42 protein-coding genes and 1 riboswitch are annotated in these 41,106 nt (G+C 72.9%); of the genes, 17 read left to right on the top strand and 25 right to left on the bottom strand.

Annotated features, from left to right (window positions below):
- Window positions 1-1,197 (top strand): S1C family serine protease (locus DY240_RS03325; RefSeq protein WP_199700739.1); only part of this gene is annotated, 1,197 nt, incomplete at its 5' end.
- A gap of 109 nt (window positions 1,198-1,306) precedes the next feature.
- Window positions 1,307-2,857 carry an ATP-dependent DNA ligase gene (locus tag DY240_RS03330; RefSeq protein ID WP_119658546.1) on the top strand — a complete coding sequence of 517 codons (1,551 nt, stop codon included), beginning with the start codon at window positions 1,307-1,309 and terminating at the stop codon, window positions 2,855-2,857.
- Window positions 2,858-3,554: 697 nt separating this feature from the next.
- Here the strand turns inward: DY240_RS03330 and DY240_RS03335 are convergent.
- Window positions 3,555-4,316, bottom strand: coding sequence for a hypothetical protein (locus DY240_RS03335; RefSeq protein ID WP_119658547.1), 762 nt, complete (start codon window positions 4,314-4,316; stop codon window positions 3,555-3,557).
- A 188-nt stretch (window positions 4,317-4,504) separates the two neighbouring features.
- Between DY240_RS03335 and DY240_RS03340 the strand changes: the two genes are divergently transcribed.
- On the top strand, window positions 4,505-5,314 hold the full coding sequence (locus DY240_RS03340) for an SURF1 family protein (protein ID WP_158602718.1): 810 nt from the start codon (window positions 4,505-4,507) through the stop codon (window positions 5,312-5,314).
- Here DY240_RS03340 and DY240_RS03345 read toward each other — a convergent pair.
- From DY240_RS03345 to DY240_RS03355, 3 genes are read right to left on the bottom strand one after another with little or no spacing between them, the layout of a single operon-like run.
- Complete coding sequence (locus DY240_RS03345; protein WP_199700740.1) at window positions 5,280-5,591, bottom strand: DUF3817 domain-containing protein; 312 nt, start codon at window positions 5,589-5,591, stop codon at window positions 5,280-5,282. The genes DY240_RS03340 and DY240_RS03345 overlap by 35 nt on opposite strands.
- Window positions 5,592-5,615: 24 nt before the next feature.
- Window positions 5,616-7,001 carry an adenylate/guanylate cyclase domain-containing protein gene (locus DY240_RS03350; protein ID WP_119658550.1) on the bottom strand — a complete coding sequence of 462 codons (1,386 nt, stop codon included), beginning with the start codon at window positions 6,999-7,001 and terminating at the stop codon, window positions 5,616-5,618.
- Window positions 6,998-8,728, bottom strand: coding sequence for an FAD-dependent oxidoreductase (locus DY240_RS03355; RefSeq protein ID WP_233552590.1), 1,731 nt, complete (start codon window positions 8,726-8,728; stop codon window positions 6,998-7,000). The genes DY240_RS03350 and DY240_RS03355 overlap by 4 nt, the downstream gene beginning before the upstream one ends.
- 150 nt (window positions 8,729-8,878) lie before the next feature.
- On the opposite strand from DY240_RS03355, the gene arfB reads away from it, so the two are divergent.
- On the top strand, window positions 8,879-9,307 hold the full coding sequence (gene arfB / locus DY240_RS03360) for an alternative ribosome rescue aminoacyl-tRNA hydrolase ArfB (RefSeq protein ID WP_119658552.1): 429 nt from the start codon (window positions 8,879-8,881) through the stop codon (window positions 9,305-9,307).
- A gap of 111 nt (window positions 9,308-9,418) precedes the next feature.
- Here arfB and nusB read toward each other — a convergent pair whose 3' ends face one another.
- Genes nusB through DY240_RS03375 form a run of 3 tightly spaced genes read right to left on the bottom strand, consistent with a single transcriptional unit; the run spans window position 9,419 to window position 11,558 of the window.
- Complete coding sequence (gene nusB / locus DY240_RS03365) at window positions 9,419-9,829, bottom strand: transcription antitermination factor NusB (protein WP_119658553.1); 411 nt, start codon at window positions 9,827-9,829, stop codon at window positions 9,419-9,421.
- Window positions 9,830-9,842: 13 nt separating this feature from the next.
- On the bottom strand, window positions 9,843-10,403 hold the full coding sequence (gene efp, locus DY240_RS03370) for an elongation factor P (protein ID WP_119658554.1): 561 nt from the start codon (window positions 10,401-10,403) through the stop codon (window positions 9,843-9,845).
- A gap of 45 nt (window positions 10,404-10,448) precedes the next feature.
- A complete protein-coding gene (locus tag DY240_RS03375; RefSeq protein WP_119658555.1) occupies window positions 10,449-11,558 on the bottom strand; it encodes a M24 family metallopeptidase in 1,110 nt (369 codons plus the stop codon).
- Between the two features lie 99 nt (window positions 11,559-11,657).
- On the opposite strand from DY240_RS03375, the gene DY240_RS31300 reads away from it, so the two are divergent.
- The 4 genes from DY240_RS31300 to DY240_RS03395 all read left to right on the top strand — a co-directional run bounded on the left by DY240_RS31300 (window position 11,658) and on the right by DY240_RS03395 (window position 13,596).
- Entirely contained in the window at window positions 11,658-12,137 is a 480-nt protein-coding gene (locus DY240_RS31300; RefSeq protein ID WP_147375183.1) for a hypothetical protein, read from the top strand.
- 64 nt (window positions 12,138-12,201) lie between these two features.
- On the top strand, window positions 12,202-12,507 hold the full coding sequence (locus tag DY240_RS32705) for a toxin-antitoxin system HicB family antitoxin (protein WP_199700741.1): 306 nt from the start codon (window positions 12,202-12,204) through the stop codon (window positions 12,505-12,507).
- Window positions 12,504-12,950 carry a type II toxin-antitoxin system VapC family toxin gene (locus tag DY240_RS03390; protein ID WP_119658557.1) on the top strand — a complete coding sequence of 149 codons (447 nt, stop codon included), beginning with the start codon at window positions 12,504-12,506 and terminating at the stop codon, window positions 12,948-12,950. Before DY240_RS32705 ends, DY240_RS03390 begins: the two co-directional genes overlap by 4 nt.
- A 16-nt stretch (window positions 12,951-12,966) precedes the next feature.
- Complete coding sequence (locus DY240_RS03395) at window positions 12,967-13,596, top strand: hypothetical protein (RefSeq protein ID WP_119658558.1); 630 nt, start codon at window positions 12,967-12,969, stop codon at window positions 13,594-13,596.
- A 12-nt stretch (window positions 13,597-13,608) separates the two neighbouring features.
- On the opposite strand, the gene aroQ is transcribed toward DY240_RS03395, so the two are convergent.
- Window positions 13,609-14,043 carry a type II 3-dehydroquinate dehydratase gene (aroQ, locus tag DY240_RS03400; RefSeq protein ID WP_119658578.1) on the bottom strand — a complete coding sequence of 145 codons (435 nt, stop codon included), beginning with the start codon at window positions 14,041-14,043 and terminating at the stop codon, window positions 13,609-13,611.
- A 16-nt stretch (window positions 14,044-14,059) separates the two neighbouring features.
- Window positions 14,060-14,977: an aldo/keto reductase gene (locus DY240_RS03405; RefSeq protein ID WP_119658559.1), complete on the bottom strand. Its 918-nt coding sequence runs from the start codon at window positions 14,975-14,977 to the stop codon at window positions 14,060-14,062.
- A gap of 206 nt (window positions 14,978-15,183) precedes the next feature.
- Between DY240_RS03405 and DY240_RS03410 the strand changes: the two genes are divergently transcribed.
- Together DY240_RS03410 and DY240_RS03415 are read left to right on the top strand one after the other, a co-directional pair.
- The gene (locus DY240_RS03410) at window positions 15,184-16,149 is read left to right on the top strand and encodes a type IV toxin-antitoxin system AbiEi family antitoxin domain-containing protein (protein ID WP_119658560.1); all 966 of its coding nucleotides are present in this window, start codon (window positions 15,184-15,186) and stop codon (window positions 16,147-16,149) included.
- On the top strand, window positions 16,139-16,642 hold the full coding sequence (locus DY240_RS03415; RefSeq protein WP_199700742.1) for a pyridoxamine 5'-phosphate oxidase family protein: 504 nt from the start codon (window positions 16,139-16,141) through the stop codon (window positions 16,640-16,642). The genes DY240_RS03410 and DY240_RS03415 overlap by 11 nt, the downstream gene beginning before the upstream one ends.
- Here the strand turns inward: DY240_RS03415 and aroB are convergent.
- The 3 genes from aroB to aroC are packed head-to-tail and all read right to left on the bottom strand — an operon-like array spanning window position 16,639 to window position 19,416.
- Window positions 16,639-17,730: a 3-dehydroquinate synthase gene (gene aroB / locus DY240_RS03420; protein ID WP_119658561.1), complete on the bottom strand. Its 1,092-nt coding sequence runs from the start codon at window positions 17,728-17,730 to the stop codon at window positions 16,639-16,641. The genes DY240_RS03415 and aroB overlap by 4 nt on opposite strands.
- The gene (locus DY240_RS03425; protein WP_119658562.1) at window positions 17,720-18,220 is read right to left on the bottom strand and encodes a shikimate kinase; all 501 of its coding nucleotides are present in this window, start codon (window positions 18,218-18,220) and stop codon (window positions 17,720-17,722) included. The genes aroB and DY240_RS03425 overlap by 11 nt, the downstream gene beginning before the upstream one ends.
- Window positions 18,220-19,416 (bottom strand): chorismate synthase, encoded by a 1,197-nt coding sequence (gene aroC, locus DY240_RS03430; RefSeq protein WP_119658563.1) that lies wholly within the window; start codon window positions 19,414-19,416, stop codon window positions 18,220-18,222. The genes DY240_RS03425 and aroC overlap by 1 nt, the downstream gene beginning before the upstream one ends.
- A gap of 146 nt (window positions 19,417-19,562) precedes the next feature.
- On the opposite strand from aroC, the gene DY240_RS31600 reads away from it, so the two are divergent.
- From DY240_RS31600 to DY240_RS33160, 4 genes are all read left to right on the top strand, one after another.
- Entirely contained in the window at window positions 19,563-19,703 is a 141-nt protein-coding gene (locus tag DY240_RS31600; protein ID WP_158602719.1) for a hypothetical protein, read from the top strand.
- Window positions 19,704-19,806: 103 nt separating this feature from the next.
- On the top strand, window positions 19,807-21,333 hold the full coding sequence (locus tag DY240_RS03435) for a TldD/PmbA family protein (protein WP_233552586.1): 1,527 nt from the start codon (window positions 19,807-19,809) through the stop codon (window positions 21,331-21,333).
- Between the two features lie 8 nt (window positions 21,334-21,341).
- Window positions 21,342-22,721, top strand: coding sequence for a TldD/PmbA family protein (locus tag DY240_RS03440; protein ID WP_119658564.1), 1,380 nt, complete (start codon window positions 21,342-21,344; stop codon window positions 22,719-22,721).
- 51 nt (window positions 22,722-22,772) lie between these two features.
- Window positions 22,773-23,978, top strand: a complete 1,206-nt coding sequence (locus DY240_RS33160) for a Fic family protein (RefSeq protein ID WP_119658565.1) — start codon at window positions 22,773-22,775, stop codon at window positions 23,976-23,978.
- A gap of 54 nt (window positions 23,979-24,032) precedes the next feature.
- Here the strand turns inward: DY240_RS33160 and DY240_RS03450 are convergent, their stop codons facing one another.
- From DY240_RS03450 to DY240_RS03465, 4 genes are all read right to left on the bottom strand, one after another.
- Window positions 24,033-25,733: a calcineurin-like phosphoesterase C-terminal domain-containing protein gene (locus tag DY240_RS03450; protein WP_119658566.1), complete on the bottom strand. Its 1,701-nt coding sequence runs from the start codon at window positions 25,731-25,733 to the stop codon at window positions 24,033-24,035.
- A 97-nt stretch (window positions 25,734-25,830) separates the two neighbouring features.
- The gene (locus DY240_RS03455; protein WP_119658567.1) at window positions 25,831-26,457 is read right to left on the bottom strand and encodes a hypothetical protein; all 627 of its coding nucleotides are present in this window, start codon (window positions 26,455-26,457) and stop codon (window positions 25,831-25,833) included.
- A complete protein-coding gene (locus DY240_RS03460; RefSeq protein WP_147375184.1) occupies window positions 26,454-27,182 on the bottom strand; it encodes a hypothetical protein in 729 nt (242 codons plus the stop codon). Before DY240_RS03460 ends, DY240_RS03455 begins: the two co-directional genes overlap by 4 nt.
- 23 nt (window positions 27,183-27,205) lie before the next feature.
- Window positions 27,206-28,003: a polysaccharide deacetylase family protein gene (locus DY240_RS03465; protein WP_158602720.1), complete on the bottom strand. Its 798-nt coding sequence runs from the start codon at window positions 28,001-28,003 to the stop codon at window positions 27,206-27,208.
- 261 nt (window positions 28,004-28,264) lie between these two features.
- Between DY240_RS03465 and DY240_RS03470 the strand changes: the two genes are divergently transcribed.
- Complete coding sequence (locus DY240_RS03470; protein WP_119658581.1) at window positions 28,265-28,882, top strand: DedA family protein; 618 nt, start codon at window positions 28,265-28,267, stop codon at window positions 28,880-28,882.
- On the opposite strand, the gene DY240_RS03475 is transcribed toward DY240_RS03470, so the two are convergent.
- The 5 genes from DY240_RS03475 to DY240_RS03495 all read right to left on the bottom strand — a co-directional run bounded on the left by DY240_RS03475 (window position 28,867) and on the right by DY240_RS03495 (window position 35,246).
- Entirely contained in the window at window positions 28,867-29,511 is a 645-nt protein-coding gene (locus DY240_RS03475) for a response regulator transcription factor (RefSeq protein WP_199700743.1), read from the bottom strand. The two genes, DY240_RS03470 and DY240_RS03475, sit on opposite strands and share 16 nt — an antisense overlap.
- Window positions 29,502-30,698, bottom strand: coding sequence for a sensor histidine kinase (locus DY240_RS03480; RefSeq protein ID WP_199700744.1), 1,197 nt, complete (start codon window positions 30,696-30,698; stop codon window positions 29,502-29,504). Before DY240_RS03480 ends, DY240_RS03475 begins: the two co-directional genes overlap by 10 nt.
- Before the next feature lie 86 nt (window positions 30,699-30,784).
- Window positions 30,785-31,471 carry a DedA family protein gene (locus tag DY240_RS03485; protein WP_119658570.1) on the bottom strand — a complete coding sequence of 229 codons (687 nt, stop codon included), beginning with the start codon at window positions 31,469-31,471 and terminating at the stop codon, window positions 30,785-30,787.
- Window positions 31,472-31,593: 122 nt separating this feature from the next.
- Window positions 31,594-34,467, bottom strand: a complete 2,874-nt coding sequence (gcvP, locus tag DY240_RS03490; protein WP_119658571.1) for an aminomethyl-transferring glycine dehydrogenase — start codon at window positions 34,465-34,467, stop codon at window positions 31,594-31,596.
- A gap of 79 nt (window positions 34,468-34,546) precedes the next feature.
- Window positions 34,547-34,646: riboswitch (glycine riboswitch) on the bottom strand.
- 81 nt (window positions 34,647-34,727) lie between these two features.
- Window positions 34,728-35,246: a helix-turn-helix domain-containing protein gene (locus DY240_RS03495; protein WP_199700746.1), complete on the bottom strand. Its 519-nt coding sequence runs from the start codon at window positions 35,244-35,246 to the stop codon at window positions 34,728-34,730.
- 721 nt (window positions 35,247-35,967) lie between these two features.
- On the opposite strand from DY240_RS03495, the gene DY240_RS03500 reads away from it, so the two are divergent.
- Both DY240_RS03500 and DY240_RS03505 read left to right on the top strand, forming a co-directional pair.
- Window positions 35,968-37,344 carry a TrkH family potassium uptake protein gene (locus DY240_RS03500; protein WP_199700748.1) on the top strand — a complete coding sequence of 459 codons (1,377 nt, stop codon included), beginning with the start codon at window positions 35,968-35,970 and terminating at the stop codon, window positions 37,342-37,344.
- Complete coding sequence (locus DY240_RS03505; RefSeq protein WP_233552589.1) at window positions 37,337-38,023, top strand: potassium channel family protein; 687 nt, start codon at window positions 37,337-37,339, stop codon at window positions 38,021-38,023. The genes DY240_RS03500 and DY240_RS03505 overlap by 8 nt, the downstream gene beginning before the upstream one ends.
- 4 nt (window positions 38,024-38,027) lie before the next feature.
- On the opposite strand, the gene DY240_RS03510 is transcribed toward DY240_RS03505, so the two are convergent.
- The 4 genes from DY240_RS03510 to ftsR form a co-directional block, all read right to left on the bottom strand.
- Window positions 38,028-39,020: a glutathione S-transferase family protein gene (locus DY240_RS03510; RefSeq protein ID WP_119658573.1), complete on the bottom strand. Its 993-nt coding sequence runs from the start codon at window positions 39,018-39,020 to the stop codon at window positions 38,028-38,030.
- 43 nt (window positions 39,021-39,063) lie between these two features.
- Window positions 39,064-39,675: a MerR family transcriptional regulator gene (locus tag DY240_RS03515; protein ID WP_407659268.1), complete on the bottom strand. Its 612-nt coding sequence runs from the start codon at window positions 39,673-39,675 to the stop codon at window positions 39,064-39,066.
- Between the two features lie 155 nt (window positions 39,676-39,830).
- Window positions 39,831-40,307 carry a bifunctional nuclease family protein gene (locus DY240_RS03520; RefSeq protein WP_119658575.1) on the bottom strand — a complete coding sequence of 159 codons (477 nt, stop codon included), beginning with the start codon at window positions 40,305-40,307 and terminating at the stop codon, window positions 39,831-39,833.
- A gap of 98 nt (window positions 40,308-40,405) precedes the next feature.
- A partial coding sequence (gene ftsR, locus DY240_RS03525) for a transcriptional regulator FtsR (RefSeq protein ID WP_199700750.1) occupies window positions 40,406-41,106 on the bottom strand: 701 nt, incomplete at its 5' end.

The following is a 41,106-nucleotide window of genomic DNA, read 5'->3' on the forward strand; positions in this document are numbered from 1 at the left end:
CCGGCGGGTGCGACCGGAACCGCCGAGGCCGGCGCGGCCGGCTCCCCGCCGCCGCACGAGCCGCCCACCGAGCACGACCGCAAGCCCGAGCCCAAGCGCCGTCGCGCCCCACTCGTGCTGGCCGGCGTCGCGCTCGGCGCGATCATCGGCGGCGCGGCCGGCGCGGGGGTCGTGGCGGTCGTCGACGACGACGGCGACGGCGACAGCGCCACCCCGGTGACCCGCAGCGACCTGAGCAACTCCAGCAACGACGGCGGCCAGCAGGCGTCCGACCTGACGGGCGTGTCGGCGGTCGCCGCCGACGTCCTGCCCAGCGTCGTGTCGATCACCGCGCAGAGCCAGTTCGGCCAGGCCGGCGGCACCGGCGTCATCATCTCCTCCGACGGCGAGATCGTCACGAACAACCACGTGGTCGAGAGCGTCGGTCAGGGCGGCACGGTGCAGGTGACGTTCTCCGACGGCACCACCGCCGACGCCGAGGTCATCGGCACCGACCCGCTCACCGACCTCGCCGTCATCAAGGCGCAGGACGTGTCCGGCCTGCAGCCGGCCGAGCTGGGCAACTCCGGCGACCTCGCCGTCGGCCAGCAGGTCGTCGCGATCGGTTCACCTCTGGGCCTCGACGGCACCGTCACCAGCGGCATCGTGTCGGCCCTGAACCGGCCGATGGCCGCGAGCAGCGACGGTCAGCCGCAGGCCGGCGTCAACTCCGTCATCGACGCCATCCAGACCGACGCGCCCATCAACCCCGGCAACTCCGGCGGGCCGCTGGTGAACATGGACGGCCAAGTGGTCGGCATCAACAGCGCGATCCTCACCACCGGCAGCGGCAACGGCTCGATCGGGCTGGGCTTCTCCATCCCGATCGACCAGGCCAAGCCGATCATCGAGGAGCTGCGCCAGGGCCAGGAGGCCACCCACGCCCAGATCGGCGTCGGCGTCAACGACGCGCAGCAGGGCGACGTCCGCGGCGCCCTGATCGCCCAGGTCAACCCGGGCAGCCCCGGCGAGGAGGCCGGTCTGCAGGAGGGCGACGTCGTGACCCACGTCGGCGACCGCGTCGTCAGCGACGCGACCTCCCTGATCGCGGCCGTCCGGTCGCACCGTCCCGGTGACGAGATCGAGCTGACCTACGTGCGCGACGGCCAGGAGCAGACCACCACGGTGACCCTGGGCAGCGACGCGCAGACCAGCTGAGCCGACGCCGTCGTCCGGGCCGAACGCCCCTCCAGAACCTGGTGCGTGTTCTGGAGGGGCGTTCTCGTGTGTGGGTGAGGTTGTCGGTGGGGGCGGGCAGACTGGGAGCGTGCTGCTGAAGGACGTCGCCGACACCTCCGCCGCCGTCGCCGGGGTCTCCGGGCGGCTGGCGAAGATCGACCTGCTCGCCGGGTGCCTGCGCCGGGCCGCGCCCGACGAGGCGCCGGTCGTCGCCAGCTATCTGGCCGGCGAGCTGCGGCAGCGCCGCACCGGGCTCGGCTACGCGTCCCTGCGCGACCTGCCGCCGCCGGCCGAGTCCGCGTCGCTGGACGTGCTGGAGGTCGACGCCGCGTTCGGCACGATCGCCGAGCTGTCCGGCAAGGGCTCCACGGCGGCGCGGCGCGAGCGGTTCCGCGAGATCCTGGCCCGCGCCACGCCGTCCGAGCAGCGGCTGCTGGCCGGACTGGTCTCCGGCGAGCTGCGGCAGGGCGCACTCGACGGCGTGCTCACCGAGGCCGTGGCGCGCGCCGCCGAGGTCCCGGCCGCCGACGTGCGCCGCGCGGTCACCGTCGCGGGTGCTCTGGTGCCGGTCGCGGCCGCGGTGCTGGCCGCGGGCCCGGAGGGTCTGGCGCGGTTCCGGCTGACGGTCGGGTCGCCGCTGCGGCCCATGCTGGCCTCCCCCGCGCCCGACATCGCCGAGGCGCTGCAGCGCACCGGCGAGGCCGCCGTCGAGTGGAAGGTCGACGGCGTCCGGGTCCAGATCCACCGCGACGGCAACGACGTCGCCGTGTTCACCCGCACGCTCGACGACATCACCGGCAACGTGCCCGAGCTCGCCGAGGCCGCGCTGGCGCTGCCCGTCCGCTCCGTCGTACTCGACGGCGAGACCATCGCGCTCGATCCGTCCGGCCGTCCGCTGCCGTTCCAGCGCACCGGTTCGCGGGTCAGCAGCCGGGTCGACGTCGCGACGGCGCGGGCCAAGGTGCCGCTGTCCCTCTTCGTCTTCGACGCCCTGCACGTCGACGGTGCCGACCTCATCGGCTCCCCCGGCACCGACCGCTGGGCCGCGCTGTCCGCCGTCGTCCCGGAGTCAGCCCGGGTCCCGCGCCTGGTGACGGCGTCGGCCGACGAGGCCCAGGCCTTCTTCGACGACGCCATCGCCCACGGCCACGAGGGCGTCATCGTCAAGGACCTCGACGTCCCCTACGAGGCCGGCCGCCGCGGCGCCGGCTGGCTGAAGGTCAAGCCGCGGCACACCCTCGACCTCGCCATCCTCGCCGCCGAGTGGGGTCACGGCCGGCGGCAGGGCTGGCTGTCCAACCTGCATCTGGGCGCCCGCGACCCGTCCGGCGCCTACGGTCCCGCCGGCGGCTGGGTGATGCTCGGCAAGACGTTCAAGGGCCTGACCGACCAGATGCTCACCTGGCAGACCGCCGAGCTGCTGTCCCTGGCCGACGGGCCGACGGACGGCTGGGTGGTCCGGGTGCGGCCGGAGCTGCTGGTCGAGATCGCCTTCGACGGCGTCCAGACATCGCCGCGCTACCCGGCCGGGGTGGCGCTGAGGTTCGCCCGCGTGTTGCGTCACCGTCCCGACAAGCCCGCCGCTGAGGCCGACACCATCGAGTCGGTGCTGGCCATACGTGGGCCCGTGCACGCGTAGCGTTGGCCGGCCCCGGCCCCAAGGCCCGCTGGTGTCCGGCTCCGCTGCCGGCTCACCGGCCGTAGGTGGTATCCGGCGACCGACTCCGCTGTCGTGACGGGCTCGCTGGCCTCCTCCGGCCCCGAGATGATCACGTTCACGACGAAAACCCGTGTCGTACTACGCCTGCAATCGTGTCGACGGTCGAGAGAACCTCATGACGGCCCACCCCACCCGGAGGAAAGCGCTCACCACCACCCGCGCTCCATGATCATCGGCGATCGCTGGCGTTATGGCACCAGTGATTGCCGATGATCATGGGGAAGGCGAGTTCCGGCGCCGCGGCAGAGCCGGAGGACTCCTCTGCCAGCACACCCGCCAGCGGCCAGCGGACAGCAACGCATAGCGGAGTCGGTCGCCGATCCACGAGCGGCCAGACGGCGGGCAGCGGACCCGCCACCAACAGCGGAGTCGGTCGCCCCAGGGTGCCCACCGCAAGAGGCCAGCGAACAGCGACCAGCCCGCGGACCTGAACGCCCGGGCCACTTCTTCCTCGGCCGCCTGATGCTGTTCCCCGAGGGCGCGGCGGCGCGGGTCAAGCGGTCTCGCCGGCGCGAAGCGCCCACCAGTCCGCTCGAGGCGCGCCGCCGCGCCCTCGACACTCGAACAGCAGGAGGCCGAGGACCCACCGACGCTCAAGAAGCCAACCGGGCGAACCTCAGCGCCCGCCGCTGATGCCCCGGTGGGCCTGCGCCAGCCGTTCCATCCCGTCCGCGAGCACCTCGACGCCGGTGTGGTCGGACGAGCGCAGCAGCAGCCCCGCCGCCTCCCACAGCGCCGTCTGGACGGCGTTGGCCGTCTGGTCGTCGGCGGCGGCCGTCGCCGCGGTCTCGAGGCCGGTGGTGGCGTCGACGAGGCGCGACCAGGAGGTGGGGGCGTAGCGGCCGGTGACGACGCGGACGCGGTCGCCCTCCTTGAGGACGGCGTCGCGGTCGCGGTCGAACAGGTACTGGCCGAGCGCGGCCCCGCCCACGCCGCCGCCGACGAGACCGATCAGCCCGCCCAGCACCGCACCGAGAACGCCGAGGCCGATCACCAGCGCCAGCACCACCAGCAGCACCGCGCCGACGACCGCGCCCGCGATGGCCGGGACGAGCTGATGGCGGCGCAGCCCGACGCCGAGCACCTGGAACATCGGACCGGGCTGGGCGAGCGCCTCGGCGACGCGGTCGCGCAGCGGCTGGTCGTTCAGTCCGGGCCGCAGCACGGCGAACGTCTCAGGGACCGCTTGACCGGACGTGGCCGCATGCGCGGGGCGGCCCGACGTCCACCGGACGGCACCCCACGGGCGCTTCTCGACGACGTTGGGCAGCCACGAGCCGCGCTTGGCGTTCAGCCGATCGACGATCTCCTGCTGCTGCTCCCAGGCCTGCGACCACTCCCACTCCTTCATCGCGCTCAGCGGGTGCGGTCGGCTCATCTCGATCTTCTCTCCATCGTGATCGTTCACCAGGGTGGATGTTGCGCCCGTCCCCCGAACGAGACTGTTCGAAGCCTACCCAACCGGCAACCAAGATCATGGGGCCATCCGGACATAAATGTCTGATACTGCCCGCTGCGGCTCACCCGCACGCACCGGGCCGCCCACGGGGCCGTTACGGTGTCAGTGTGTACCGGTTCCTGCTGACGCCTCGCTGGCTGCTGCTGCACGCCGTGGCGGTGGCGGCGGTGGCCGGCTGCCTGGTGCTCGGCTGGTGGCAGGCCGACGTCTACCAGGACAGCCACGGCCGGCACGAGCTGCGCGACCGCGAGCCGGTCGCCGTCGCCGAGCTGGCCTCGCCGGGCGCGGAACTGGGCGACGCCGCCGACCGTCAGGCCGTCGCGACCGGCACCTACCTACCCGATCAGCAGCAGCTCGTCCCCAGCCGGGTGCACGACGGCACGCTCGGCTCGTTCGTGGTCACGCCGCTGCGGACCGACGACGGCATGGTCGTGCCGGTGCTGCGCGGCTGGGTCGACGACCCCGAGGACGCCGGCACCGCCGTCCCGTCCGGCGAGGTCACCGTCACCGGCTACCTGCTGCCGCCCGAGACGCCCGACCACGCGACCGTCCGCACCGGCCAGGAGCTCGAGGACGGCCGCATGGCCTACATCGCACCTGACCAGCTGGCCCAGCGCGCCGGCGTGGGCGAGGCCACGGCCCTGCACGGCTACCTGCTGCTGCGCGAGGAGTCGCCGGAGCCGGCCGCCGCGCCCGTGGTGCTCGACGTCGACACCGTCGCGCCGATCCGCGACGTCAGCCCCTGGCAGAACCTCTCCTACTGGGCGCAGTGGTGGGTCTTCGCGCTGGCCGCGGTCGTGTTCTGGGTGAGCATCGTCCGCAACGGCGTCCGGACCCGCCGGCTCGCGGCCGCCTCGCCCGAGGGCGCCGGCGACGACGACGTCAGCGCACCCGCTCCGTCTCACGCGCCTTCCTGACGACGAACCGCTCGGCGAAGAACGACGCGAACGGCACCGTCCCGGCCAGCGCGATCAGCACCGCCCAGCTCGCCTTCCACCCGCGCTGGTGCACCAGCAGCCCGGTGGCCACGAGGTAGATCACGTACAGCCAGCCGTGGATCGGCGAGACCGTGCGGCTCATGGTCGCGTCGCCGGGCGGGCCGTAGCGGACGAAGATCGCCACGCACAGCAGGAGCAGCACCACACCGGTGGTGTAGGCCATGACGCGGTAGAAGGGCAGGGCATCTCGACGCACGCCTGCGAGCCTAACCCCGCCGCTTCACAGCCCGAGCAGCCGGTACGCCTCGACGACGCCCGTCTTGCCCTTGACCTCCAGGCCCTCGACCCGCTCGGTCCGCGCACCGGACAGCTGCCGCGCCGTCTCCGCGCCGATGAGGACGCCGCCGACGGGGGCCGCGCTCTCCAGGCGGGCGGCGAGGTTGACGGTGTCGCCGATGACGGTGAACGTCCGCCCGCCCGCCGTGCCGAGGAGACCGACGGCGACCTCACCGGTGTTGACGCCGACGCGGAACCGCGGCCAGCCCGGATGCGCGGCCGCCACCGTCGCCGTCACCTGCTGGATCGCCAGCGCCGCGGCGGCCGCCCGGCGCGCGTGGTCGGGCTGGTCGCCGTCGCGGTTGAACGTCACCATGAGCGCGTCGCCGACCAGCCGGTCGACGGTGCCGCCGAACCGCTCGACGACCGGCGGGATGGCGATGGTGAAGTACGCGTTGAGCATCTCGGTGACGTCCTGAGGGCGGGTGCGCTCGGAGAACGACGTGAACCCCTGCAGGTCGGCGAAGAGGACGCTGAGCTCACGGGTCCCCTTGGCGGTGTCGCCGAGGTAGAGGCCGGCGAAGCGCTCCTCGTACCACTGACGGTGTGCGCTGAGGGCGACCAGCGCGAACGCCGCCAGCATCAGCAGGTGCCACTCCCACCAGCTGGCGTGCCAGTTGCGTCCGAACGCCACCGCGACCGACGCCTCGGCCAGCAGCACGAACGCCGCGGCCATCGCCAGCAGCAACGTCACCGAGCCGGGGTGGCTGGGCAGCCGCAGGTACCGCACGACGGCGAACACGTACAGCAGCAGGGCGGCGACCGCCAGCCAGACCAGCGGGCCGGACGCCCGTTCCGGCGGCGCGGGGTCGTCCAGCGGCGCCAGGCCGCCCACCGACGCCGCGCCCCACAGCACCAGGACCGCCAGCAGCGCGCCGCGGATCAGACCGGCCCGCCGCATGACCGCGTGCGCCCGCCCGCCGCCCAGCTCCGTCGCCGACGCCGCCGCGAACACCGCCGCGACCAGCAGCCCCACGGGCGTGGCCAGCGCGAATCCGGCGTTCGGCGCGTCGAGCAGCACGCCGGGCGTCGCCAGCGCGTGCAGCCCGAGGAACCCGGCCGCGGCCAGGAACGCCAGCGAGACCAGGAAGACGCGCGCGTCGTTGCGGCGGCGCGCGGCCGTTCCCGTCGCGTAGGCCAGCCCGGTGCTCAGCGCGGCGGCCCCGAGCACCAGCCAGAAGTGCGCGGGGTGGTGCTGCCACGTCCCGTCCCACTCCGGCACCGCGAGCAGCACGACGAGCCCGGCGATCGGCAGCGCCAGCAGCAGCGCCGCCAGGCCGAGGCGGGGCGCGACGGCGCGCGCCGGCGGGTCCGCGGGCGTCCCGGTCACGGCCGTGCCACGCTCGGATCCGTGGCCGCGAGGACCCGGTGCACCTGCTGGATCACCACCGACCCCTCGCCGACGGCCGACGCGACCCGCTTGACCGACCCGCGGCGGACGTCGCCGACCGCGAACACGCCCGGCACACAGGTCTCGAGCATCAGCGGCTGCCGCTCCAGCGGCCAGCGCCGCGCGGCGTGGCTGTCCATGACGTCCGGCCCGGTGAACAGGTAGCCCCACTGGTCGCGCTCGATCCGCTCGGGCAGCCAGGACGTGTGCGGCTCGGCCCCGATCAGCACGAACAGCCCCGTCGCCGGCTCGGTGTGCGTCTCACCCGTGTCGCGGTCGCGGAGCTCGATCCAGGCCAGCCGGCCGCTGCCGCCACCGTCGACCACCTCGGTGTGCAGCCGTACCCGGATGCCGGCCGCGTCGATGGCGTCGATGAGGTACTGCGACATGCTGTCGGCCAGCGACGCGCCGCGCACCAGCAGCGTGACGGAGCTCGCGTAGCGCGACAGGTGCATGGCGGCCTGCCCGGCCGAATTGCCGCCGCCGACGACGAAGACCGGCTCGCCCGCCATCGCGCGGGCCTCGGACACCGACGCGCCGTAGAAGACGCCCGCTCCCTCGAACGCCTCCAGCGACCGCACGCCGATGCGCCGGTAGCTGACCCCGGTGGCCAGCACGACGGCGCGCGCCCGGGCCCGCTGCCCGTCGGCCGCCGTCAGGACGTACCAGCCGTCCTCGGAGGTCAGGTCGACGAGCTCGCGCATCAGCAGGAACGTCGTCCCGAACACCCACGCCTGCTGGTAGGCCCGCTGGGCCAGTTCCGCGCCGCTGATGCCGCGGGAGAAGCCGAGGTAGTTGCGGATCAGCGAGCTGGACCCGGCCTGCCCGCCGATCGACTCCCGCTCGACCACGAGGGTGTGCAGCCCCTCCGACGACGCGTAGACGGCGGCGGCGAGCCCCGCCGGCCCGGCGCCGACGACGATGACGTCGAAGTCCGTCTCCGCGCCCAGCGTGGTGTCGACCCCGTAGGCGTCGGCCAGCTGGGTGTTCGTCGGGTCGACCAGCACCCGGCCGTCGTGCAGCAGGACCACCGGCGCCGTGGCGTCCTCGAGGCCGGCCGCCGCGAGCGCCGTCCGGCCCTCGTCGGTGTCGGAGGGGTGGAACTGGTGCTGCACGCCGTTGCGGACCAGCAGGCTGCGCAGCTCGTGGGCGCGCGGCGACCAGCGCTCGGCAACGACCGTCACCTCGCGCGGCGCGGCCGAGACCGACCGCTCCCACTCCAGCAGGAACTCGGTGACCGTGCGGTGGAAGTACTCGTCCGGCGAGCGCCACGGCCGCAGCGCGTAGTAGTCGATCTTGCCCAGCGCGATCAACCGGTGGATGGCGTCGGCGGTCGCGCGATCGGCCCACGCGCCCCAGTCGACGACGAGCGCCCGTTTGGCCTCCGGGTACAGCTGTTTGACCTGCCCGAAGACGGCGTCGGCGGGGTCGTCCTCGCCCGGCGCGGGCGGCGGACGGTCGCACAGGACCAGCGCGACCTGCAGTCCGCGGTCGCGCAGCGATTCCAGCGTCGTCAGCCCGGCCGCGCCGCTGCGCTCGTCGACGACGTCGTAGTCGCCGCCGTAGCGCCGGCGCAGCTGATCGGCGATGCGCCCCTGGCCCGCGGTGTCATGAGCGTGCTCGATGACGACCAGCACCGGCCGGCGCTGGTCCGGCTGGACGGACATGGCCACGCCGCACCTCCCCCCGAAGGCCGCGGCCGGCCGTGCCCGTGGCCGGCCGCTTGCGGCGAGTCTACGGCCCGGACGGGGCGTTGTGACCGGTTGCGACGGGAGTAAGCGGCAGCACGGGCACGCGTCAGCGGGCGCGATAATCGGCTGGTGGCGCCGGTCCGAGTCCGAGAGACGCTCGTCATCCCCGACGACGAGCTGTCCTGGCGGTTCTCCCGCTCGAGCGGACCGGGCGGCCAGGGCGTCAACACCACCGACTCGCGGGTCGAGCTGTCCTTCGACGTGACGGCGTCGCGAGTGCTCAGCGCGACGGCCCGGGCCCGGATCGCCGAGCGGCTGCGGCACCGTCTGGTCGACGGCGTGCTGACGGTCGTCGCGTCGGAGCACCGGTCGCAGCTGCGCAACCGGGAGGCGGCTCAGGAACGGCTGGCGGCGCTGCTGGAGGATGCGCTGCGGCCGCCTCCGCCGCCCCGCCGGCCGACGAAGCCGTCGCGAGCGGCCCGGGCTCGCCGGGTGGAGCAGAAGCGCCGGGCCGGCGAGACCAAACGGCTGCGCCGCCGCCCCGACGACGCCTGAGGTCACCCGCCGACGCCGTCCCGCGTCCCCGTCCCCCGCTGACCCCGTCCCCGGCCCCACGTTGATGGGAGGTGGACGGCGCTCCCGGAGCGGAACCGGGCGGACGGGTGGCTAGACGCTCAGGCTGGGCTTGATCGCGACCAGCCGGCCGAGCAGGCCGTTGACGAACGTCGGCGACTGGTCGGTCGAGAGGTCGCGGGCCAGCGACACCGCCTCGTCGAGCGCCACGGGGTCGGGGACGTCGTCGCGGTAGAGCACCTCGTAGACGCCGATGCGCAGGACGTTGCGGTCGACCGCCGGCATCCGCTCCAGCGTCCAGCCCTCGGAGTAGGTCGAGATGAGCTCGTCGATGCGCTCACGATGCGCGATGACACCCTCGACCAGCTGGACGGTGTACTCGTTCAGCGGCTGCTCGGCGGTGGCCATGCGGTGCGACAGCGTGGCGCCGAGGGTGAGGCCGCGCAGCTCGGACTCGTACAGGATGTCGAGCGCGCGCTTGCGGGCGCGGCTCCTGGCTGGCATGCCCCGGCGCCCGTCAGCCCGCGCGGCCGAGGTAGGAGCCGTCGCGGGTGTCGACCTTGATCTTCTCGCCGCTGGTGATGAACAGCGGCACCTGCACCTCGTAGCCGGTCTCGAGCCGGGCCGGCTTGTTGCCGCCGGTGGAGCGGTCGCCCTGCAGGCCCGGCTCGGTGTACTCGATGGTGAGCACGACCGAGGCCGGGAGCTCGACGAACAGCGGGGTGCCGTCGTGCAGGCCGACGGTGGCGTCCTGGTTCTCGAGCATGAAGTTCGCGGCGTCGCCGACGACGCCGGCCGGGACGTGCGTCTGCTCGTAGCTCTGGGTGTCCATGAACACGAAGTCGTCGCCGTCGCGGTAGAGGTAGGTCATCTCGCGGCGGTCGACGTTGGCGGTCTCGACCTTCACGCCAGCGTTGAACGTCTTGTCGACCACCTTGCCCGAGATGACGTTCTTGAGCTTCGTCCGCACGAACGCGCCGCCCTTGCCGGGCTTGACGTGCTGGAACTCCACCACGCTCCACAGTTGCCCGTCGAGGTTGAGCACGATGCCGTTCTTGAGGTCGTTGGTCGTCGCCACGTCGCTCTTGCCTTCTTCGTCGTCTTGGTCGCGGCCCCGGTCGCGTCAGGCGTCCAGGACCAGCAGGTCCTTGGTGGTGGGTGTGAGCAGCTCGGAACCGCCGGAGGCCCGAACCGCCAGCGTGTCCTCGATGCGGACGCCGCCGCGGCCGGGCAGGTAGATCCCGGGCTCGACGGTCACAGCCATGCGATCGGCCAGTGTACCCGTCGCGGAGTACCCGAGCGTCGGCGCCTCGTGAACCTCCAGGCCCACGCCGTGTCCGGTGCCGTGGCCGAAGTTCTCCTTGTAGCCGGCATCGTCGATGACGGCGCGGCTGGCGTGGTCGACCGACATGCACTCGGCGCCGACGGCGACGGCCTCGGTGCCGGCCCGCTGGGCGGTGGCGACGAGGTCGTAGATCTCCCGCTGCCAGTCCTGCGGCTGGGCTCCGATGACAGACGTGCGGGTGCAGTCGGCGTGGTAGCCGCGGTAGACGGCGCCGAAGTCGATCTTCAGCAGGTCGCCGCGCTCGACCACGCGGTCCGTCGGCCGGTGGTGCGGGATGGCGCTGTTCGGGCCGGCCGCGACGATGGTCTCGAAGGCGATGCCGTCGGCGCCGTGGCCGAACATCCGCCACTCCAGGTCGCGGGCGATCTCTTTCTCCGTCCGCCCGGCGAATCCGCCCGCCGCGTAGAGGTCCTCGAGCGCCCGGCACGAGATGGCGCAGGCCTCGGCCAGCAGGCCGATCTCGTCCTCGTCCTTGACTGCGCGCAGCTGCTCGACGGCGCGGCCCAGGTGGACGCTCTCGACGGCGGCCGGCTCGGCGTCGAGCGCCGCCTGGACCGACTCCCAGAGCTCGAGGGTGACGGCGTGCTCCTCGACGCCGAGCCGTAGACTCCCCCCGGCCTTCGCCGCACGCGCGGCGAGCGACGCCGCGACACTCCGCTCGACCAGCAGCTCGACGTCTTCTGCCACGGCCTTCGCCGCCGTAGAATAACGGCTATCCGTGGCAAGCACGGCCGAACCGTCCGAGCTCAGGAGCAATGCCGCGTTACTGCTGTCGAGGCCGGTGAGATAACGGACGTTGACCAGGCTTGTGACTAGCGCCGCGTCAATCTTGTCATCAACCAGCCTCCGGGCCAGTTCAGCGCGTCGCTTCGCGTGGGTCTCCGCCATCTTCTACGCCCTCTCTACCGTTGCTGACCTGTGTAGATGTCGTGGTATTTCAATAATTGAGACGGGTGCTTCGCAGTTGATCACCGCTCGACTACGCTCGTGATCATGCTCATCCTAGGCCTGGTCGTCATCGTCATTCTGGCCCTCGTCATGAGCTTTCTCGTCATTCGGCGTGGGCCCGAGACAACCACCGCGCGCACCTTCTCTTCGTCGTTGACACCGCCCCCCGGTGTACGGCTCCCCCGCGAGTTGCAGGACGAGGCTCGTGATGTCGCATCGCGCGGCAATACCGACCAAGCCGTGAAAATCCTGCAGAAGCGGGCAAGCCTTCCACTACCGCAGGCTACCGCCATCGTCTACGCGCTTCAGGCGGGACAGGTGTTCCCGGAGCCCGAGCCGGTCAGCACCGCGCCGTCGACGCCGGCCCGCCGCCGCGGCGCCATCGACGCCGAACTGCTGGCGACGCTGCGCCGCCTGGTCAGTCAGGACCGCCTGCGCCGTACGGCCGCCATCCGGCTGCTCAAGGAGCGCACCGGCATGAACAGCCGCGACGCCCGGCGGTTCCTCGACGCCCTCTGACCCGTGCTGGGACCCGAACTTCGGTCTTGATATCACTACCACCGTCGGTGATAGCATCTCGGGCATGCGCCAGTTGCTGCTGCGGATCCCCGACGATCTCCACCGGCGGCTGAGCGCGCGAGCGCAGCGCGAGGGCGTCTCCATCAACGCCCTGGCCAACAAGGTGCTCTCCGCCGCGGCGCCGCCGCCTCCCCCGTCCGACGACGACATCGACGTGCGCCGCCTCGAGCTGCGCGAGAAGGCGCGCGAGCTCGGCCTCCTCGTCGAGAACCCGGCACCGTCGGTCCCTCCGGCCCAGTTCACCCGCGCGCTCAAGGCCACCGAGGGGGTCGGCCCGGTCGTCGACGAGCTGTGGTCCGACGGCCGATGAGGATGCTCACCTACGTCGACTCCTCGGTGCTGGTGCGCTCCTACCTCGCCGACGAGCCGCAGCACGCCGTCGCGCGCGGCCTGATCGAGGGCCGCACGCTGCTGGTCACCTCCACGCTGGCGCTGCTGGAGGCGTCGTCCGCGCTGGTCCGGGCCGCGCGCACCCGCCGCTTCGGCGACGTCGACACCCTGCTGGCCAAGCTCTACGAAGAGGTCTCGCCCACCGGTCCCATCGCGCTGATCCGCGCCGACATCCTCGACACCGAGAACACCGCCCGGGTGCTCGTCCGCCGCTTCGGCCTCCGCGCGTGCGACGCCCTGCACCTGGCCATCGCCGACCTCGGTGCGCGGCCATTGGTCCGCTCGGGCGAGCGGGTGGGGTTCGCCTCGCACGACCCCGCGCAGCGCGCGGCCGCCGCGGACCTGGGCTTCGTCCCCGTCTGACCGGTACCGTCGCCCCGTGGACTTCTGGCTGATCGTCGTCATCGCCTTCGGGGCCGCGCTGGTGATCGGCTTCGGCATCGTTCTGGTGCGCGCCCGGGCCGACGCGGTGAGCGGGCCGACGCCGTCGTCACCCGGCGCGGAGCGACCCGTCCTGGACCGAGCCGAGCTCGACGCCGCCGTCGGCGCGCTGCTCGCCGAGGGCAGGCTCATCCCGGCGGTCAAGCTGATCCGGCAGCAGACCGGCCTGGGCCTGGCCGAGGCCAAGGCGTACGCCGACCGGCTGGCCGCCGGAGCGGACTCGGCCCCGCCGCCGCAGTCACCCCGGGCGTCGATCTCGCCGGAGGCGATGGCGCGCATCCAGCACCTCGTCGCCCAGGGCAAGAAGTTGCAGGCGGTCAAGGAGCTGCGCGAGCACACCCGTCTGGGACTCCGGGAGGCCAAGCTCACCGTCGACCGCATGGCCGAGTCGGCGGTGGTGCTGGCGGCCGAGCCGCCCGAGCCGCCCGCCGACCGCACCGACGAGGTGATGGCGCGGGTTCAGGCGCTGGTGGCGGAGGGCAAGAAGATCCAGGCGATCAAACTGCTGCTCGACAACGCGCCGGACCTGGACCTCAGGAAGGCGAAGGAGATCGTCGACCGGCTGTGACCGGCGGGCCGCTCAGACGAGGTCGGCGACGGCGCGCAGCGCGAGGTCGTAGGAGCCGAGCCCGAAGCCGGCGACGGTGCCCGTGGCGACGCCGGCGACGACGCTGGTATGCCGGAACTCCTCGCGCGCGGCCGGGTTGGAGATGTGCACCTCGACCAGCGGCGCCCGCAGCTGCGCGCACGCGTCGCGCAGCGCGTAGGAGTAGTGCGTGAACGCGGCCGGGTTGAGCACCACCGGCGTGCCGGCGTCGGCGGCCTCGTGCAGCCAGTGCACCAGCTCGGCCTCGTCGTCGGTCTGCCGCACGTCGGCGTCGAGCCCGAGGCCGGCGGCGGTCTTGCGACAGCGCTCCACCAGGCCGGCGAACGTCGTGCTGCCGTAGACGTCCGGCTCGCGGGACCCCAGGCGGCCGAGGTTGGGACCGTTGAGCACCAGTACGCGCGTCGTCACGGCCTGCACAATATCGTCACGGGAGGCGGTTGCCGGCCGCCCGGTAGAGCGCGTACCAGGTCTCGCGGCTGAGCTCGATGTCGGCCGCCAGAGCCAGCTCGGCGACGCGGGCCGGCTTCGTCGTCCCGACGACCGGCTGCAGCCGCGCCGGGTGGCGCAGGATCCACGCGACGGCCACCGTCGCCGGGGTGGCGCCGGCCTCGGCCCCGACCGTCGCGAGCGCCTCGTTGAGCTCCTGATAGTCGGGGTTGGTGAGGAACGTCCCGGCGATGTGGCCGTGCTGCAGTACCGACCACGGCTGGATGGTGATGCCGTGCAGGCGGCAGTACTCCAGCGCGCCGCCGTCGCGGACCACGCCCCCGTCGAACCCGGTGTTGACGTTGAGACCGGAGTCGACCAGCAGCGTGTGCGCCAGTCCGAACTGCAGCTGGTTGGCGACCAGCGGCTGGCGCACGTGCGCCCGCAGCAGGTCCAGCTGGGCGGGGTTCTGGTTGCTGACGCCGACGTGGCGCACCTTGCCCGCCGTCACGAGGTCGTCGAAGGCCGCGGCCACCTCATCGGGCTCCATGAGGGTGTCGGGCCGGTGCAGGAGCAGCAGGTCGACGTAGTCGGTGCGCAGCCGCCGCAGCGACCCCTCGACCGACGCGCGGATGTGCTCGGCGGAGAAGTCGAAGAACCCGGACCGGATGCCGCACTTCGTCTGGACGACGACGTCCTCGCGGCGGACCGGCGACCTGGCCAGGGCCGCCCCGAACACCTCCTCGCACTGCCCGCCGCCGTAGATGTCGGCGTGGTCGAACATGGTGATGCCGGCGTCGGCGGCGGCGCCGATCAGCCCCGCGACCTCGTCCTCGGACAGCTGGTCGATGCGCATGCAGCCGAGGATGACGGCCGAGCCGCGCAGTCCCGAGCCGCCGATGTCGATGTACCTCACCCGGCGAGCTTATCCGGCTGATCGTCCCGGGCTCGCCCGCCTTGGCAAGGCTGACCGTCGCTCCAAACCGGGCATTTCGGACAGCGGCGCGACGACCAGCCTTGCCAAGAGGATGGCGGACATTGCCAAGGCGCAACGGATTCGACCGTTCCGCCCGTCGTGAGCGATGATCGACCCGCCCGGCAGGCGAACGAAGGGGCTCTGCCGTGCGCGAACTACCAGTGCTGGTCACGTACTCCGGCGCGCTGTCCGCCGGGCTCACCGAGAGCGCCGTCCGCCACCGGGTGCGGCAGGGCCGGCTGATCCAGGTGCGCCACGGCGTGTACTGCTCGCGCGAGGTGTGGGACCGGATGAGCGGCGACGTACGGCTGCGGCACGAACTGCAGATCCGCGCGGTGCTGATGTCGCTCGGCGGCGCGTGGGTGAGCCACTACTCCGGCGCGGCGCTGCAGCATCTGCCGTTGCCGTCGGGCTGGGACGAGGTGGTCACGCTGACCCGCCCGGTGAGAACGGCCGGCCGGATGTCGTACCCGGGTGTCAGGTTCCGGACGGCCGCCGTCCCGCCGGCGCACCGGACCACGCTGTACGGGTTGCCGGTCCTGACGGTGGCCCGCACTGTGCTCGACATCGCCCGCACCGACGGCGCCGCCGCCGGGCTCGTCGTGGCAGACGCAGCGCTGCGGCGGAATCTCACGACCTCGGCGGACCTCGCCACCGTCGTCGCCGACCTGGCCGGCTGGCCCGGGGTGGCGGATGCGCGGGTGGTCTCCGCCCACGCGTCCGGCCGGCGCGAGTCGCCGCTCGAGTCGGCCTCGTACGCGTTGTTCGTCCGGCGCGGGCTCGCGCTGCCCGAGTGCAACGCCTGGCTCACCGACGAGCGGCGTGGCGGCGTTCGGGCGGACTTCACCTGGCGACGGCATCGGCTGCTCGGCGAGGCGGACGGCCGGGTGAAGTACGACGACCCGTGGTCCACCGGCGAGCCGGTGCTGTGGAAAGAGAAGCTGCGCCAGGAGCGACTCGAGAACCTCGGCTTCGTCGTCACCCGCTGGACGGGAGCCGAGATCCACCGCGACCCGGACGCCGTCATGGCGCGACTGGCCGAGCGGTCCCGCCGGGCCCACGACATGTTCGGCGCGCCGCTGCTGGTGCCACGATGGAGGCATGAGCGATGAACCGGAGACCACGTCGATGGTGAGCGACGGCGCCGCCACGACGCCGTGGGCCGACGCGGTGGCGGCGCTGGCCGCGGCCGACACGTACTGGTTGTCGACGGTGCGACCCGACGGCCGGCCGCATGTCGTCCCGATCCTGGGCGTCGTGGTCGACGGCGTGTTCCACTTCGCCGCCTGGCCGGGCAGCGTCGCCGGACAGAACCTGGCCAGCGACCCACGCTGCGTCGTCGCCGTCAACGCCGGCGGCATCGACCTCGCGGTCGAGGGCCGGGCCACCGCCGTGCGCGACGAGCCCGTGCTGCAGGCGGCCGCCGAGCGCTACCTCGAGCAATACGACTGGCCGGTCGAGATCCGCGACGGCGCCTTCCACGCCGAGGGCGCGCCGACGGCCGGTCCGGGCCCGTACGACGTCTACGCGCTGACACCGTCGAAGGCGTTCGGCTACGGGTCGGGCGAGGGCGACTACAACCCCACCCGCTGGCGGTTCGGCTAGCGGGCCACCTCGGTGAACGCGGCGGTGAGCAGCTGTGGGTCGGGCGCCTCGAGGATGCCGGGCTTGCCGAGCGCGTCGAGCACGACGAACCGCAGGCGGTCGCCACGGCTCTTCTTGTCGATGCGCATGGTGTCGAGCAGCCGCGGCCAGGCGGACCCGTCGTACGACGTCGGCAGGCCGAGCAGCTCGAGGATGCGGCGGTGGCGGTCGGCGGTGTCGTCGTCGAGCCGACCCGCCAGGCGCCCCAGCTCCGCGGCGAACACCATGCCGACGGAGACCGCCGCGCCGTGCCGCCACTTGTACCGCTCGAGCTTCTCGATGGCGTGGCCGAGCGTGTGCCCGTAGTTGAGGATCTCGCGCAGCCCCGACTCGCGCAGGTCGGCACCCACGACGTCGGCCTTCACCCGCACCGACCGCACCACGAGGTCGCGCACGTAGGGGCCGTCGGGGCGCGCCGCGCCGGCGGGGTCGGCCTCGACGATGTCGAGGATGGTGGGGTCGGCGATGAACCCGGCCTTGACGACCTCGGCCAGGCCGGCGACGTACTCGTTGACCGGCAGCGACGACAAGGCGGCGAGGTCGCACAGCACGCCGGCCGGCGGGTGGAACGCGCCGACCAGGTTCTTGCCCTCGGCGGTGTTGATGCCGGTCTTCCCGCCCACGGCGGCGTCGACCATGCCGAGCACCGTCGTCGGGACCGGCACCCACTTCACGCCGCGCAGCCAGGATGCCGCGACGAACCCGGCGAGGTCGGTGGTCGCTCCCCCGCCGATGCCGACGACGGCGTCGGAGCGGGTCATGCCGATGCGGCCGAGCACCGACCAGCAGTACGCCGCGACCTCGGCGGTCTTCGCGTCCTCGGCATCGGGGACCTCGACGGCGTGCGCCTCGAAGCCCTGCGCCAGGAGGTCGTCGCGGACGGCGTCGGCGGTCGCGCGCAGCGCGCCGGGATGGATGACGGCGACGCGCTGGACGCCGTCGCCGAGCAGGCCGGGCAGCTCGCCCAGCAGCCCGGTGCCGATGACGACGTCGTAGGGGTGGTCGCCGCCGACGTGGACTCTCGTCGGCTCGAAGGCGTCACCCGACATGCTTGACGACCTCGTCGGCGATGTCCTCGGGGCTGCGGCCGCCGGTGTCGACGGTGACCGTGGCGGCCTCGACGTAGACCGGCCGGCGCTCGTCGAGCAGCCGCTTGAGCTGCGCCCGCGGGCTCTCGAGCAGCAGCGGCCGGTCGCGGTTCAGCCCCACGCGCGACACGGCGTCGGCCAGGCCGACATCGAGGAAGACGACCAGGTGGCCGGCGAGCAGCGCGCGGTTCTCCGGCGAGACGACGGCCCCGCCGCCGAGCGCGAGGACGCCGTCGTGCTCGTCGAGGGCGGCCGCGACGGCGGCGCGCTCCAGCGCTCGGAACGCGGGCTCGCCGTCCTCGACGAAGATGTCGGTGATCGGCTTGCCCGCGATGCGCTCGATGTCGGCGTCGGTGTCGCGGAACGTGGTGCCCAGCCGCTGCGCGACGAGCGTGCCGACGGTGGTCTTGCCGGCGCCGGGCGGGCCGATGACGACGACGCGCGGGGCCATCAGCGCACCGCCAGCCGGGCCGGTATGGCGTCGAGGTAGGTCGCGAGGTTGCGGGCGGTCTCGGCGACGGAGTCGCCGCCGAACTTCTCCAGCGCCAGCTCGGCCACGACCAGCGCGACCATGGCCTCGGCGACGACGCCCGCGGCCGGGACGGCGCACACGTCGGAGCGCTGGTGGTGCGCCTTGGCGACCTCGCCGGTGGCGGTGTCGATGGTGCGCAGCGCCCGCGGCACCGTCGAGATGGGCTTCATCGCCGCGCGGACCCGCAGCGTCTCGCCGGTGGACATGCCGCCCTCGATGCCGCCGGACCGGCCCGACGTCCGCCGCACGCCGCCGCCGTCGACCGGCACGATCTCGTCCTGGGCCTTGGAGCCGCGGGTGCGGGCGAGCTCGAACCCGTCGCCGATCTCGACGCCCTTGATGGCCTGGATGCCCATGAGCGCGCCGGCCAGGCGGGCGTCGAGCTTGCGGTCGCCGTGCACGTAGCTGCCGACGCCAGGCGGGAGGCCGGTGACGACCACCTCGACGACGCCGCCGAGCGTGTCGCCCTCGTCGTGCGCGGCGTCGACCTCGGCCACCATGAGCTTGCTGGTGTCGGCGTCGAAGCAGCGCAGCGGGTCGGCGTCGAGGTACTCGACGTCGTCGGGGCCGGGCAGCGGCGAGCCGGCCGGCACCGCGACGGTCCCGAGCTCGACGGTGTGGCTGACCAGCCGGACGCCGTAGGCCTGGCGCAGGAACGCCGACGCGACCGCGCCGAGCGCCACCCTTGCCGCGGTCTCGCGGGCGCTGGCCCGCTCGAGCACCGGGCGGGCCTCGTCGAAGGCGTACTTCTGCATGCCCGCGAGGTCGGCGTGGCCGGGACGGGGGCGGGTCAGCGGCGCGTTGCGGGCGAGGCCGTCGAGGACGTCGGGGTCGACCGGATCGGCCGACATCACCTGCTCCCACTTGGGCCACTCGGTGTTGCCCACCTGGACGGCGACCGGGCTGCCGAGCGTGCGGCCGTGCCGCACCCCGCCGAGGATCGTCACCTCGTCGGCCTCGAACTTCATCCGAGCGCCGCGGCCATAGCCGAGCCGGCGCCGCGCGAGCGCCGCGTCGATGTCGGCCGTCGTGACCTCGACCCCGGCCGGAAGTCCCTCGAGGATCGCGACCAGGGCCGGCCCGTGCGACTCCCCCGCTGTCAGCCATCTGAGCATGCTCGAATTCTCCCACGCTCTGGCGGCCGCCCCGACCGGCGGGAGACCACAGGACCCGATCCCGACGAGCTAGGCGGCAAGCTGAAGTCCGCTCTGGCCGCCGAAGGGCCGAAGGACGACGCATTCGCGACGTCCTCGAGGAGATCGTGGCAGAGCGCGTCATCGATCTTCCGCGCGGTGCCGGACGGCTCGCTCTCGTCGACGACGGAGACAGCGAACGGCCCGCCGTCTCCCTGGATGACAACGCCGCGATGCGCGACCTGATGGACGGCCTCCTGCCAGGTTGACGTGTCGAAAGCCGGGCGGCCCGACCCCATCCTCAGCAACGAGAGCGCGCTACGGCGGTAATGCCCGTGCTGGCCGCTGGGGCGCTGGTCTAGGCTCGGCAGGGTGCCGCACGAGATCGATCCGACCTTCATCGCCCTGCCGATGCGTTCGCTGGCCGACGCCGCGTTGCAGCGCGCCCGCGACCTCGGCGTCGAGCACGCCGACTTCCGGTTCGAGCGCATCCGCTCCCAGGACCTCTCCTTCCGCGACGGCAAGCTCGAGGGCAGCCGCGACGGCGAGGACGTCGGGTTCGCCGTCCGCGTCCTGCACGAGGGCACCTGGGGGTTCGCCGCCACCGTCGACCTCACCAGCGACGACGCCGCGAAGACGGCCGAACGAGCGGTCGAGCTGGCGAAGGTCTCGCGCCGGCTCAGCCCGGCCCGCACAGAGCTGGCCGACGAGCCGGTGTATCCCGACGTCACCTGGGTGTCGGCCTACGACGTCAACCCGTTCGACGTCCCCGACACCGAGAAGATCGACCGCATGGTCGGCCACTCCGTCCGGGTGCTCGCCCAGCCCGACGTCGACCACGTCACCGCGCAGCTGCAGCAGGTGCAGGAGAACAAGTTCTACGCCGACACCCGCGGCACCATCACCACCCAGCAGCGGGTCCGCCTGCACCCGGTCTTCGAGGCGGTGAAGGTCGACCCGCAGACCGGCCGGTTCGAGACCATGCGCACGCTCGCCGCCCCGGCCGGGCGCGGCTGGGAGTACGCGACGGGCGCCGACGGCGTCGTCGACTGGGGCGCGGCGCTGGACGAGCTGGGACCGCTGCTGGCGGAGAAGTTCGCCGCCCCGAGCGTCCAGGCCGGCCGCTACGACCTCGTCATCGACCCGACGAACCTGTGGCTGACCATCCACGAGTCCATCGGCCACGCCACCGAGCTCGACCGCGCGCTCGGCTACGAGGCCAACTACGCCGGCACCTCGTTCGCCACCCTCGACCAGCTGTGGACGCTGCGCTACGGCTCCCCCGTCATGCACGTCACCGGCGACCGCATTACGCCGCACGGCCTGTCGACCGTCGGCTACGACGACGAAGGCGTGGCTGCCCAGCGCTGGGACATCGTCAGCGGCGGCACGCTGGTCGGCTACCAGCTCGACCGCGCCATGGCCGCGGCCAACGCCAGTGCGCTGGGCACCAGCCGCTCCAACGGCTGCGCGTTCGCCGACTCCCCCGGCCACGTGCCGGTGCAGCGCATGGCCAACGTCTCGCTGCAACCGGCCGACGGCGGCCCGTCCACCGACGAGCTGATCGCGCAGGTCGACGACGGCATCTACGTCGTCGGCGACAAGTCCTGGTCCATCGACATGCAGCGCTACAACTTCCAGTTCACCGGCCAGCGGTTCTACCGCATCCGCGGCGGCGAGCTGGACGGCCAGCTGCGCGACGTCGCGTACCAGGCCACCACCACCGACTTCTGGGGCTCGATGGCCGCGGTCGGCGGCCCGCAGACCTACGTGCTGGGCGGCGCGTTCAACTGCGGCAAGGCCCAGCCGGGGCAGATCGCGCCGGTGTCGCACGGCTGCCCGTCGGCGCTGTTCCGCGACATCCGCGTCCTCAACACCGCCGAGGAGGGTGGCCAGTGAGTGGCACCATGACGCCGCAGGAGATCGTCGAGCGCTGCCTCGAACTGTCCAAGGCGAGCGGCACGATCGTGCTGGTCGACGAGACGTCCACCGCGAACCTGCGCTGGGCCACCAACGCGCTGACGACGAACGGCGTCACCCGCGACCGGTCGGTGACGGTCATCGCGACGGTCGACGGCGCCGGCGGCACCGCGTCCGGCGTGGTCGCCCGCAGCGCCGTCACGGCCGAGGGCCTGGAGCCGCTGGTCCGCGCCGCCGAGCAGGCCGCCCGCGACAACGGCCCGGCCGAGGACGCCCAGCCGCTGGTCGACGGCGACGCGGCGGCCGGCTGGGCCGACCCGCCGGGCGAGACGTCGCCGGACGTGTTCGCGCACATCGCGCCGGCGCTCGGCGACGCGTTCAGCCGCGCCGACGACGAGCGGCGGCTGCTGTACGGCTACCTCGAGCACGGCGTGCGCACCACGTACCTCGGGTCGTCGACGGGGCTGCGGGCCCGGCACGAGCAGCCGACCGGTCACATCGGCATCACCGGCAAGTCCGCCGACAAGACCCGCTCGGCCTGGGTCGGGCAGTCCTCGCGCGACCTCACCGACGTCGACGTCACCGCGCTGGACGCGGAGCTGACGAAGCGGCTGGGCTGGGCGCAGCGCACGGTCGAGCTGCCGGCCGGCCGCTACGACACCGTGCTGCCGCCCACCGCCGTCGCCGACCTGATGATCTACGCCTACTGGACGATGAGCGCCCGCGACGCCGCCGACGGCCGGTCGGTGTACTCCGCGCCGGGCGGCGCGACCCGTGTCGGCGAGCGGCTGTCCAAGCACCCGGTCTCGCTGTGGTCCGACCCCGCCGCGCCGGGGCTGGAGTGCGCGCCGGCGGTGTTCGCGCATGCGTCGTCGGCGGAGTCCAGCGTGTTCGACAACGGCCTGCCGGTCGGGCGCACGGAGTGGATCGCGGACGGCACGCTGCGGGCGCTGCTGCAGACCCGCCACTCCGCCGGGCTGACCGGCCTGCCCGTCACCCCGGCCGTCGACAACCTCGGCCTCACCGTCGACGGCGGCTCCGGCGGCGTCGAGGACCTCGCGGCCGGCGTCGAACGCGGGCTGCTGCTCACCTGCCTCTGGTACATCCGCGCCGTCGACCCTCAGACGCTGCTGCTCACCGGCCTGACCCGCGACGGCGTCTACCTGGTGGAGAACGGCGAGGTCACCGGTGCGGTGAACAACTACCGGTTCAACGAGAGCCCGGTGGCGCTGCTCGACCGGTTCACGGCGGCGGGCGCGACAGTGCCGACGTTCAGCCGCGAGTGGGGCGACTACTTCCCGCGCACGGCCATGCCGGCGCTGCGGGTGCCCGACTTCAACATGTCCTCGGTGTCGCAGGCCTCCTGAGGCCGTTGCCGTAGCATCGGATACTCAGACATCCGATGCTACGCTGTGTCAATGGCATCGGATACCGCGTGGCCGGCGATCGGCTGGGAGAAGCACCCCTGGCGCTCCTCGCTGCCGCCTGAGCTCGTGTCCCGGCGGCTCCGCGAGCGCCACAGCGGCCTGTACAGCGCCGCCGTCGTCCCGCCGATCGCGGCCGCCCGCGTCGACCTGCCGTCGGCCGTGCTGGCGCTCGCGGACGAGGCCTCCGTCGAGATCGCGAGGTACGACGCCGAGGTCGGGGCCAGCGTGGCACCGTTCGGCGCACTCTTGCTGCGCTCGGAGTCGGCCTCGTCCTCGCAGATCGAGAACCTCACCTCGGGCGCGCGGGCCATCGCACTGGCCGAGATCGACGAGGGCAACCGGTCCAACGCGGCGCGGATCGTGGCGAACGTCCGGGCCATGGAGGCGGCGATCGACCTGGCCGACCGGCTGAGCGCCGACGCCGTCCTGGCGATGCACGCGGCGCTCATGGCGCACGAGCCGGACCACACCCCCGGCCGCTGGCGTGAACAACAGGTGTGGATCGGAGGAACGAACGTCGGGCCGCACGAGGCGGCCTTCGTACCGCCGCATCACGCCTGGGTCCGATCGGCCATCGACGACCTCATGGCGTTCGTCCACCGCGACGACATCCCGATCCTGGTCCACGCCGCGCTCGCGCATGCGCAGTTCGAGACCATCCACCCGTTCACTGACGGCAACGGCCGCACGGGACGGGCGCTGATCCACGCCATGCTCCGGGCCAAGGACCTCACCAGGAACGTGACGGTACCCGTGTCGGCGGGGCTGCTCACCGACACCGACGGCTACTTCGCCGCGTTGACGGCGTTCCGGGCAGGTGACCCGGCCCCGATCGTCACCGCGATGGCTCAGGCGGCGCTCATCGCTGTCGCCACCGGACGTCACCTGGTCGCGGACCTCCAGGCCACCCGGGACCGCTGGGCCGAGCGGATCAAGGCCCGCCGCGACTCCGCCGTCTGGCGGCTGGCCGACCTGCTGGTGCGACAACCGGTCATCGACGCAGCCGTCGCCCAGTCCGAGCTCGGCACCACCTCGGCGAACACGCACGCGGCCATCCGCCAGCTCGAGGAGGCCGGCGTGATCACCGAGTTCTCCGGCAAGCGCCGCGGCCGCTACTGGCAGGCCACGGAGATCCTGACCGCACTCGACGACTTCGCGGCGCGGGCCGGACGGCGCGGCCGGCCGACGCGCGCATGATGGCGGGTGGTTCGGTGGCGCCAGAGCACCACCGAACCACCCGCCATCGGACCCTTACGGGCGCCCGCCGACCACCGTGATGGTCTCGTCGGTGGTGGAGACCCGGCCGTACGGGTCGGTGCTGCGGACGACGACGGTGTGCTCGCCGTGCCGCAGACCGCGGGGCAGCTCGTAGGACCACAGGTGCGACGACGGCTCGGGCGCGGCCGGCCGCAGGCTGCCGGTCAGCGTCGAGCGCAGCACCGAGATGTACGGGTCGTTCTGCGGCGCGAGGTGGGTCATCGGGCGGAACGGGCCGCCGTCGATGCTGATCTCGACGGTGTGCCGCTCGCCGCCGTCGAAGACGTTGGCCGTCACGGCCGGCGCCGGGACGCCGTCGCCGGTCCAGTCCCGGGTGTGGAACGTGACCGCACCGGGCGCGAAGCCGTCGACGCCGCTGACGCCGCCCGGGATGCGCACCTCGTCGCCCCAGCCGCCGTCGAAGGTGAGCCGGATCTGGTAGTCCTCCGGCAGGCTGGCCGGCTTGAACCGGGCCGAGTACTCGTTGCCGTCGAAGAACAGCTCGTAGTGGCCGTTCGGGTTGCCGTCGGACATGTCCGCCGCCTGGATGCCGCGCGAGTCGCGCGGGCCGGTGTTCCAGCCGCTGCCGCGGACCTCGGCGAGCACCTGGTGGTGGAAGTCCTTCGGGCCGAACCAGCCGTGCTCCTCGCCCATGTACATCTGCCAGCTGTTGCTGGTGTCGTGGCCGGAGATCGTGTAGACGTGCTCGCGGTCCTCGAGGATCGCGAACAACTCGGTCAGGTTCGTCGTGTTCACTCCGTCGGACGTGGTGGCGTCGGTGGCCAGCGGGATGTGCGTCCCGATGACGATCAGCTTGTCGTCCGGCACGTGGCGCAGGTCGTTCTCCAGCCACTGCAGCTGCTCGTCGTTCAGGTAGCCGATGTAGCCGTGGTCGGGGCCCTCGTGCTTGACGTTGTCCATCAGCACGAAGTGCACCTGGCCGTAGTCGAACGAGTAGTCCGTCGGCCCGAACGTCTCCTTGTAGGTGTCGGTGGCGTTCGCGTCGGTCGGCGCGTCGTAGTCCTGGTCGTGGTTGCCCGGGGTGTTCCACCAGGGGATGCCGATCCGCGCGACGGCGGAGTTGTGCGGCGCGAACAGGTCCAGCGGGTCGTTGACGATGTCGCCCACGGTGAGCCCGAAGCGCGCGTCGGTGTTCCCGATGATCCCGGCGATGACGTCGATCGCCATGGTGTCGATCTGCCCGACGTTCGACGTCTGCGGGTCGGCGAAGGCGAGCGCCGAGAACGTCTCGTCGACGGAGTCGTCGCGGTACATCGGGAAGTCGACCGACGCCGGCAGCGGGCCGGTCGGCTCGACGCCGCCGTAGCGCAGGTCGTACGGGCTGCCCTCCGGGTAGTGCTTGTAGTAGAACTGCGGCAGCTGGACGTCGTTCACCGGCACCATCCAGCCGGCCGGCTTGCTGATGAAGACGACGGTCTGGTCGTCCACCTGCAGGCTGTAGCGGCCCTGCGCGTCGGTGCGCACGACGTCGCGGCCGTTCGACACCGACACGTCCGGCACGCCGGCCTCGCCGTCGTCGCGCTGTCCGTTGCGGTTGGCGTCGTCGTAGACGACGCCGGTGGCGGTCTCGGTCTCTGGTGCGGTCTCGGCGCCGGCCAGGCCGAGGCCCGCCGCGCCGAGTCCGGTGACCGTCGCCGTGATGCCGGCACCCATGAGCCAGGTGCGTCTCGCCATGATTCCTCCGGTCTTCGGGGGCACGGAGTTGCGAGACCTCACCCTGTCGGCGCCACCCCAACACGAGGTGACGAACCCACGCACAACAGCGGAAGAGTTACGCCAGCAGCACGACGCCGAACCCCGCCACGGCGAGGACGACGCCCACCGCCGCGGCGACCACCGACGCCAGGCACAGGTAGCCGGTGAACTGCAGCGACACCGGCAGGAACGGCGCGACGCGCGGCAGGTCGGAGAACCTGTCGAACAGGTCTTTGGTCAGCTGCATGCCGGCCCAGACGCCGCGCGCCGCCCGGCCGGCGCCCCGCAGCCCGGGGCCGGCCGCCCTGACCTGGTGCAACGCGTCACCGGCGCGCGCCCACGCACCGGCGACGTCGTAGGCCTGCGCCAGCTCGGCCGCCAGCTCGTCGACCGGGTCGACGGCGCGCACCAGCCGGCGACGGCGCCACAGCACCCAGAGGCCCGGCGCCGCGACGATCGCCGCGGCGCCGATGAAGTACCGGCGGCCGATGTCCTCGGCGAACCCCTCGACCAGCAGCACCAACGCCGGCGGCAGCGGCAACAGGCCAACGGCGAGCAGTGGCACCTTCACGCGCCGGACCAGGACGGCGAGCGCGGCAGCCAGGTCTCGGATCACCCGCGCCCGCGTCTCACCCGCCGACGCTGCCGCCGCCTCGGCCGTGCGGCGCCACCGCTCGAACCGGCTCTCCTCCGGCGTCGTCATGCCGGCCGGTGCGGGAGGAGGATGAGCCGCTCGGCGTCGCGCTCGACCAGCGGGGTCTCGAGCCCGGACAGCGCGCCCAGCTCGTCCCACGAGGCGTAGCCGCCGCGCAGGTCGCGGGCGACGACGAACGCCTCGGCCGTCTCGCGCGGCCAGCCCAGCGCTGTGGCCAGGCCGTCGGCGCTGGTGTTGTTGAGGTCGACGAGCCCGCCGTCGTCGAAGGTTCTCGGCAGGTCCGGCCGGCCGATGGCCAGCTCGTACGCCATGGGCAGGTCGTGGGTCGCGATCTCGCGGGCCCGGGTGCGCCGCTCGCGGCGCTCGAGGACGGCCTGGACGGCAGGGTCGGCCGCGATGCGGTGCGCTGACGTGGGCGGAGCTGGTGCGGCGGCGGGTCGGGGCTGGACGGCCGGGCGGCTCCCGAAGACGACCGAGCGTCCCAGCGCCGCGGCGACCACGCCGCCCACCATCGTGCCGATCAGCAGCAGGCCCCAGCCGGCACCGTCCGCATCGCCCACCATGCCGACGACGATGCCGGCGCAGGCCAGGGCCAGCACGACCGCCGTGATGGCCCAGCCGGCGGACCGCGACCGCCACCAGGCCTGGGTGGCCGGCAACCAGGAGAGGATGCTCAGGCTGAGGATCGGGATGAGGATCCAGAGACCGTGGCCGATCACCCGGGCGACCGCCCGGCCGGCTGACTGCTTCTGCACAGGGTCCCCCATCGTCATGCCGGCAAGCCTGCCACAACCGGTCAGGCGCGCGGGACGACGAACTCGTAGCCGGCGTCGAGCAGGGTCTCGATGATGGCCGGCAGCGCCTCGATCGTCCCCGCGCGGTCGCCGCCGCCGTCGTGGAGGAGGACGATCGCGCCCGGGTGGACGTGCTCGGCGACGTAGTCGTGGATGGCGCGAGCCCCCGGTTTGCGCCAGTCGCCGGGGTCGACGCTCCAGCCGAGCGGCACCTGGTCGAAGCCGGCGGCGACCTCGTTCACGTTGGCGGCGAAGTTGCCGCCGGGCGCCCGGTAGAACGGCACGTCGACGCCGGGGGCGGCGTCCTCGATGGCGGCCAGCGTGCCGCCGATCTCGTCCTCGATCACCTCGGGGTCGCGGTCGGGCAGCGAGGTGTCGTGGCTGATGGTGTGGTCGCAGAGCCGGTGGCCCTCGTCGGCGATGTCGCGCACCAGCTTCGGGTACAGCCGCGCCATCTCGCCGACCACGCAGAACGTGGCGGTGATGTCGTACTCGCGGAGGATCCGCAGCACCTGCGGGGTCTGCTCCGGGTGCGGGCCGTCGTCGAAGGTGAGCGCCACGGTGCGGCCGTCGCGGCCGTTGAGGCGGCGGGTGCCGGCGTCGTCGACCTCCGCGACCGGCGCCGACCCGTTCTCGGCCGCCGGCACCAGGGAGAGCAGCCGGTCGCGCGTCTTGGGCGGCGCCTGCTGGGTGGTCTCGGCGGCGGCCGACGTGCTGCCGGGCGGCTCGCTGCGGGCGGCGCCGACGATGACCCCGACGATCAGGCACAGGATCAGGGCAGCACGGAGCTCTCTGGACACCGGCACCACCCCGCTCCACTCAGGACGAATCCGTCAGAACCCGGCAGGTGCGACGGTACCGGCGCAGCACCTCAGACCCGGTGAGGCGCGCCGACCACGCTTTCCACCTCAGACCGCCCATCCTGCGGAGAACCACAGGGTGATCTCGGCGGTGACCTTCATCGCGCCGGCCCGCCGGAATCCCGTACGGTCAGAGGCGTGAACATCCGCCTCTCCCCGGAAACCGAGCTGACCGGCCTGGCCGGTTTGGCCGTCGACCTCATGGACACCATGGGCGCCGTCGGCGCCGGCATCGCCATCGCCGCCGAGAACCTGTTCCCGCCACTGCCCAGCGAGGTGATCCTGCCGCTGGCGGGGTTCACCGCCAGCCGCGGCGACATGAACCTGGCGGCGGCGATCATCTGGACGACGGTCGGATCGGTGGTCGGCGCGCTCATCTGGTACGCCGTGGGCGCGGCGGTGGGACGCGATCGCACGCGGGGCATCCTGGCGCGCCTGCCGCTGGTCAAGATGGCCGACGTCGACAAGGCGGAGGCGTGGTTCGGCAAGCACGGCGTGAAGACGATCTTCTTCGGCCGGATGATCCCGATCTTCCGCAGCTTCATCTCCATCCCGGCCGGCGTCGAGCGGATGTCGCTGCCGGTCTTCCTGCTCTTCACGGCGCTCGGCAGCGCCATCTGGAACACCGTGTTCATCCTCCTCGGCTACCAGCTGGGGCAGAACTGGGACGCCGTCGAGCAGTACGTCGGCCTGCTGCAGTACGCGGTCATCGCGGCGGTGGTCGTCGCGGTGGTGGCGTTCGTCGTCCTGCGCGTTCGGTCGAACAAGCGCGATCGCGAGCGCGCCCGGCACCGGGTGCGCCGTCAGGAACCGAGGTAGCGCAGCACCGCCAGCACCCGGCGGCTGTAGCCGCCCTCGGCGGTCAGCTCCAGCTTGTCGAAGATCGCGTTGGCGTGCTTCTCGACCGCGCTCTGCGACACGTGCAGCCGGCCGCCGATGGCGGCGTTCGTGTGGCCCTGCGCCATCAGCTCCAGCACGTCCCGCTCACGCGGGGTGAGTCGCTGGAGCGGGTCGCCGTGCGTGGTCCGGGCGATCAGCTGCCGGACCACCTCGGCGTCGAACGCCGCTCCCCCGGCGGCCACCCGGTCCAGCGCGTCGAGGAAGTCGCCGACGTGCGCCACCCGGTCCTTGAGCAGGTAGCCGACGCCGACAGTGTGCGACTCGAACAGCTCGGCGGCGTACCGCTTCTCGACGTACTGCGACAGCACCAGGATCCCGACCCCCGGCCATTCGGTCTTGATCCGCAGGGCCGCCCGCAGGCCCTCGTCGGTGTGCGACGGCGGCATCCGCACGTCCGCGACCACGACGTCCGGCGGGTCGGCGGCGACGGCGGCCAGCAGCGCCTCGGCGTCTCCCACCGACGCGACGACGTCGTGGCCCTCGTCGCGCAGCAGCTTCGCCAGGCCCTCGCGCAGCAGCACGGAGTCCTCGGCCAGGATCAGTCGCACGGCAGCTCCGCCTCGACGACGGTCCCGCGGCCCGGCGGCGACTCGACCGCGAACCGGCCGTCCAGTGCGGCGACCCGGCGACGGAGCCCGGCCAGCCCGCCGCCGGCCGGGTCGGCGCCGCCCGCGCCGTCGTCGGTCACCCGGACCCGCACCGCCGCGCCCGCCCGCCACACGTCGATGTGCACCGACGAGGCTCCGGCGTGCTGTTCCCCTTTTCCGTTGCGGGACTCACCCGCCGCCTGGGACCTCGCGGTCGGCGACGCGTGCTTGACGGCGTTCGTGACGGCCTCGGCGACGACGAAGTAGACGGCCGTCGCGACCGGCTCCGGCGGCTCACCGGCCGCGTAGGACAGCTTCGCGCCGGCGCCCTCCGCGACCGCCGTCAGCGCCTCCTCCAGCCCGAGGGTGTCCAGCGCCGCCGGGTAGACGCGCCATGCGACGGCCCGCAGGTCGGCCAGCACGCGCTGCGACTCCTCGTGCGCCGCGCGCAGCAGGTCGTCGGCGGCCGCGCGGTCGCGGTCGGCCGCCCGCCGCGCCCGCCCCAGCAGCAGGCCCAGCGCGACCAGTCGCTGCTGGACGCCGTCGTGCAGGTCGCGCTCGATGCGACGACGCTCGGCGTCGACGGCGGCCACGACACCGGCCCGCGACTCGGCCAGCTCGTCGATGCGGCGGCGCAGCACCTGGTTCTCCGTCGGCCCGAGGAACGTCCGCGCCGTCCGCCGCTCCAGCCCGACGACGCCGGCCAGCCCCTGGACCGCCAGGTACAGCAGGACGGCGCCGGGGACGATCAGCGTGAGGATGGTCAGGCCGGTCACCGGCTCCTGCTCGGCGTCCAGCGGCCAGCCGAGCAGCCACATCCTCACCGTCACGGCGACGGTCACCAGGCCCCAGACGACCAGCAGCAGGATCGAAGCGCCGAGCAGCCCGACGACGGTGCGGGCGGCGAGGTATGCGAGCGGCCGCCCCGGGGCGTGCGGCACAGGCGTCGCGAGCCAGTCGCGTAGCCGCTTCCGCTCCCACGTCACCAGCACGTTGGCGGGCCGCGAGGCCGCCGTCAGCACCCGGTCGCGCGCGCCGGGCAGCACGGCGACGGGCAGCAGCGCCAGTCCGATGAGCAGCAGAAAGCCCGCCGACACGATCGCCGTCACCGCGCCGAGGCAGAGCCCGGCGGTGCGCCGCCAGGCCACGCCGGCGACCAGGCGGACCCAGGGCGCCGTCAGCCGGGCGGGTGCCTCGTCCGGCGCGGAGACGTCGGGCGAGGCGGCCGTCGGGGTCAGACCAGCTCCTGCGGCTTCTCGTCCGGTGAGCCCTCCGCGCCGGGCGTGGACTCGGTGGTCCCGGCCTGCTCGGCGCGCCGGCGGTTGCGGACGCCGATGCGGTGGCGGATCAGCTCGACCAGGCCGGTGATGCTCAGCGCGATGCCGAGCCCGACGCCGAGGCCGAGCAGCGGGTTGTCCTCGAACGCGTGCCCGCCGACGTAGCCGATCATGCCGGAGTAGGCGCCCCACGACAGCGCCGCGATGGCGTCGAAGAAGGAGAACTTCCGCAGCGGGTACTCGACGGTCCCCGCGGTGAGCGTGACCGCGGTCCGGCCGCCCGGGATGTACCGCGCGACGACGATGATGACGCCGCCGCGTTGGTCGAGCATGCGTCCGGCCCAGGCGAACATCGCGCCGGACTTCTTGCCGCCCTCGATGCGGTGCCTCACCCTGGTGCCCGCGGTGCGGCCGATGAAGTACGAGATGTGGTCGCCGACGAACGCGCCGGCAGCCGCGGCGAGGATGACGAACAGCAGGTTCGGCACGCCGTCGGCCGCGGCGAACACGCCGGCCGTGATGACCAGCGACTCGCTGGGCACGGCCGGGAAGAAGCCGTCGATGGCGGAGATGGCGAACAGCACCACGTAGACCCAGGGCGACCCCATGACGTCGCGTGCGGCCTCGATGATCGCGTCGTTCATGGTCCCCCGTGTTCTCCGTTCGCCGAGTGGTCACCTCCGACCCTACGTGGCGGACGCGCCGCGCACATGCGACCTCAGGCGGAGCCGCACCCCCGACTTTCGTCGGGGGTGCCCCCAGGAGATCAGTCCTGGAACGCCTCCGGCGACGGGCACGAGCAGACGAGGTGGCGGTCGCCGTACGCGCCGTCGATGCGGCCCACCGGCGGCCAGTACTTGTCCTCGCGGCTGGCCGGCGACGGGTACACCGCGGTCTCGCGGTCGTACGGGTGCGACCACTCGGCGACGACGGACATCGCGGTGTGCGGCGCGTTGACCAGCGGGTTGTCCTCGGCCGGCCACTCGCCGGCGGCGACGCGGTCGGCCTCGGCGCGGATGGCGATCATCGCGTCGCAGAACCGGTCGAGCTCGGTCTTGTCCTCGGACTCCGTCGGCTCGATCATCAGCGTGCCGGCGACGGGGAACGACATGGTCGGCGCGTGGAAGCCGTAGTCGATCAGCCGCTTGGCGACGTCGTCGACCGTGATGCCGGTCGCCTTGGTGAGCGGGCGCAGGTCGACGATGCACTCGTGCGCCACCAGCCCGCCACGGCCGGTGTAGAGCACCGGGAAGTGGTCGCGCAGCCGTACGGCGACGTAGTTGGCGTTGAGCACGGCGGTCTGCGTGGCCAGCTTCAGCCCGGCCGGGCCCATCATCCGGATGTACGCCCACGGGATGGGCAGGATCGACGCGGACCCGAACGGCGCCGCCGCGATGGGCCCCACACCGGTGGCCGGGCCGGCCTCGGGCAGCAGCGGGTGGTTCGGCAGGAACGGCGTCAGGTGCGCCCGCACGCCGATGGGGCCGACGCCGGGTCCGCCGCCGCCGTGCGGGATGCAGAACGTCTTGTGCAGGTTGAGGTGGCTCACGTCGGCGCCGAACTCGCCCGGCTTGGCCAGGCCCACCAGCGCGTTGAGGTTGGCGCCGTCGACGTACACCTGGCCGCCGGCGGCGTGCACCAAGCGGGCGATCTCGGTGATGCCCTCCTCGTACACCCCATGCGTCGACGGGTAGGTGACCATGATCGCGGCGAGACGGCCCGCGTGCTCGTCGATCTTCGCCCGCAGGTCGTCGAGGTCGACGGTGCCGTCGTCGGCCGCCGCGACCACCACGACCCGCATGCCGGCCATGACCGCCGACGCCGCGTTGGTGCCGTGCGCGCTGGACGGGATGAGGCAGACGTCGCGCTGCTCGTCGCCGTTGGACCGGTGGAACGCCCGGATCGCCAGCAGCCCGGCCAGCTCGCCCTGCGACCCGGCGTTCGGCTGGATCGACACCGCGTCGTAGCCCGTCACCGTCGCCAGCCAGCCCTCGAGCTGGCGGATCAGCGCGAGGTAGCCGTCGGCCTGCTCGACCGGCGCGAACGGGTGGATGCCGGCGAACCCGGGCCAGGTGATCGGCTCCATCTCGGTGGCGGCGTTGAGCTTCATGGTGCAGGAGCCGAGCGGGATCATGCCGCGGTCGAGCGCGTAGTCCTTGTCGGCGAGCTTGCGCAGGTAGCGCAGCATCGACGTCTCGGAGCGGTGGGTGTTGAAGACCGGGTGGGTGAGGTAGGGGCTGTGCCGGCGGAGGGCCTCGGGGATCGCGACGGCGCCGGTGTCGGCGCCGGCCGCCTGGGCCGTCAGGCCGAACGCCCGCAGCACCTTGGCGATGTCGGCGTCGGTGGTGACCTCGTCGCACGCGATGCGTACGTCGTCGCTGCCGGCCCGGCCGAGGTTGACCCCCAGTTCGGCGGCGTCGGCGACGACGGCGGACGCGCGGCCCGGCACCCGGGCCAGGACGGTGTCGAAGAACGCGTCGTGGACGACCTCGACGCCGCCGGCCCGCAGCGCCGCCGCGAGCGTCGTCGCGTGGCCGTGCACCCGCGAGGCCATCTCGCGCAGCCCCTCGGGCCCGTGGTAGACGGCGTACATCGACGCGACGACAGCCAGCAGCACCTGCGCGGTGCAGATGTTCGACGTCGCCTTCTCGCGGCGGATGTGCTGCTCGCGGGTCTGCAGCGCCAGCCGGTACGCCTGCGCGCCGGCCGCGTCCTTCGAGACGCCGACCAGCCGGCCGGGCAGGCCGCGCTCCAGCCCCGCCCGGACGGCCATGTAGCCGGCGTGCGGCCCGCCGTACCCGAGCGGCACCCCGAACCGCTGCGACGACCCGACGACGACGTCGGCGCCGAACTCGCCGGGCGGCGTGAGCAGCGTCAGCGCGAGCAGGTCGGCGGCGACGGTGACCAGCGCGCCCCGCTCGTGGGCGGCCTCGACGACGGGCGCGAGGTCGCGGATGCGCCCGGACGCGCCCGGATACTGGGCCACGACGCCGAAGATCTCCCCGTCGGGCAGTCCCTCGTCGAGGTCGGCGACGACGACGTCGATGCCCAGCGGCTCGGCGCGCGTCTGGATGACGGCGATGGTCTGCGGCAGGCAGTCGGCGTCGACGACGACGGTGTTGCCGGTGGTGCCGCGGATGGAGCGGCGCATGAGCGTCATCGCCTCGGCCGCCGCGGTGGCCTCGTCGAGCAGGCTGGCGTTGGCCGTCGGCAGGCCGGCGAGGTCGGACACCATGGTCTGGAAGTTCAGCAGCGCCTCGAGCCGGCCCTGCGAGATCTCCGGCTGGTACGGCGTGTAGGCGGTGTACCAGGCCGGGCTCTCCAGCACGCGGCGCACGACGACCGGCGGTGTGACGGTGTCGTAGTAGCCGAGGCCGATCATCTGCGTGTGCCGCTGGTTGCGCCGCGACAGCGCCCGCAGCTCGTCCAGCGCCTCGGTCTCGGTGCTGGCCGGCGGCAGGTCGAGCGCGCCGAGGTTGCGGATGGCATCGGGCACGGCCGCCTCGACGAGCGCGTCGAGCGTCTCGTACCCGACGGCGTCGAGCATCTTCGCGATCTCCTCGTCGCGCGGCCCGACGTGCCGGGCGACGAAGGGTGCCTCGCTGGCCACGGAGGACAGTGGCTGGAATTGCTGGGACATCGACGGAGCTCCTCGGACGGATATGGCGAGTCAGCTCCCCCTCTGTCGTCGTCGCTCGTCACGACGGCTTCAGAGTGGCCTCGCCTGACCGGTCCTTGCTGCCTGAGAGGTTGACGGGGATGTTGCCCCTTCGGCGCCTCGCACCCCGGGTGGTGCGAGAACTCTCCCGGTCAGAGTCCACAGCTCGCCGTCAGCATAGCTCGCCCCGCCCCGCCCGGCGACGCGGACGCGCGAGGTGGGCGGTCCGGGCATCGCGTCGGTCAGTCACGCTCCCAGCGGAGTTTGCCCTCTTCGTCGCAGTATCGGCGGCGGAAGCTGTATCGCGGCATCTGCTCGCGCGGGACCGGCACCCGCCGAAGCGGATGGCTGTCCCACCAGTCCACGTCCCGCTTGACCTTCCACACGGGCAGGTGCGACGGGTAGTGCCGGTCCGCGGCGTCGCGCACCAGGACCAGCGGAGCGTGGATCACCAGCTCGCCCTCGCGCGTGACGACGGCCAGCCTGAGGCCGCACGTCTCCAGGCACGTCATCATCAGGTGCCATCGAGGTGCGGTGCGGCCGGCCTCCGCCCGGACGATCGCCGACAACGCGACGCCGGCCCGCTCCGCCAGCTCCCGCTGACTGAGCCCGGCGTACGCCCTCGCTGTCCGCAGCACCGACCCCGCCGTGGAGAGGGCGACGCGGAACAACGGGTCCGCGCCCTGGTGCCCCCACTCGGGAACCTCGGCCGGCGTCGGCGGCGTCGGCCGCGGCATCGAGGCGTCTGGGTCATCGATCATGAAACCATCCGACCACGCGGCACCGACCTCGCGCCGAGCCGCGACCGCCATCTGTGGACGACGGCGCCAACCCGCCCCTCCTGTGGACGACAGGGCGCCGGTCGGCCGAGGGTTCGGCCGCCGACGACCCGCCGCGACGGACGCGGCCGGCCGATGGCCGGGCCGCCCGACTACCTGTCGTGCCGCTGGAGGTCTGCTGTCCTTTCAGACCGCAGAGCTCCAGCACGCCGGAAGGGCATCATGCGGAGCCGCTGCCGAGCGGCGACATACCGGCAGACGCGCACGACGGCGCCGATCTGCCCCGCCCATGGACGACGGGCCCGGCCGGCCGATGGCCGGGCCGCCCGACTACCTCTCGTGGCGCTGGAGGTCTGCTGTCCATTCAGACCGCAGAGCTCCAGCACGCCGGAAGGCACCACGAGGGGGCCGCTGCCGAGCGGCGACATACCGGCAGACGTGGACGACGGCGCCGATCCGCCCCGCCCATGGACGACGGGCCCGGCCGGCCGATGGCCGGGCCGCCCGACGACCTGTCGTGGCGCTGGAGGTCTGCTGTCCATTCAGACCGCAGAGCTCCAGCACGCCGGAAGGCACCACGAGGGGGCCGCGGCCAGGCGGCGACGCACCGGCGGAGCGGCTGATGACCGCCTCGCNGGCGACGCACCGGCGGAGCGGCTGATGACCGCCTCGCCAGCCGGGTTGGCGTGTAGCGTGGCGTCTCGTGGGTGGGCTGCGCCGGCGTGGTGACCGTGGCGTTCCCGGCCGGCGAGCGCCGTTCCTGCGGCATCCGGCGCAGGTCGTCGTGGCGGCGTTCGCGACGGCGGTCGCGATCGGCACGGTGCTGCTGATGCTCCCCGTGGCGCGCGAGGGTCCCGGTTCCGCCTCGCTGCTCGACGCCGCGTTCACGGCGACGTCGGCGGTGTGCGTGACCGGGTTGGTCGTCGTCGACACGCCGACGTACTGGAGCACATTCGGCGAGGTGGTGATCGTCGGGCTCATCCAGGTGGGCGGCTTCGGGATCATGACGCTGGCGTCGCTGCTGGTCGTGCTGGTGTCGCACCGGATGGGCCTGCGCTCCCGGCTGACCGCCGCGGCGGAGACGAAGACGCTCGGCCTCGGCGACGTGCGCAGCGTGCTGCTCGGCGTGGCGAAGGTGAGCATCGCCGTCGAGCTGGCGGTCGCCGCGATCCTGACGATCCGGCTGGCCATCGCGTACGACGAGCCGCTGGGCCGGGCCGTCTACCTCGGCGTCTTCCATGCGGTGTCGGCGTTCAACAACGCCGGGTTCTCGCTCTACAGCGACAATCTCATGCGGTTCGTCGCCGACCCCTGGGTGAGCCTGCCGATCTGCCTGGCGATCATCGTCGGCGGCCTCGGGTTCCCCGTGCTGATGGAGCTGCGCCGCCACCTGCGCCGGCCCTGGCGGTGGAGCCTCCACACCAAGATCACCGTCTGGGCGACCGGCGTCCTGCTGGCGGGCGGGACGGCGTTCGTCGCCATCAGCGAGTGGCGGAACCCCGGCACGCTCGGACCCCTGGACGGACCCGGGCGGCTGCTCGCCGCGTTCTTCCACTCCGTCAACACCCGCACGGCGGGCTTCAACAGCCTCGACGTCGCCGCGATGACCGAGGGCACCTGGCTGGGCAGCGACGTGCTGATGTTCATCGGCGGCGGCAGCGCGGGCACAGCCGGCGGGATCAAGGTGACGACGTTCGCGCTGCTGCTCTTCGTCATCCTGGCGGAGGTGCGCGGCGAGGAGTCCGTGCACGTCTTCGACCGCAGGGTCGGGCCGCGCGTCCAGCGCCAGGCTTTGAGCGTCGCGCTGCTCGCGGTGGCCGCCGTCGTGATCCCGACGCTGTTCATCCTCGAGGCGACGGACATCGCGCTGGACAAGGTGCTGTTCGAGGTCGTGTCCGCGTTCGCGACCGTCGGGCTGTCCACCGGCATCACCGCCGACCTGCCGTCCGGGGCACAGGCTGCCATCATGGTGCTGATGTTCATCGGACGCCTGGGGCCCATCACGTTCGCCAGCGCGCTCGCGCTGCGGCAGCGGGGGCGCCGCTACGAGCTCCCGGAAGCGAGGCCGATCATTGGCTAGACAGCCCGCCCGCACCGGCCGCTCGCGGGATCTCGTCGTCGTGGTCGTCGGTCTCGGCCGGTTCGGCACGTCACTGGCCCTGGAGCTGATGGAGGACCCGCGCATCGAGGTCCTCGGCATCGACCACGACGCCGAGCGGGTCCAGAAGCTGGCCGGCCGGCTCACGCACGCGGTCGTCGCCGATTCCACCGACGAGGACGCGATGCGCCAGGTGTCGGTGCACGAGGCCGATCGCGCCGTGGTCGGCATCGGCAGCGACATCGAGGCCAGCATCCTCACCGCGTCGGTCCTGCTCGACCTCGGCCTCCCCAACATCTGGGCCAAGGCCATCAGCCACGCCCACGCCCGCATCCTCACCCAGCTGGGCGTGCACCACGTGGTCCGGCCCGAGCACGACATGGGGCTGCGGGTCGCCCACCTGGTCCGCGGCCGCATGCTGGACTACATCGAGTTCGACGACGGCTTCGCCATGGTCAAGACGGCGCCGCCGCGCGACACCGTCGGGCGCCGGCTGGGCGACTCCGGCATCCGGCAGACGTACGGGGTCACCGTCGTCGCGGTCAAGCGGCCCGGCGAGGGGTTCACCTACGCCACCGCCGACACCGTCGTCCACGACGGCGACACCCTCATCGTCAGCGGCAAGATCGCCGACACCGAACGGTTCGCCGAGCTCACCTGACCTGTCAGCGCACGCCGAGCTCCGAGACGTCGGGCGGCGGGGTGCCGTCGGGGCCGAACGGGGTCCCGCCGAGTTCCTCGCGGTGGTGCGGGTCCTGCCAGCCGGACAGGTCGGGGCCGGCGGGGACGATCCGCGACGGGTTCAGCTGGTCCAGCACCTGGTAGTAGTGCCGCTTGATGTGGTCGAAGTTCACCGTGCCGGCGAAGCCGGGCGTCTGGTAGAGGTCGCGCGCGTACGCCCACAGCACCGGCAGCTCGGTCAGCTTGTGCCGGTTGCACTTGAAGTGTCCGTGGTAGACGGCGTCGAACCGGACCAGCGTGGTGAACAGCCGGACGTCGGCCTCGGTGAGGTGGTCGCCGACGAGGTAGCGCCGCGTCGCCAGCCGCTCGGACAGCCAGTCCAGCCGGGCGAACAGCGCGTCGTAGGCCTGCTCGTAGGCCTCCTGCGACGCGGCGAACCCGGCCCGGTAGACGCCGTTGTTGACGTCGGTGAAGACCAGCTCGTTGATCTCGTCGATCTCGTCGCGCCACTCCTGCGGGTACAGGTCGGGCGCGCCGGGCCGGTGGTACTCCCGCCACTCGGTGCTGAGGTCCAGCGTGATCTGCGGGTAGTCGTTCGTGACCAGCCGGCCGGACGGCACGTCGACGATCGCCGGCACCGAGACCCCGCCGTCGTACGACGGGTCGGCCGCGGCGTAGGCCTCGGCGAGATAGCGGATGCCCAGGACGGGGTCGCGGCCGTCCGGATCGAGCGTGAACCGCCAGCTGCGCTCGTCCTGGATCGGATCGGCGATGGCCAGCGAGATGACGTCCTGCAGACCGAGCAGCCGCCGCACGAGGACGGCCCGGCTGGCCCACGGGCAGGCCAGGCTGACGACGAGGCGGTAGCGGCCGGGCTCGACCAGCCAGCCGGACGATCCGTCGGCGGTGATGCGGTCGTCGAAGCGGTTGCCGGCGCGGACGAACTCGCCGGAGTCGTTGGTGGTCAGCTTCGTCATGCCACGAAGCTACCCACGAGCGCCCGTCGTGAACTGGGTGCCGCTACTCCCCCGCGGCACGGGCGCGGCGGCGGGCGGCGAGCTGGTCGCCGGGGTGCTCGGCCGGCGGCTCGCCGGGCCGCTCGGCCGGCAGCTCGACGAGCGTGGCCTCGATCTCGCGCCACACCCGGCCGACGGCGATGCCGAAGACACCCTGGCCGCCCTGGACGAGGTCGACGACCTCGTCGGCGGAGGTGCACTCGTAGACGCTGGCGCCGTCGCTCATCAGCGTGATGCCGGCGAGGTCCTCGACCCCGCGGTCGCGCAGGTGCTGCACGGCCTGGCGGATCTGCTGCAGCGAGACCCCGGTGTCGAGCAGCCGCTTGACGATCTTGAGCACCAGGATGTCGCGGAAGGAGTAGAGCCGCTGGCTGCCGGACCCGGCGGCGCTGCGGATGCTCGGCTCGACCAGGCCGGTGCGGGCCCAGTAGTCGAGCTGGCGGTACGTGATGCCGGCGGCGCTGCAGGCGGTGGGGCCGCGGTAGCCGACGTCCTCGGGGACCGGGCCGACCATGCCCTCGAACAACAGGCCCTGGCGGGTGGCGGCGCGACCGGCCGCGGCGGTACGCCCGGCGTCACCTGCCGCGCCGGTACCGGATGTGCTGTCTGCGCTCACGCCGACCCCTTCATGGTCCGTGCCGATTGCGACGTCGTGTTACACGAGTGACGTTAGGCCCGGGCCCCACGGCGGTCAATGCAACACGCGGCAAGTCTCAAGCTCGACTTCAGCTCTAGACAGAAATCACATGAGTCACACCAGTAACAGCCGTCTCAGCCGCTGAAGTCTTCCGGCGTGACCTCGTCGAGGAACTGACGGAACCGGGCGACCTCGTCCTCCTGCTCCTCGGAGTCGGGGTCGGCCATGAGCACGCCGGCCTCGTCGAGCAGCGGCTCAGAGGCGTAGATGGGTGACCCGGTGCGCAGCGCCAGCGCGATGGAGTCGGACGGCCGCGAGCTGACCTCGAGCCCGCCGGACAGCACCAGCTCGGCGTAGTAGGTGTTGTCGCGCACCTCGGTGATGCGGACCTGCTCGAGCGTGACGCCGACGGCGTCGAGCACGTCTTTGAACAGATCGTGGGTCATGGGCCGCGGCGGCACGACGCCCTGCTGGGCGAAGGCGATGGCGGTGGCCTCCACGGCACCGATCCAGATGGGCAGGAAGCGGTCACCGCCCACCTCACGCAGAAGGACGATGGGCTGGTTGGAGGGCATCTCCACTCGGACGCCCACGACGTCTAGCTCGCGCACGCCTTCAACACTACCCCCGCATCGGGCCGGGCTCAGCGGGAGAACCAGCCCGCGGGACGGCGAACGGCCCGGCGCCCGCGCGACACGGCGCGCGGCGCTCAGCGTGACAGGCGGCGCGTCCCGGCGTCGACCAGCGCCGCGTGCAGCCGGACGGTGAGCCGCGCGACGTCGGCGGCGGCCTCCTCGGCCCGGCCGCGGGAGTCGGCGCCACGCTGCCGGAACATCGGCGCCACGACCTGTTCGACCAGCCCGACCTGCCGTTCGGCGGCGGTCCGGACGGCGCGCAGGTGCCGCGGCTGCAGCCCGTACTGGGCCAGTTCGCCGGCCGTGCGGGCGACCAGCAGGGCGTCGGCGTCGTACGCGCCCCCGCGGCGCGCCGTCACCAGCCCGTAGGACTCCAGCTCGGTCAGCAGGTCGTCGGAGATGGCCGCGGCCTCCAGCAGCGACGCCCGCGGCAGCAGCACCTCGTCGGTGGACCCCGCCGCCGCGGTGTACGGCGTGACGGTGCTGCCGCCCTCGGTGACCAGCTCCATGCCGCGGTCGAGCTGCTCGAGCTGCTCCTTGATCACCCGCAGCGGCAGGTAGTGGTCACGCTGCACCGTGAGGATGTAGCGCAGCCGGGCGACGTCGTCGTGGGTGAACCGGCGGTAGCCCGACGGCGAGCGCTGCGGCTCGACCAGGCCTTCGGTCTCGAGGAATCGGATCTTGGAGATGCTGACGTCGGCGAAGTCGGGCCGCAGCTGGGCGAGCACCTCGCCGATGCTCATCGTCTGGCCGGCCGGCGCGGCGTCGCGCCGCG

Origin of the sequence: Jiangella rhizosphaerae, from assembly GCF_003579925.1 — a bacterium.
In the GTDB taxonomy this organism is placed as follows: Bacteria; Actinomycetota; Actinomycetes; order Jiangellales; family Jiangellaceae; genus Jiangella; species Jiangella rhizosphaerae.

Bases quoted from the DNA above. Each gene is read 5' to 3' on its own strand.
- DY240_RS03335 (WP_119658547.1), bottom strand. From the start codon at position 4,316: ATGAGCCGACCGCACCCGCTGAGCGCGATGAAGGAGTGGGAGTGGTCG.
- DY240_RS03355 (WP_233552590.1), bottom strand. From the start codon at position 8,728: ATGTCCGTCCAGCCGGACCAGCGCCGGCCGGTGCTGGTCGTCATCGAG.
- nusB (WP_119658553.1), bottom strand. From the start codon at position 9,829: ATGCCAGCCAGGAGCCGCGCCCGCAAGCGCGCGCTCGACATCCTGTAC.
- DY240_RS03375 (WP_119658555.1), bottom strand. From the start codon at position 11,558: ATGGCGGAGACCCACGCGAAGCGACGCGCTGAACTGGCCCGGAGGCTG.
- DY240_RS32705 (WP_199700741.1), top strand. From the start codon at position 12,202: ATGCGCCAGTTGCTGCTGCGGATCCCCGACGATCTCCACCGGCGGCTG.
- DY240_RS03390 (WP_119658557.1), top strand. From the start codon at position 12,504: ATGAGGATGCTCACCTACGTCGACTCCTCGGTGCTGGTGCGCTCCTAC.
- DY240_RS03415 (WP_199700742.1), top strand. From the start codon at position 16,139: ATGAGCGATGAACCGGAGACCACGTCGATGGTGAGCGACGGCGCCGCC.
- aroB (WP_119658561.1), bottom strand. From the start codon at position 17,730: ATGTCGGGTGACGCCTTCGAGCCGACGAGAGTCCACGTCGGCGGCGAC.
- DY240_RS03425 (WP_119658562.1), bottom strand. From the start codon at position 18,220: ATGGCCCCGCGCGTCGTCGTCATCGGCCCGCCCGGCGCCGGCAAGACC.
- aroC (WP_119658563.1), bottom strand. From the start codon at position 19,416: ATGCTCAGATGGCTGACAGCGGGGGAGTCGCACGGGCCGGCCCTGGTC.
- DY240_RS03440 (WP_119658564.1), top strand. From the start codon at position 21,342: ATGACGCCGCAGGAGATCGTCGAGCGCTGCCTCGAACTGTCCAAGGCG.
- DY240_RS33160 (WP_119658565.1), top strand. From the start codon at position 22,773: ATGGCATCGGATACCGCGTGGCCGGCGATCGGCTGGGAGAAGCACCCC.
- DY240_RS03450 (WP_119658566.1), bottom strand. From the start codon at position 25,733: ATGGCGAGACGCACCTGGCTCATGGGTGCCGGCATCACGGCGACGGTC.
- DY240_RS03455 (WP_119658567.1), bottom strand. From the start codon at position 26,457: ATGACGACGCCGGAGGAGAGCCGGTTCGAGCGGTGGCGCCGCACGGCC.
- DY240_RS03460 (WP_147375184.1), bottom strand. From the start codon at position 27,182: ATGACGATGGGGGACCCTGTGCAGAAGCAGTCAGCCGGCCGGGCGGTC.
- DY240_RS03470 (WP_119658581.1), top strand. From the start codon at position 28,265: ATGGACACCATGGGCGCCGTCGGCGCCGGCATCGCCATCGCCGCCGAG.
- DY240_RS03485 (WP_119658570.1), bottom strand. From the start codon at position 31,471: ATGAACGACGCGATCATCGAGGCCGCACGCGACGTCATGGGGTCGCCC.
- gcvP (WP_119658571.1), bottom strand. From the start codon at position 34,467: ATGTCCCAGCAATTCCAGCCACTGTCCTCCGTGGCCAGCGAGGCACCC.
- DY240_RS03495 (WP_199700746.1), bottom strand. From the start codon at position 35,246: ATGATCGATGACCCAGACGCCTCGATGCCGCGGCCGACGCCGCCGACG.
- DY240_RS03510 (WP_119658573.1), bottom strand. From the start codon at position 39,020: ATGACGAAGCTGACCACCAACGACTCCGGCGAGTTCGTCCGCGCCGGC.